Genomic DNA, 57,671 nt, shown 5'->3' on the forward strand with positions numbered 1-57,671 from the left:
ATTGGTTTCGAGCCAGCAATTATCCGGATTTCAAAAAGGCGGACTTACCTATTTTAGATTAGAACCAGCTATTACAAGAGAGCAATCTAAAATGGACAATATAGCGCAGTCAAATGTGGATTCGCTGATTGATACAGCAGCAAATTTTTTAAGCGGAGAAGGGAGCGATATTTTTCTCGATATTGTAAACGTATTAAAACAGAATACTTAAAATTAGAATAAACCAACATCCAAAAAAAGAGTCTTGCAAAATTACTTTGAAAGACTCTTTTTTAATTTTTAGAATAAAATTTAAAATTGTTTCGATGTGTTTAATTTAAATTGGTTTTTAACCAAAGATTTACATCATCAAACATTTGTTTATTGACCGTATGACCTTCTTCATAAGAATGAAATTCAGGATTTAGGTTCTTTGTTTTCAAAAATTCAGAAGCATCTAAAGCATATTGGTAATTTAAAACAGCATCTTGTTTTCCGTGCGAAATGAAGATTTTAAGTTTTTGAAGACGTTTTTCATCTGCAATAAAAGGCTTGATTTCTGGTAATAGACGCGCGCTCATAACCGCAATTCCTTTTATTTTTTCGGGTGCCGTAAGCGAAACGCTGTAACTCATAATTCCGCCCTGACTAAATCCCATTAAATAAACCTGATGAGAATCAAAGTTGATTTCTGTTTTTAAATCTTCAATAAAATCAATAATCATTTTTCGAGCATTTTCAGCCTGTTCTGCATTTATTTGAGGTTTTCCGGTTGAAAAATCTACCTGAAACCACGCAAAGCTGTTTGTACCAAAAGTGAGCGGACCTCTTGCTGAAACTACAACAAAATTATCTGGTAATTCTGGAGCAAATGAAAACAGATTTTGTTCATTACCGCCTACGCCGTGCAGTAAAATAAGCAGAGGCGGATTAGTTGTTTGAACTTTAGACTGTCTTACTACATAATGCAGTTTAGTATTTTTAGTATTCGAATTCATAATGGTAAAACTGAAAATTGAAATTAGAAAAAGGATTCCAAAAGAAATCCAAACCGATTTTTTTATGCTCATGCCTTATCTATTTTGACAGACATCATGTTGAGCGATCCCGCTACAATAGCATCATTAAAAATAGTCGCTTTTTCATCTTTTTCCCTAAGAGATAAAATGTACAATAACGGCATATAATGCTCAGGCGTAGGCACCGCAAGCTGGAATTCTTTTCCTTGTTTATCAAAATTGACTAAAGATTGATGATCTTCTTCAATAATCATTTTTTTCATTTTTTCATTGGCAATATGAGCCCACTCAAATGCATACCCGGGAAGCATCATTTTATCCCACGCTGCCAATCGCAGATTATGAACCGAGTTGCCGCTTCCCACAATAAGAACACCTTTGCGTCTTAGTGCCGCAAGTTCTTTTCCTAATTCATAGTGATAAGAAGCAGGTTTAGTATAATCAATACTCATTTGTATAACCGGAATATCGGCATTTGGATAAAGGAATTTAACAACCGTCCAGCAGCCGTGATCCAGACCCCAGTCATGACTCAGTCCAACAGAAGCTGAAGTGATAAGTTTTTGAGTTTCCAGAGCCAGTTCCGGACTTCCCGGTGCCGGATACTGCACATCAAACAAAGCCTGAGGGAAACCTCCAAAATCATGAATTGTTTCTGGTTTTTCCATCGCCGTTACAAAAGTTCCTTTTGTTTCCCAGTGAGCAGAAATACAAAGAATCGCTTTTGGTTTAGGCAATGTTTTAGCAGCATTTTGAAAACCCTGTGTAAAGTTGTTATCGGCCAGAGCATTCATCGGATTACCGTGTCCAAGAAAAAGAACCGGCATTCTTTCAGTCGCTGCAAAAGAATCAGAAACAGTTTTAAGAGAACTGAGTTTCATGGCTGCAGCTCCAATTGGTAAAATTGCCATAGTTTTTAAAAAATCTTTTCTGTCCATTTTATATCGCCATTAGTCGTGTAAAAAGTATCATTTTTAAAGAGATACAAATTTCTGTTTAATAACAGCGGCAACGGTAACGATTTTCGGAAGAATGGTTGTGTTTTTAAGAAAGAAGTTTTTGCATTTCGTCTCTAAACTCAGTTGGAGTCATACCTGCTTTGCGTTTAAAGGCGTGAGTGAAATACGTTTTTTCGTTGAATCCGAGTTCATAACCTATTTCAGCAACATTTTTATCAGTAGTCATTAATAGGTTTTTAGCTTCGGTAAGTTTTCTGGTTTCTATGATTTCTGAAACACTCTGCTGTAAGATATTCTGGCAGATGAGGTTTAAGTTTCGTGAAGTCATAAAAAGTTTTTCGGCATAAAAATTTACATCTTTAGATTCCTTATAATGTTCTTCTAACAATCTCAAGAAGTTTTTAAAAGTCGAACTCTGAATTTTCTTAGACTCGTCATTATCCAGATTCAATTTACGTCGTTCCGATTCGATAATGGTAAACAAAGTACTTAACAGTTGTTTAATTACAGAGAGATCCGGAGATTCCTGTACATATTCATCATAAGTCATTTTGCACAGTACATCCAGTTTTTCAAAACACTGATTACTCTGTAAACTAATATTGGCTTTATCATGAAAAGAGGCATAAAGGCTGAAAGTAGTTTCGGCAATAAATTCACTTTTAAATCGTAAAACCCACATATCACATTCGCCGTTTTTTATAAGCGGTTTTACACGATGAATTTTGCCCTGTGTTACAAAACTTATAAAAGGTGCGTCTATTAATTTGGAACTAAAATCTATAAAATGTTCCAGCTGGCCTTTACTGCCAATAATCAGCTCTTCAAAATTATGTGCATGCGGTTCGTTTACAGACTGCATTATTTTTTCAGACTCTGCGGCTGTAACGCGAAACATTTTGAAGATTTCTGTCATGGGATTAAATTTTGATGGTTAAAGATAAACTGTTAAAATCTTATGAATTATCTACTTAATAATGGTAGTCTTATATATTTATAACAATTCATATTCTTTTAATGTTTATAAGTGCTGACTTTATGTAATTATAAAGTTTGAGGAATTACAAAACAATATAATGTTAATAAAAATTAAAATTATAAGAAATATTTGGTTATTATTGTGTTTTCTTCTTTTTTAAACTTAATAAAGAATATGAAGTTGCAAAGTGCTTATAATCAAAAATAAAAACTATATCAATAATTTATTTATGAAATTTAAAATTACAATTTTGTTAAGTATTTTCCTTTTTAGTGTTTTTTCAGGATTTTCTCAAAATATTGATCCTGGAATAACAAAAAATCTGCCACGAACGCCACAAACGGCAAATTTAGAACAATATGGAGATATTCAAATTGGAGAGTACTCAGGAAAGCCGGAAATTACTATACCTATTTATAATTTAAAAACAGGAGGTTTACAATTTCCAATCAATTTATATTATGATGCTACTGGTATTCGTGTAAATCAAGAAGCCTCTTGGGTAGGTTTGGGATGGGAACTTTCTACAATTGCAGCTATTAACTACAGAACAGTTGGGAAAAGTGAGCAGAATTCTATGTTTTATAATGAAAATCATACTGTTCGTAAGCAATGGAGATATTTTGATATTCTTTTGGATGATATATTAAAGCAAAGTATGCCAAATCCAGAAAATTATCGAGACGAAAAAGATCCTGCAGCCGGTTACGCTAAATACACTTCTGAAGGAGATCCTATATCATGTTATAGAGGTATAACTTCTTCAACAGAATATGATGAATTAATGGAAATTGTAGATTTTGCAACAAATGAATATACATTAATAGATTATTTTCAAATTAATTGTCCAGGGCTTGCAGGCAGTTTTTATATACATCCTGGAACAGGACAAATCAAAATTTACGGAGAAAAAAACAAATATAAAATTTCGGCTTTAAACAATCATTTTGGATTTGAAATTATCAATGAAGATGGTGTTAAGTACATATTTACAGAAAAAGAGATGGCCCCCTCTCAAAATGTTAATGCTTGGTATTTGTCAGAAATTAGAGATCTTAAAACTAATCATTGGATCAAATTTAAATACACTAATTTCGGAAAAATTAAACCTATTATATCTTTTCACGAGCAGATAAAAACCGGCTATGTTCCTGTTGTATCAGATCAAGTCCAATCTAAATTAGTTTATGATCCTACAGCTTTACTTGAACCTCTTGTTCTTACTGAAATAGAAACAGATTCAGAAAAAATTTTGTTTAACTTAAGTTCTTTAAGAGATGATATAGAAGGAGAAGGAAAAAGGAAACTGAATTTTATTGAAATTGTAAATAAAATTACGAATAAAAAAAAATATTTCAATTTTGAATATGGATATTTTGAGAGTACAAATGTGGGAGGAGATTATTATACTAAAGACACTTTTGTAGGACCAACACACACTACACCAGATTATTTCAAGAAAAGACTAAAATTAGTAAGTATTTCAGAAAGTGGAGAATTGAATAGTTTAGATATTAAAAAACATTCATTTGCTTATAATGTTACACCGTTACCTTATAAAACATCATTTGCTAGTGATTACTGGGGATTTTATAATGGAGTAAATAATAAAACATTTATTCCTAATCTCTTATCGGTAATGGCTTTGGATATTGGAATTAGAAATATGTACAAAAATAATAGGTGGCTTTTTGATAATTTTTTTACAAATAGTGATTTATTAAATAAAGGTATGAGAGGTGCTAATGAGGAATTTATGAAAGCTGGGATATTATCTTCTATAACTTATCCTACAGGAGGTAAGACTCTTTTTGATTTTAAACCACATACTTTTACGAATCAAGTTGTTTTATCATCTACCGAAGATTCTAAAGTTGGAACAATGAACAATAATTACTTGGTTAGTTATAATGGTCACAGCTCTTCTACACCAAATACAGTTTTTACTTTAACAAAACAAACCTTAGTAACTTTATTTGGAAATATAAATAATGTTAATGGTAAATATAATTGTGCTCAATTAGCTGGAGCACGAGTTGGTATTTTTGGTCCAAATGGGAGTTTCTATGTTCCTTATCTGGAATTTAATTGTGTTTCTTTAACAGCTAATGGAGGTTATCAGTCTATTAAAAAGGAAATATTATTAGAGCCTGGAACTTATGTTCTTATGGCAACAGGAACAGGAAGTATTACCTCTGCCAATTCATGGGATCAGCCTGCTGTAACAGCAACAGTACAATATTCAAGTTTTAATTTAGATGATGTAATTGCAAGTCGTTCAGAGTCAATTGGAGGGGGACTTCGAATAAATCAAATAATAAATTATGATTCTAATGGACAGTTTGTAAATAGTAAAAAATACACTTACACTTCTGGTAAGTTAATGAATCAATTAAATATGATCAGAACGTTAGAATATACGCCAGTTTCTTCAGTAGGAAGGTATGTAGGAACAAGATACGCTAATTCTGTTAGGAATTATTTAACTGCACCTATTGGAGCTACTGTTGCTTACAACAAAGTTGCAGTGCAACAGATTGATAGGTATTCTAGTGATAATGGAATGATAGAAAAATATTTTAAAAATACGGCTGTGTCTCCATTTTCATTGATAAATCATTTAAGTGATAATTCATTACTTAATGGCACAGTTGAAAAGATAGATTATAGAAATAAAAGTAATGATATTGTTAAAACGGAAATTTTTGGATATAATACTTTTGATTTAGAAAATAATTTTATAAATATTATTTATCAATTAAACAGAAGCCATCTTGGCGAGCAAGTTTTAGCTGTATCAGCTGGAGAACGAAATTGTTTTTTTGGTGTAGATGTTATGTATGTTTATCCTTATAGAAGCTTTAAAAATCTATTAATTGAAAAGAAAACTATTGATTATTTAAAAGAAAGTCAATTAGAGACTGTAACAAGTTATGACTATAATTTTGATAATTATTTAGTAACTAAACAAAAAAAATTAAACAGCCGTAATCAGGAAATATTAACGGAATATGAATATCCAACTAATTATGCAAAATTTAACATATATCCTTATGATGTTATGGTTTCAGACAAAAATTGGCTCACACCAATAATAACACAAACACAAAAAAATACAGGAATTGTTGTAAACAAGATTTCATCAGATTACAATGGTTTTGGAAATGTTATAGCTCTTAAGGCTATAAGTAAAACTAAAGGTGGTTTAAATTTACAAACGATACTTTCTTACGACCAATATGACGACAAAGGCAATCTATTACAGTACACTCCAGAAAACGGTGCCCCAGTGTGTATTATTTGGGGGTATAACAAAACCCAGCCTGTTGCCAAGATCGAAAACGCTTCATACAGCCAGGTATCACCTTATGTTTCAAATATTCAGGATCTTTCCGATACCGGAAGTGAAACAGTACTGTTGAGTGCCTTAAACACTTTACGCGCTAATCTGCCCAATACCATGGTTACTACCTATACTTACATTCCGCTTGTAGGGGTAAGCACCATTACCGACCCGAAAGGACAGACCACAACCTATACCTACGACAGTTTTGGAAGACTTGAATTTGTAAAAGACAACAAAGGGAATATCCTTTCTGAGAACCAGTACAATTACAAACACTAAACCAAAAGCATCATGAAAAACTTCTTAAAACTTCTTTTGGTTTTGTTTCCTTTATTGGTAAAAAGCCAGACACAAAGCGAGAATTACATTAAAGCTGTAAAATACAAAGTGCCCAGCACCACACCTATAACATCACCTTCCATTTCTCAGGCTTCGCAGGACATCACCTATTTTGACGGACTGGGCAGACCCGTTCAGCAGACTGCCTCACAGCAGTCCAAATCCGGCATGGATATCATCACTCATATCGAATACGACGGTTTTGGAAGACAGGCTGAAGAATACCTGCCTTTTAAAGCAGAAACCTCCAATATGGCTTTTGACCCTTCGGCCAGAGCAAAAGTGATGTCTTATTACGGAAATCCTAACCCGGCTCTTAACGGAAACCCAGCCCTTGAAGCCACCTCTTATCCTTTCAGCAGAAAAGAGATTGAAGCCTCTCCTTTGAACAGGGTGCTCAAACAGGCCGCTCCGGGAAATGCATGGTACTCTGGATCGGGACATGAAATAAAAATGGACTATCAGACTAATGCCTCAGCAGAGGTAAAACTCTTCTCTGCCAATACACAGTGGAATGCTGCATCAGGATTATATGATATTACCCTTTCTCTTAACGGCCATTATACTGCCGGGGAGCTTTATAAAACCGTTATCTATGATGAAAATACAGCCGTAGCTCCGCTTGAAATCAACGGATCAACGATAGAGTTTAAAAACAAAGAAGGACAGGTGGTATTAAAAAGAACTTATGATGTCCAGGTAAAGCACGACACTTATTATGTTTATGATATTTACGGAAATCTCACCTATGTTATTCCGCCTAAAGCGGTTGATTTAATAGAAGGCTCAGCAGGCCTGCAGGCAGATCTAACCTCAAATATTACTGTAACTCGGGAAACTTCCCTGCATTTAACGGCTTCAAACTCTATTAGATTAACAGATGGTTTTCATGCAGAGGCAGGAAGTACTTTTTCGGCTGTGATTAACAACGGCGCTCAGGCTGTTTTAAATAATTTATGCTATCAGTATAAATATGATTACCGCAACCGTCTGGCTGAGAAAAAACTGCCGGGAAAACAATGGGAGTTTATTGTCTATGATAAACTTGATCGTGTTACGGCCTCAGGACCTGCCTATTCCCCGTTTTCTGATTTAAGCTCTGCAGGATGGATCATTACCAAATACGATGTTTTTAACCGCCCGGTTTATACCGGATGGACGGCCTCTGCAATAGTAAATTCTGCACAGAGGGCCTCCATGCAGAATGCTCAGAACAATGCCTCTGTAATTAACGAAACCAGAACGGCTTCTGGAACCTTGGACGGAATACCGGCTTATTACAGCAATACGGTGTCTCCTTCTGATTTTAAGCTTCTCTCGGTTAATTATTATGATAATTATGTCTTCCCGGGCGCCCCTACTGTACCGGCATCCATAGAAGGACAGGATATATTAAACAGCACGCAGGTCAAAGGACTTGCCTCGGGTTCATGGACAAGGGCACTGAATTTGAGTACTGAAACGCAAGGTGAAACTGCAGTTACTTTCTATGATGATAAAGCAAGACCTGTCAGGGCATATCTGCAGAATCATTTAGGAGGTTATACCTATACCGATACCAAACTCGATTTTTCAGCAAAAACACAGTACAGTATCACCAGACATAAAAGAACAGCAGCAGATGCTGAACTCACTGTCAAGGACGCTTTTACCTACTCGGCACAGGACCGTTTAATGACCCAGACCCATCAGATAAACAACGGGCCTGCTGAGCTTATTGCCGATAACACCTATGACGAGCTGGGACAGCTTATCTCTAAAAAGGTTGGAAACAACGCCCAGAATATCAATTATACCTACAACATCCGCGGATGGCTCACAGGTATTAATAATGTATCTTCTCTCGCACAGCCGGACGGGCCCAAAGACTTGTTTGCCTTTAAGATCAATTATAATGCCCCTTCTTCTTTCAGCGGGGTAAACGGACTCTATAACGGAAACATATCTGAGACCCAGTGGGCCACAAACTCAGATAATGGTATTGTAAGATCTTACGGCTATAAATACGATAACCTGAACCGTTTAAAAGAAAGTATTTCTGCTAAAGCAGGCTCAGTAAACAATGCTTACAATGAAAATTTATGGTACGATAAAAACGGAAATATTACCGGTCTTATCCGTAACGGAAACAGTGAGAGTGTCCAGCAGATCGACAATTTAATCTACACTTATGCCAATGCTGATAACAGCAACCAGCTGGCTAAAGTAACAGACAGCAGTAACAAGGCACTTGGTTTTACTGATGGAGCCAATACAGGAGATGATTACACTTATGACCTTAACGGAAACATGTTATCTGATGCCAATAAAAACATCACCTCTATTACTTACAACCATCTTAATCTTCCCGCAAAAGTAACCTTTGCCTCTGCAGGAAATATTGTTTATATTTACAATGCACAGGGACAAAAATTAAAGAAGATTGTAAGCGAGGCAGGGAAAACGGTTATCACTACTGATTATCTTGGAGGGTACCAGTATGAAAACGGCGTATTGAAGTTTTTCCCAACAGCCGAAGGTTATATCGAGCCTTCTGCAGGTTCTTATAAATACGTGTACCAGTACAAAGATCATCTGGGTAATATCCGTTTAAGTTATGACAAAAACCTTGTCATTCAGGAAGAAAACAACTACTATCCGTTTGGTTTAAAACATATAGGATATAACGGCGGGATTAACTCAACTAATACTGCTTTAAAGTATAAGTACAATGGAAAGGAGCTCCAAGACGAGCTGGGGCTTAACATGTACGACTATGGAGCAAGGAATTATGATCCTGCGTTAGGGCGTTGGATGAACATTGATCCTCTCGCTGAAAAGTATTCTAGTTGGAGTGGTTATAATTATGCTCTTAATAACCCTGTTTTGTTCATAGACCCTAATGGTAAAGAAATTGATATAAGTGAATTGATGAAAAGCAAAGACCATGCAACTGCATTTATACTTTTTGCTAAAACAAAAGATGGAAAAGCATTCTTAAATAATTATGCTTCTAAAGGCCAAAAATTATCTTATGGTGGAAAGGTGTTTTTTGAAGCAAAAAATGCGGGCAAATATGATAAAGCAGGAATAGACCTGTCTTATAAAGTTGGAGATGAGAAAACAGGAAGTTCTACACATGCTGATTTTGATTCAAGTAAAGGAAGGGAAAGCGCTGATATAACTGTAAGTGTTGCCCAAGAAGGTTTTGGAAGTGATAATAAGACGTTCAATCTTGTTGATGCGATTTCTCATGAATCATTTTTACATGTAGATAGCTATGCAGCAGATTTTACTGATAATACTTTTAAAGATAAATCTAATTTGCCATCTGAATATAGAGGCTATGGAAAACATGCGGATCACTATTACACGAGTAGAGAGTTTTATGCACATCCAACTGATGAAAATGCAGGAGCATTTTCAAATAGATCATTTAATGTTTTAAGAGAAGTTTCTAAGCAGATAAACTACCCAAGAACTGATACTCAAATAAAAACACAAATATGGAACTTTAGCGGTTCTCTAATCCAAGTTAATCCTAAAACTGGAGCACTTAATTACAAAAAATAAATTATGAGAAAACTTTTTATACTTCTTGGGGTAATTGTTATTAGCTGTAATACAGAAAATAATAAAGAAAAAATTATATTAACTACTGGAATTTCAATGAACCCAGATGAACCAAGAATTGGAATAGAAATAAATAAAGATAGTCTATATTATTGTGAAGAAATAAATTCTAAAAAAGGGCATTATAGGTACTATAAAGCTAAAATTAATTCAGAAGTTTTTTTTAGTCTAAAGCAAGATATTCAAAATAATTTTAAAGAAGTATTCAAAGATGACGAAATAGCAGATGGTACACCATATCAGTTAAACATTAAATTTGATTCGAATAGTAACAACTTTAAATTTTACTTAAATAATTTAAACTCCATGCAACTTAAAATAATTAAAAGAATTAAGAATGTAAAAGCAGATAAATTAGTAAAAATTAAAGATCATGATTTCCCAAAGGAGCTACTTTTAGAAAAATTGCCTGAACCACCTTTGATTCCAGTGAAATAACATGGTAGTAGTTAATCATTAAAAAAATCTTTTTATCAAGGATAAATATGTGTATTTGAAATTTATTGATATGATATTTTAGATTTTTAACCTTTCATTATTGAATGAAATAGTACAAATAAATTTTTAAAGATGAGCAGTTATGCTCATCTTTTTCGTTTTAATATTACCTTAAAAGAATTGTAAGTCGTCGGTAATATTCAAATACGTGACAAAATTATTTTGGATTATCATAGAACACGGTAATATGAAGATTAATTTTTTTCTCTGTTTCTTACTTATCACCCCATTCAAATTTTAAAAGAGTCAATGAATTTAAAGTCCTTTTGATCATGTTTAATGAAAAAATTATATATTTGAAACAGATCATGAGTTAAATTATCACAAAACCTATACAAGGTTGGATGGCTTTATGTGTTTTTGCCATATATTCAAATGAGCTGTCGTAATACAATCTTTAAAGTTAAGAATCTTAATTAAGTTCAAATTAAATGGATATTAATATAATTATCGATAGACCTGATTTTAAAATTGCAATCGAAAAAATTCTTTTAGATAAGCTTAATTCCATTTTAACTGAAATTGTAATAGGTGTTACGATTGATGGCGAAAAAAAAGACATTGAAAAAAAATTGATCTATGATTCTTCATTTATAAAAGTATTGATAAATGAAAATTTTATAATAAATCACTTTGCAAAACAAACTCCAGATTATAAAAATCTAAAAGCTGAAATAATATCATTTTTTAATTTGTTTTCAAAAAGTAGTGATGAAATAAATGAAAAGTACAATTCATTTTCTGCATTTTCTTTAATTTATAAATACGACGAGAAACCACTACATTTTCCATTCAATTTTTCATCTCAAAATTATCCGAAAGCATTTGAAAATGTACTGGATTTATTAGAAGATATTATTAGCAATGAAAAAAGCACATTAAAAAAACAATTGATAAAACTTTTGTTGAAGGAAATGGAGAAAGAGTTTTTTTATATGATGGTGGAAAATGGAAAATAATTGACCCTTTGAGTACTATTTCAAAAAGTTTGAATGATAAATATAGAAAGAATAAAGATCCTAGAATTAAAAAACCGCATATAATCATAAACAGAGATTGTATCTGGAAATACTTTGTTTTCGACACTAATTGGGTTCTAGTTTTTGATAGTTTAGAAACAATGATGACAAAACCAAACGATGTCGCAATTTATTCTAGCATAGCAGATAAAAATCTCCATTCTGCCGAACTATTTTATAATGAAAACATTTTACCCAGACATAAAAATTATTCTGGATCTTTTCCATCAGAAGAAACTCAAAAAAAATATTTCGATTATTTTGAGCTAATAATTCAGGCAATAATTTTTTCATACACATCGATAGAAGCTTTTGCAAACATATGCATTCCATCTGATTACGAATATATTACTGAAAAAGATGGAATTAAAACGATCTATTCTAAAGAAGCGATTGAACGTAAATTTGCCTTAAAGGATAAACTCAAAAATCATTTAAAAAATATTTTAAAGACGCCCGATGTAACACAAACAAATTGGTGGAATAAATTCATTATACTTGAAGAAATTAGAAATGAAATAATCCATACAAAACCTTCAAAATCTGAACATAGATATTCAAAATTATTGGAACACAAAATTTTTGAAATAATTAAAGTTCATAAAACTATAATAGAATATTTTGGAAAATATATTAATGAAAACCACAAAGTTTTATTAGATGAATTTCCATATAACTTTGGCTTTGATGAGGTTTATCCAGCAACAATGTCTGGAAAGGCATATGATAAAAGTTATAGAAATATGAACAACATAACGCATTAGCATTCACATCTACTATAAATGATTTGGGTAAGTGGATTATGGAAAGTTTGATGTGTTAACAAAATTGTAGACAAAGCTAAGGGTGCAAGAATGCACCCTTAATCATTTGCTATATCCCTTTAAAAAATCTCTTTTTCTTTTTTTGCTTAAATTGTTTAGAAACATAATCTAATACTTTCTCTCCACGTAGCAGTATATCTACCAGATTTTCTTTTACATACTCTCTTAATTCAGGATCTTGTAAGTTTTCTGAAGCTGTTGAAATAGAGTTTTGGTATTTTTTCTCAAGTACAAGAATGGTTAGCGCACAGTTTTCCTGAATTCCTTTTGCACTGAATTCTTTTCCAAGACTGCTTCCGTTGAAAACGCATTTGGTTTTGTGGTCAATGTAGGTTAATCCGTAAAGCTGTCCTTCATTGCTTTTTCTTAATATCATATGAATGCTTTCTTGTTCCAATATCTTGGATAATTTTTCGGGAGAAAATATGTCTTCGCGAAAGAAAGCCAGTTTTATAGCATTTTTTACATGTTTTTTATAAGCTCTTTTCTCTGCGTCATTAGACTTAAACTTTCCTTCCAGAAATTTTAAGGTAGGTCTGCTGTAGAATTCGCTTGCTTTTATCGGCACCCCTATCGGTTTTGAATTCTGGTCAAGTATCTTGTAAAGCAGTCCGTTATTTTTAAAGACTCTCGATTCCTCAGTTCCTCTGTCAGCATGGACATTATAGAGGTTTAAAACTGCGTTGAGTTCAGGCAGGTTCGAATATTTGTAATCAAATAAAACCTTGTTTAAAACTGAATTGATCGCCTTTCTGGACTCTGCTTTTCCGTATTGGACTCTGCCGACATCTGTCGGATTTAATGAAAAGTTTTCTTTCTGTTTTCTTCCTTCGGCTTTTACCAGCCCGAAAAGCTCTTCAATTTCTTTTCTGGCAGGCTCTGATTTTTTAACGCCTATAAGATGAAGATCAATTCTTTTCCCGTCTCTCTGGATATTATTTGTGACTACATGCAGATGAGGATGTCCTGCATCGTGATGCTGATAAACTAAATATGGCTGTTTCCCAAAACCTATTTTCTCCATATAAGTGTCTGCAATTTCAATCAGCTTCTCTTTAGAATGATTTTCCGATGGGTCAAAATTGAGCGATATGTGAACGCTGTTCCGTTTTGCATTTTCATTCAATGAAGACAGTTTTAAAAAACGGTTCAGCTTCTGGGTAAAGCTTAATTTCTTTAATTCTAGAGGATAGTTCACGGCACTGATGCACTCAGCCACTCCTTCCTTAACTTTATTTTCGTTATAGTTCAGAATGCTGTTTATCGAACGGCTGGTTTTAATCACTGCAACCATTGTTCCGATATTTTCTGCGTGTGACTGCTGATAGCTTCTAATTTACTGGAGAGTGCTTTTCTTTCCAGGTCAAATAAAAACAGCTGTGTCTTAAACTCAGGAATCATTTTCACTGAATTTATTTTTCGGGCAATCTGGTTGATGTTGTTTCCGATTGCACGGAGTTCTGAAGAAAGCACTACGGTTTCTTCCATTAAATCATCTAACGACTGGTTGCGGTATGTGCTTGTGATCGGTCTGCTGAATAAGTGTTTTCGAATATAGTCGCTTAATTTTCTGCAGGTGCTTGCCTTGAACAGGCTTTCAATTTTTGCATACTCTTTCTCTGTCAGGCGCAGGGTTATCCTGCGTGATCTGTTTGAATTTTCTCTTTCCATCATTTTTCCTTTTCATTGTTTTCAAACTCTTTTCTTTTAAGTTTCTCCACCGCCGAGTTCCGAGGCAATAGGTGGCAAGATAGGCGGTTGTCAGACAACCGTACATCTTGCTGATTGCAGGAACGTGGCAATCTTTGGAGATTTTTTAAAAGCAGGCTTCTAATTTAAAGAAAATATTTGAATGTATCATGCGTAAAATATGGTCATGATGGCCGTAGACTGTTACAACCAATAAATGCTTAAAAAAGAAAAAGGGAAAAAAGAAAGCAGTCTTCAATTGGACAGGCAGACAGGTGAAGTGCTATAAGTCCCGAAGGGCATTTTTTTGAGGAACGAAGAAAAATGTTATGCGCACTTCTATGGCTGTGTCCAATAAATTTGTTTACTTTTTTTGCTTTCTAAATAAAATTATCGCTAAAGATTTAATGTAAGATTTTAAAGCTTTTGATTATTTAGCTTTTGTGTTTACTTTAATCCTATTAATGAAATCTTTCTTTGAAGATATATATTTTATATTTAATAAATTTTGAACTAATTCTCGATCTGTATTTGTTATTCCAATTTCTGGTCTCTTTCCTTTTATCGCAATAGCTGAATAGGGATATGGCAGCAATTGCAATAATTCATCAATATTGATTTTAGAAAATTCATTAAAATAAATATTAAATATTTTTAATCTATTGTATATGTCTTTAGCATTGCAAAATAAGTTTTTTATAAAATCATAATTAAGATCAAGTTTAGGATTATTTGCTAATATTTCACAGACTTTGTCCGAAGTCTCTACGTCTTCTATGATGAGATCTTTATCAACCTTCAGAATTATATCAATTTTTTGATTGTTTAAGAATATTTCTGAAGTTAAAATGAGTAACAAATCTTCATTGTCAATTGCATATTGATCGAATTCACTAATATATTTAGTAGGATATTTGATTAAAAGATCGATATGTTGATTTGCAAAATTTTTACGTAAAAGATTGTAGTTTTCAACTGACAACGTCAGGACTTTTCGGATTAGATGTTTTACTTTAGAAACTGACAGATTTTCAAAAGAGAGTTTATCGCGAGTATGACTAATACTTTCTATTAAATATGAAAAAGCTTCATCCGTTAAATCAGGACATAACATGATGTGCTGTCTAAATAATGGATAATCTTCATCTTTACTGGGACTGATTATGTTTTTTGATAATTCTACATAATTTTTTTTGTAGTTTAAAAAAGTTGTTAAAGCAGGGTCAATTTTTTTCTCTTTGTCTTGAAAGTATTTATATAAATTACTCCATACAGGCAGAATTTTAGAAGAATTAAGAAGGATTTCATCAATCCCTTTACGATTAATTGATTTGATGTCAGTTATTAACGTATCTGTTTTATTAATTAAAGCTAAAATGTTCCCCGGGCTAACTGCTGAGTTATTAAGTAGACGAATGTAATTTTCTTCGCTTTCAAAATTATTATTAGGCAATTTTAATAGTACTTCAGATAAATAGTAATTTAGATTTTCTTCAATATAACTTTTAAGTTCCTGACAGTTCGAATTTTGAATTGTCGTATAATTAGCTTGCTCAAAATTAGATAGGTTTTGTGCGCAGTATTCTAAAATGATTTTTATATTCGATATGTTAATAATATAAAATCTGTTGCTGTAAACGGAGTTGAAAATTTCTTTATTTATGTTAGGATTTTCAATATTAATAAATCTAATTTCCAAAACTTTAAGTGTTTTTTCAATTTTACCTAAGGCAATTTCATCATTAATAAAACTTGAAAAATTTCCTTTAGATTCTATGTAATGATTTAGCTCTGAATTTTTACTTAAAGATTTAATATCTGATAAATCTGAATACTTTAAAATTAATTTTAAATAGTCGTCTTTTTTTTCATCTGTGAATAAACTTTTCTCTTCAATATATTTCCATAAGTCAGGCCACTTTTTACATAGAATTTTTATGAAGTCAAATTTATTTTCTCCTTCCTCAATATATCCTTTTATGAAATTAAATGTTTCTTCTTTTTCATTTGATAATTGAGTGAAAACCGAATTTAATTTGGTTTGAAAACTTTCTTTATGTTTCAATAAATAGTCTATTAAGCTATAATTTAAAATTGCTTCCTTTTCAAAATCATTAGCTGATATTTTTTTAATTAAATTATGTAAATTAATTAATTTGAAATCATAGTTTGTTATAGTTTCACTTTTAACATTCTGTAAGAATTCCCAATCTTGCTTTGTAATACTTCCTTCGTGAAAATAAGAGATATAGTCATAATAATTTTCGTTTATAAAGCCATTTACTAACAAATAAGAAACAAGTTTTTGATTCTTAATTTCAGATTTAGAGATTATTGTTGATATACTGACAGATTTAAAAATTTCTTTTAGTGACCATGATTTTATTTCATTTCTCTCAATATTGCACTTTTCGATTTCTAATTTCAGTTGATTAATCTTATTGTTGTTTTTATTATTAATTAATTCCACTCTTTCATCATAAGTATGATTCTCATTAACAGAATTTTCAATTTCACTAAATAATTTCGCTATAGTATTTGTAGTTATCGAATACATGGAATTATTATGATAAGATGTTGTATAGAAATTATATTTAACTGATGTGATTTTTTTAAGGAGATTAAAATTTTCGTCATTGAATAATTCAGTAAAACTGCAGTCGCTATTGTTAAGTTTAATTGAAACGGCATCTGGTACTTGTTTAATTAACTCTTGTATATAGACAGCTCTAAGTTCTTTTATTGTTGTTTTTTCTTCATTTTCAATGTCTGTTATTTGATTTTTATATTCGATTATAGCTTTGTCTATAATATTTATTTTGTCCTTTATATAGATTGTTTTATCAGTAATCAGCTTGTAAATATGACCTTTGCCATTATGTAAATCTGCGAAATCATCGGGACATAAATTTTTATAAATTATAATTGCAAAAAGATTATTTTGATTTAATTTTTGACCTAGATTATCTTTATACAACGAATATTCATTACAGATGTTAGTTAATAATCTCATGTCTTCAATGAATATTGAAACATCATCTATAAATTCATCTGTAGGTACATTAGTTGATTTTAACCTACTAATTTTATTTTTAATAATTTCATTAGAGTTTGACGGATTTATGATCGGTATCACAGGGATGATAAAGTCAAAAAATTTTGTTCTGTCTTTATCTTGAAACATGTTATCTCGAATTGCATATAAAAAAACTATCTTACGATTTATTTGTTTTGAGCCGTTTATTAAATTATTTAATTCTCTTAGTTTGGTGAAAATTTCTGTGTCATCAAATCTGTCTAAATCTTCGATTACTACAATCTCGTAGTTTGTTACTTCAAAAAAATAAAGAATTTCATCTAAATGATGATTCAGGATCGATTTATCACTGTTATCTCCAATTTCAATATCAGCGCTTTGGATATTTAGTTTATTTAATTTTGAATTATTAAATATTCTAACAAGCTTAATTGAAAGATAATAAAGTCCCATTAAACAAATAATGAGAGTTACATATTTGAAATACGGGTTATCTATTACAATACTAATTTCCGAAAAGTCTTTACTAACTTCGTTGCGTTTAAATAAATAAACTAGTGATAAACTCCAGATTAAAAACAGAAATGAATTAAGTAAAATTTTATTTTTATCTATATTTTTAATTCTTTTAAATCGTGAATCAGGTATGTCATTATGCTTTTCTTTGTAGAAAATTTGTTGAAGAATACTTAATTCAATAAGTCTATTAACGTTTTCGTCATCGTCTTGTTTTGGTTTAGCTATATCTTTGAAAGAGGCTAATGATATATTTAAGTATATATATTCCGAATAATTTTTTTGAAATGTTTTTATGATACTACTTTTTCCAGATCCATATGTTCCAGTTAAAGCAATGTTTTTTATATCATCATTCTCTAAAGCTTCTTTTAGAGCAATAAAATAAATTTCTTTATTATTAGCGTTGTCTATTGGTGTTAAAGAGTCGAACTTACTTGGTCGAGATAAGATTTGTTTCTTGTCTAATCGATAGATTAGTTTAGTTAATAGTAAATTACACTTTGTAAGAATATTATATAGTAATTTTTGTTTCATAAAACGCAGTTTTGACAAAAATAGCAATAAATTATTAAGATTTTTATTATTTCAATAGTTGTCAAAATAAAAAAAAAAGAGACTGTAAAGTCTCTTTTTGTGCGAATTAATATGTCTTTTATAAAAGCTTACTTGGCTTTTAGTAATTTTTCCAAATATTCAACTTTGTCTTGTTCTGCTTTCAATAATCTTTCGTAGAGTTTTTTGTTCTCTTCTACGGATTCCATTAGTTTATCCAATGGATGGAAAGTACAATAATTACCTGAATGACTCCCTGAATTAAATGTACTATCCTTAGTATCATAATAGGTGTTAAAATAATTAATCACGCCTTCGTCAGAAAAGTTTTTAATTGCTTCCACGCTTACTCCTAAGGCTTTTGCCACTTCTTTCAATTTTTCATCATCTATTTCTTCACTATTTTCTAGTATCGAAACAGTCTGCTGGTTTGTTCCCATAGCCTGTGCGAGTGCTTCCTGTTTCATGTCTTTCAGTTCACGGATACGGCTGATCTTGCGCCCCATGTGATTTGGTTTTGTTAATGTACTCATAGCTCAAAGATAATAATTAAGAATAAATAAGCGGGATTCATGTATGATACAAAAAATCTCATGTACGGTACGGTAAAATTTGATACCGTACCGTACAAGTAATTGCTTACTTGCCTGTGTGTTAAACAAAAATACAATTTTTCAGACAAGTATTAACTAAAATGAGTAAAATTATGAAAGCAATCCAAAACACCGCATCCGACTTGATTTATCGAGTTATTTCGCAGAACATCGATCCGATAGGCATTTACTGTTTTGCAGAGAAGAAAAGCAGCTATACTTTTAATGAGCCTTTTCAGAAGCCTGTCCAGAAAGAAAAACATGTCCATCTTTATCTGCTGGTTATAGCCGAAGAGTTCGAGGATAATATTGGCAATGACCTCACCGATAAAATAAAAAGCAAATCAAGAGGACAGATAACGGTAACCATCCTCATGCACAGCGTTAGAAATATCTTAAAATTATATGGTGACCAGCAGTATTTCTTCTGGAATATTTTTAAGAATGCGCAGAGGATTCATATAGATGCATACAGATCGCCTATAATCTGGGCTAATAATCCAGAAAAGAGATATGTGAAAAGCACTTCAGCATACGCAGGAGACAGAAGAAATGTTAGTGAATCGATCTGGGATCTTATCTATAATAACGACCAGTATTTTTCATATGAGGTAAGAATGTGTTCACTTCACCAGATAGTGGAACAGACCTGCCTTTCCCTTATAAGAGTATTTTTGGGATATACCCCGAATCACTTCTCACTGGGCTACTTATTTGAGCTGTGCGAATATTTCACGAGCTTGACTTCTGAATACTTTCCCCGAAACAGCAGTGATGAAAAAAACATGTTCAAGATTTTGAAAAAGAATCCAAACACGCTTCGTTTCAGCAGAAGCAACAGTTATGGTTACGATTACTATGGAATAATGGAAGGCAGATGCCGTGATTTTATGAAAGAAGCGGAAGCCATGATCCAGAAGGAACTTGAGAGGCTTGAGGGAATCCATCAGCAGGAAGTTTTATCTGCATAAAAAAAAATGAAATTATGGAAACCGATGAAATCAAAAAACTGGAAACTATCAGGGTATTAAGCGGAAGACTGCTCAATACCCTGAAACCAGCTGACGACAAAAGAGGCATGTATAATGCAGAGATCAGGATATACGATTATTGTGAGCTTGTCTCTATAATTAAAAACCTGATGAAACTATGCATTATCGCTTTAGACAGGGACAGTGCAGAAGTTCCTCCTACGATTCAAAACCAAAATATTGATGCGGGGCTTATACTGGGAATAGCACTTCAGTTATTTCCAGTTGAGGAGTTTGAGCTTTTAAATGAGATTACTTACCTGTTTTCAGAAAATAAGGAAGAAACAGAACAGCAAAAGTAAATTTTAATATTTCAAAATTATGGAAACAGATAAAATCAAAACGCTGGAAGAGTTTAAAGATTTTGCATCTTATCATTTTAAGCTTCTGAAACCTGCCAAAGATAAAGACGGAGAATCAATACGCGAGATAAGATTTTACGGCTACTCGGATATGACGTGTCTGGGAGTGAATCTCATTAGAATGTGCCTGAATATCATTTATTCGGATGAACTTGATAATAGGGAAATATACCTAGGATCTATTCTGGAGCTTGCGCTTCAGCTGATTCCAAGTGCAGAAATTGAGGTTCTGGATGAAATATACAAAATGCTCAATGAGAAGAGCGTAGATAAATAAACATGGGGTTTCCCAATAATGCCAAAAAACGCCTTCATGTACATATTATGTCCATGGCATTTAAACTAAACAGGTTTATCTTTGCCTGAACCAGAGACTACGTTCTACGGCTTTCATAGGTATATTTTACCATTGAAAATGAAAGCAATACCAATTATCTTTGCATTTATCCCCACCAAATTTTGAGCAGGATGCACATTGAAATCTGGTTTATCTTTGCAGTAGAAATCTATTAATAGATTTCTACTCTTATAGACGGCTGTCCCTGTCACAGACGGCCTAAAATTAACGCCCATACCGCACTTCCGCCTGAAAGATTATTTCAGGCTGGGCATCGCTGTGTTTATATTAACGCAGAAATCAATTAAAAAAATTAAAGCATATGGAAAGTTTAGAATCGCTGTTCCGTTCATTTGAAACAGGCATCAGAAGCGCAAAGGCTGTAAAGCCCAAAGCCTACCTGAAAAGCATCGGACTGGAATATTCAGACCTGAGAATAGGCTTTAATTCGGGACAGTTCCACCACCGCAAGACCCTTAAATCCAAAGAAAGGTTTGAGGAGCTTGGAGTAATAACCAAGAGTGATGCAGGAGTGCGGGATGATTCTCTGACTGCCTATACCGTCTTCGGAAGATATGGGCTTATATTCCCCCTGCTGGACAGAGAGAATGCGATTGTAAATTATTTTGCGCTCCGTTTTGATCTTGACAGCCCTAAGGAGGAGTTTTTAAACCAGAAGGGAATCTATCCTGCATATCCTCATCCATTGACAAAAAAGCTCTATCTGGCGCCGACTGTCATTGACTGCGCCAGCCTGATGCAGAGCAGAATACTGGATCAGAGGGAAGCGGTCATTGCACTTCATGACGGTGAACTGCTCGATGAGCATATTGAAATTATCAAATCATTGAATGAACTGGAATTAATAGTAATCTTTAAGCGGTGAGAAAATGGAGAAGATCAGATTACAAATGAAGGAGGCAAGACCAGATGTTCCGCTTTCAATAGCGGAACTTCCCGAGGGGCACAGTCTGAATGACATGTGGGTCAATTATGGAGCGGAAGGGATATCGAATCTTTTAAAAAGCGCAAAAACGGAAAAAGCAGGCGAAGGACTGCAGATTGTAAACGGCTACAAAATCAGCTACAAAGGCCTTTCGGGGACTTTCTTTGTTCTGGGAAACCTGCCGATGGACTTGGGAAATCTCAGGATTTCGCTTCAGATTGTGGGATACAATACCAACAGAAAACACAGGCTTAAAATCGACCTGTTCGATTTTGCAGGCGTTCAGGGCCAGTGCACGGACTTATCCGAAAAGCAGGGCTTTGATTATGACAGCCTTGAAAAGGATTTGGTAACGCTTACCGATCTTCTGGAACAGCACAGGGAATCACTTTTTGAAGCTGAAATAAACCCAATGGCGGAACGTTTTGCCGAAAAAGAGCTTACGCCTCAGGCACAGGAAAATGCGGTCGCATTTCTCGCAAAACCAAAACTGCTGGAAAATATAGACAGGCTTTTGGAACAGAACGGCATTGTGGGGGAAGAAGAAAACAGGATTGTGCTTTTCATTCTGGCATCGAGCTATAAAATGCCCTATCTGATGCACGGGCTTGTTCAGGGATCAAGCGGTGAGGGAAAAAGCCATCTGATAAACGGGATTGCAGGATGCATGCCTCAGGAGGATGTGATGAACATGACACGCATTACAAGCAAATCGCTGTACCACTACAGGGATAAGGAACTGATCAACAAGCTGATTATCATTCAGGATTTTGACGGGCTTGATGAAGAGGCGCAGTATGCCTTCAGGGAAATGCAGTCTGCCAAGTTCCTGACCAGCTCCACTGTGGTAAAAGACATATTCGGAAACAACAGGGGAAAGATCAAACAGGTTCAGGCACACTTTGCCAGCCTGACCACAACCACAAAAGCTGAGGTGTATTACGACAATATGAGCCGTTCGGTGATTTTGGGAGTGGATGAAAGCCAACAGCAGACACTAAGAATTATCAAGAAACAGAACCTGAAAACAGCAGGACAGGCAGACAGCGAGAAAGAAGAACAGGCAAAACAGCTTCTAAGAAACGTGATGCGCGTGCTCAAATCCTATGAGGTCGTAAATCCCTTTGCCGATAAACTCAGCCTTCCGCTGGAAGCCAGAATGCTCAGAAGACTGAACTCGCAGTTCCAGAACTTTGTCTGCCAGATTACAATCCTGCACCAATACCAGAGGAAAACCGACAGCAAGGGCAGGCTTATAACCGATAAAGCAGATATTAAATCAGCCGTTGATGTTTTCTTCAGTTCGATTATAATCAAAGTGGACGAGCTTGATAAAAGCACCCGACAGTTTTTTGAGAACCTGAAAGACTTTATAAAAAAGCAGAAAGAAGGAACATCAAAAAAGTTCACGGCAAGAGAGATCAGACAGGGGCTGAATATCAGCAAAACATCAGCTTTCCGCTATATGAACCTGCTTCAGGAACTTGAATACATCCAGCCCGTGGAAGGTTCGTTCAACAGAGGCTTTAAATTCATGATCTCTTACTGGGATGATATGGAAAAGCTCAAAAGCAGAATCAGAAAAGAACTGCACCGACAGCTTGACGAATTTTAGAGAAATCAAGAAACTAAAACTCAAAAGTGGAACACCACGGAACGCCAGCGGAACACCGAAAGCCTTGAAAAAACAGGTAATACGATACTGGTGTTCCGCGTTCCGCGGAGTGTGCAAGAGGGTGTTTTCGGCACCCTCAAAAAAACGGCATTTAATTTAAAAAAAAGACAATGAAAAAAGCGATACAAAGCAGAGAATTTCTAAGGCTTGCAGGAGCATTCGGAGAATTTGTCAAAGTCAGAAACTACAAGCAGGGACGGTCAAATCTTTATAAAAACATCATAACGGAATTTCTGATCTGGCTGGAACAGGCAGGAATAAGCAGAATACAGAATGTGACTTCAAAAGAATCGGTGAAGTATCTGGATTATCTTTCTTCAAGACCAAAGAAAAGAGGAAACGGCATTCTGGCCGAAAAGACAGTTAAACTGCATCTTTTTGTTCAGGGGCTTTTTCAGGTTTACCTGCTGGAAAACAAAGAAATCCCGAATACCTACTATATCCCTTCCATTACGGGAGGAACTCAGAAGCCGAGAAACATTCTCACGATTGAAGAAATCAGACTGGTCTATGAATATGCGGAGAATGAAATGGAAAAAGCCCTGCTTTCCATTGCCTACGGATGCGGACTCAGAAGATCTGAAATTGCAAATCTGGATTTAAAAGATGTGAATCTCATTAAAGGAATGCTGGTTGTCAGGCAGGGAAAAGGAAACAAGAGACGTGAAGTTCCAATGAGCGATACAGTCCTGCAGTACCTGAAAAAATATGTCAGAGATGAAAGGCCTGAAAGGCTGACTGGGAGAAACCAGAATGAGGAAGCCTTTTTCATCAACAGCAGAGGCAGAAGATCGACAGGAGAAAACCTCAATGAGATATTAAACAAGATGATTGAGCAGACTGGAAAATTTGAGCTTATACAGAAAGAAATTACGCTTCACTGCCTGCGCCACAGCATTGCGTATCATCTGGCAGAGAATAACGCGGGAATTGACTTTATACGCAGTTTTCTGGGACATACGCAGATCAATACTACCTACATCTATGCGATTCAGAACAAAAGACGCAAACCAGTGGTAAACTTTTAAAAACTAAGCTATGGAAAATAAGAAACCTGATCTGGAAAATTACCTGCGAGGAATTGTAGCGAAAAAGACAGCGGAGAGCTATCTCTATACAATCAACCATTTTTTAAAGACCAATCCAAAGGCTAAGAGATACCAGTACAAAGATATAGTCAAACACATGGATAAAATCAGCCAGAAGCACTCTAATGTTCAGTATCGAATAAGAATACTGTCAGCAATTAAAAAATATTACGATTATCTGGTAATGTACGGCTATAGAAATGACCATCCATGCAGAAAGCTTAATATTAAAATCAAGGGCAACCAGACTATTCAGGTGCAGGATCTTTTCACCAGCACGGAATTACAGCTTTTAATGGAGCGGGAGAACCGCTACAAACATCTTGACATGAGAAACAATGTTCTGATTTCCCTTTTAATCTATCAGGGGCTTGCCAGCGATGAAATAGCAAGGCTGGCTCTAAAGGATATTGATCTTGATAACGGCACAGTTTACATTAAAAGCTCTGCCAATCTCAATAAAAGAACGCTGGAGCTTGTGCCAAAACAGATGATACTATTTCATAATTACATAAATGAAACCCGTCCTGCTTTACTGCGTGGGAATAGTGATAAATTTATATTGACAAAGCTTGGACAGCCTATTGTTGTAAACAGTATTCATGCCATGATTGAGCCATTAAGAACATTATTCCCTGACAGGAAATTAAATCCCCAGACCATCAGAATGAGCGTGATCTGCAACTGGCTTAACGAGAAAAACATTCCATTGGAAAGAGTTCAGGAACTGGCTGGACATAAGTGGCCAGGAACGACTGAGAAATATATCAAATTAAATATGCTAGAGCAGAGAGAATTGATCAATAGATATTTTCCTGTTATTTAATTTTATTACTTTTGGGAACAACCAAAATTAACCAAATTAGATTGATGAAAGAAATTGCGGATAAGATATTAGAAACTATTAAAGATTATAGAAATGATGATGGAATTATTTTAGACAGTGATCATATTATCAATTGGGGAAAACAATTTGGAGAAGATGCTGAATTTGTACTTAATGAAATCAGTGAAATAATTCCTCAGGTTTATATATCAAAAGAAAAAGCTAAAGAATACATTGACTCACATATTCGAAAATTGTTGAAAGATTTTAGATATTCCAATATCACTCAGCTTTTAATTGATACCGAATTTCTTGATATGCAGTTACCTTATAAGAGCCAGCCTGCAATTTTAAACATACTCGAAATATTGTTGAATGAAAAATATGGCGAATCGTATTTGAAATATAAAACCTATCCTAAAATTAATTTTGTGTATTTGGATGACATTTTAGCATCAGGCAGTACAATCGGAAATCATATGGTTAAATGGTTGAAAGAAGTTAATTCGGATGGAATTAGTAATGTTGAAAATGTTTTGAATGATAATTATAGATTATCTATAAATTTATTTTGTATACATAATTGGGGACACTCTTTTCAAAAATTTAGACTTAGAAAAGAATTTGATGATAAGATTGATAAAAAAATATTTTGGCACTATGATTATTTGATTGAAAATCATGCTAAATGGAATAACCAATCTTTGAATGTTGCTTTTCCAACTGATGATCAGCCGACCAATGTGAAATCATACTTGGCAAATTTAGAAGCACCTAAGTATGAGGATTACGCTTATAGGAAGCCTAGTCAGCCTGCTGTAGAAAGCTTTTTCACATCTGCTAAAAATAGAGTTAAGTATGAAAATATAATATTGCAAAAAGGATTAACAATCATCGAAATGATTCAAAGTGAAATAAAACCTAACATAAGACCGTTAGGATTAATAAATCCAAATTATAAGACGTTTGGACTTGGAACACATTTTTTTACATGGAGAAATATTCCTAATAATAGTCCTCTGGTGTTTTGGTGGGGAGTAGCTGGTCATGAGTGGATTCCATTATTTCCTGTTGCAAATAGAGGTTAGTTTAATAAAATTGTTTTAATTTGTATTATGAAAATTAGTGAAAGAATATACGACAAGAATGAAGTAATTACTTTTAGTAAAACTACTGGCAGATTTGGAGGTCTTTCGAATATGGCTCCTGGCTATTCTTTATTTGTCAATGAAACTAATATTGCAAATTCTGAAATTCTATATCAGGCATGCAGGTTTCCCTTATTTCCCATGATTCAGGAAGAAATCATTTCCCAGACGAATCCAATGGATGCTAAAGAGATAAGTAGAAAGTATAATCAATTTACCAGACAGGATTGGGAGACCGTAAAGTTTGATGTAATGCGCTGGTGTTTACAGATAAAACTTATACAGAATTTCGATAAATTTTCTGAGGTTCTCTTAAGTACAGGAAACAGTACGATTGTTGAGTTTTCAACTAAAGACAATACATGGGGAGCAATGCCTGTAAATAAAGATGAGCTAAAAGGAAAGAATGCATTAGGTAGATTATTGATGGAAATAAGAGAAGTGAATCTAAAAAATTCACAAGACTTAGATCATGTAAAACCATTAAGTATCCCTGCATTTTTACTTTTTGACAACCCGATAGATAAAGCATATAAACCAGAATTTGTCATACATGACTTAGACGATATCTACGCCTATTAAATGAAAAGAATGAAATAAATAAAATTAAAGCCCTCATTAATGAGGGCTTTTTCATTTTAAAGAAATATTATTTTACGATTTATTAGGAAAGTAATTAAAGTAAATATATTTTCGTGAGAGAAAAAGTATTATTTTTCTTAATGTAATTATGAGTAGAAAATGACAAGAATTTGTTTTTACGATAATACAAAGTCAGTAACCTTAATGTTGATATTAAAAAGTAATTTGTAAAATGGTTAATCTTGAATTTTTAATGTGGAATTTAAAAGGTAAGGGTAATAAAATGCTTGGGGCATTGACTGAATTATATACTGAAAGAAAGCCTGACTTTTTACTATTAATTGAAAGTTCTATTAACGATTCACATATCGTTAAGTTAAGCAGTAATAGCCTTAGATCGGTTATGTTAGATGATAAAAAAGTATACGTTTATATGTTTCTAAAAATGTGGATGTAAATGTTGTCAACGATCAAGAATTAGAAGAGTTTGCCACTGCAGGGAGGAGAAGACAGATAAAAGAGAGACTTATTTTTTTTAAATTAAAACTAAAAAAAACTACTATACTGCTGGTTGGAATTCATTTTCCAAGTAAATATAATCATACAGTAAATGCCCAGCAACAGATTATAAAACGTTGGAAGCAATGGATTGAAGAGCAGGAAACTATATTAAAAACGGATAAAACGATTTTATTTGGTGATTTTAATTTAAATCCGCAGGAAATTTCATTGTACAGTCATGAGGGATTGTCAGCTCATCCAACAATAAACAGTTTAACTAAAGTTAAAACAAAATATTATAACCCCATGTGGTCAACGATGGGAGACTTTATTTATAAAACAAATAAATCAAAAGTTCCCGGAACATATTTTAGAGATATTGGAGAGGATAATGTGGATGAGATTCACTGGAATGTGTTAGATGGTTTATTAATGAAGAATTCTTTAGTTAAAAATTTTTCTAAAAAAGATTTGGAGATTATAACAAATACTGCTAATCACCAATTTTATAACAATAATAAAATTGATTCTGTCGGATATTCAGATCATCTGCCTATTAAATTTAAATTTAAAATATGAGTCCTATAAGAAATATTTGGAATGAAGCTAATGTTGACTTCAATAAAGGTGAAAATGTAACTCCCTTAGATATACTTCGAAAACAGTCTGACGCATTAAACAAGGATACTGATAAAACAAATATTTACAGTATGATAATGTCATTCAGTATAAAGAAAAATAATGTAGTAGACAAAGTTAAACATGTGTTGTATATTTTTCCAAAAAACGGGAATGACTATAATTATAAGTTGATTGAGATATCAAGTAATCCAGAAAATGATTATCCTCTACAAGTTTATGCCTATCAAAGCGGAAATATAAATTTCGGTAAATGTAAAACGGAAGAAGAATTCTATGAGACATTATCTAAAATATTCACTGATCCAAGATTGAAAATTGTATTTGAACAGTTAAGAAATATAGGAGACACTATTGAAAGCTTTAAGCAAGAGGAATGATTAATAAAAAAAGAAATTGCAATATTTCTTGAATGAAAAAAATGTCAAGTAAAAAATATAATGATATGAAAGATGATCCCAATGTTGTTTATTTAAAACATATCGGTGAGTTTGAGGAAGCAGATTTAGATGAAATTTCAAAAAAATTATCGATTGCTGATTTTGAATTAGATGTATATAATGGTGGAGGAAAAGTTACTGCCAGTTTAGAAGATTTTAGTTTTATTTCTTTTCTTGCTTTAAATTCTCCCATTATGATAGAATTTCTAAAGGGAGTTGGAACTAATGCTGGATGGGATGTAATGAAGCAAGTTATAATTTTAGCGAGAAGTAAAGTTTTAGGTAAAAAATACCATAAATTAACATCAACTACCAGAGAAGAAAAAGAAATTACTTTTGGGTTGAAGATAAAACTTGATAAAAATTCTAAGTTTGATTTTGAGCTGAAAGGGAATTTAAGTGATGAAGTAATTGGAGAATCTTTGGATAAAGCATTAGATTTTCTGAAAGCACAGATGAAGAATACTGAATATAAGCATCCTCCATATTTAAGGTATTCTACAGAAGAAAAAAAATGGATTACTGTAGATGTATTGGAAGAAATTAGAAAAAAACACAAAAAACAAAACTTATAAAAAAAGATTATGGCTATTTACGGAGTTGGTGCATATTATGACAAAGATGTGAGTGGAGATTTTATATCACAGAATTTAGTAGGCGTTGGATGGGACGATAAAGATGCTCCAGAATTAAAAGAGTATTTTACATCTTTAAAAACTGGAGATATTGTATATATCAAAGCAACCTTTGGACAAAATGACATTACTGTTAAAGCGATTGGAGTAATAAAAGACAATATAATTATCCGAAACAATGGGCTTGTATCAACAGGAAGAAATGTTAAGTGGATTTCTACAGACAAATTTATAATAGCTAGACCAAAAGAAAAAAATAATGTGCGTGCCAATACAGTTTATGAAGAATTTCATCCCGAGGTTCTAGATCAGATTATTTCTCGAATTAATTAAAACTAAGCATAATTACGAAAGAAACCTGCTATGAAAAAAGCAGGTTTTTCTATTTGTAATGTTTAGGATTTGTACTTGATTAATAATATTTTCGTTAACACAATTTTTTCTTTAAACATAGATTTTACGGGGGTATATTTTTCTCTGAAAAAAGGTTTACTCTTTGTAAGTTACTTTGCAATATATTCAAAGAATATTTTGAACAAAAAATATCTATGAAATAGAAAGATGCAAAAAAAAGAATTCGTTTTTAACCAATAACATAAAAAAAAATATTTAATGAAATTTACCGCGTACATAAATGAAACAGATAAAAAGCAACTTGAATTTGAGGTTTTATCTCAAGAATTTTATGCGTTTCTAACTCGTTTTTTGATGCATTGGACTGAAGAACCAGAATTTGCAGAATCCATCATACACAGAAAGAATGTTATTATCAATCTTTCAAATACAATACTAGGGATAAGTATTTATCCTCTTCAGCCAGATGATGATGGAGGTTTCCATGATGGTGAATATGCTTGGCACGACAGTAATTTATTTCTCGCACTCCGCAGACTTAATACTATTCAATTTATTGAATTTGCAGGAGATTTAATTGAAAAAGAAATTTTTGATATAGATTTTTTAAATGGAACTCTTAAAAAGGAAAATGCAACTTTTGTTTTTGTGAAAACATCTCATGAATTGAAGGTAAAAGTGTACTCAATTAGTGAGATTGATGAAGAGACTTTTGATACAGAACATCCAAATATTAGGTTGCTTGTTTTAAGAATGGAATCTGCTTTACAAAGCGGTGATTTTTCAAATTTATTACATGCAAGTGCTAGTATTTTTGAAACTATGGCTAAGTATGTCATCAATACAGAAGCAGTTCAAAACGAAACATTAGGAAGAATTTTTAATATGTATAGAATCGACTCGAAATTACCAGATTCCATTTTGGACTTTATCCTGGATACTTATAAAAAGAGAAATACCACTCCTTTAGCAGGTCATGGCAGTTTAAATGTGCCAAACATAACGATTCAAGAGGCTACCGTCTTATGTGAAATGACGAAAGCATTTGTAAAAATAGAATCTAAATTGCAGAGAGAAATTTAAAAAATATTTATACAATTGTTTTACTTAATCTTATCTTTTAAGCATGAAATTAACAGCTTATTCAATTCAAAAACTAAAAGAAATTATTTCAGGAGATCTAGGTTTAACACCATATCAGAGCGGAAGTAATTTAGTTGCTTTGTTTAATTCGTTTGGGAGTCGGGAAGTTTATAATGGATCATTACCTGATGGGCTAAGCCGTAATAAATATGCTGAGAAAAAACTTTTAGAAATTAATGAAACAGATAATTTGACCAAGATTATTGAATTCATTGTTTCACCCGCATATTTTAACGGATCTGAGCTTGATGCAAAAGAAGCAGTACATTTCATTAATCAGATAATTAATGAAGAAAAATATAATTTATCATTAATTGGAGGTGCATATCAGGTAACAGGTAATATTGCTGAAGTAAAGCAGGAAGTTAAAAACCAAGTTCATTTTGAACACATTCAGAAACAAATATTAGCTGAATTAGATAAAGCAAGGTTTACAATATGGATTGCCGTAGCTTGGTTTACAGATCCTGTACTATTTAGTAAGCTCATCGAAAAAAAGAAGCAGGGATTGAATGTGCAGATACTTATCATAAATGATGATATAAATTCTCGCAGTGGAATTGATTTTGAAAGCCATTTTCAAATAATAAGGTTAAAGCCAACGGGATATTTTGGAAATATTACTCATCATAAATTTTGCGTAATAGATTTAGAGAGAGTAATTAATGGTTCTTATAACTGGACTGTGAAAGCGCAATATAATGATGAGAACATTACAATAATGGAAGATCGTAGGATTGCTCAGGAATTTGCAGAGAAATTTTTGGCTATAAAAACAGAATAATTCTAAATATAATTATTACATAATAAATCTTTCAAGCCTTTTTGAACTGATATTCATAGATTTTGATGAAAAAAATATTTGGTAGATTACTAAAAAAGGGAGATGTTTTTTTTAGAATTTTGTTTTCTATTAGTTTGATTTTCTGTTGTATAATGTTTCTTCATCCAAAAACAATAAAAACGTTTAGAGAGTTTGGCATATTTGTTTGGGTTATTATACCTGTAATGATCTATTGCTGTACTATATTTTTAGCCTGTTGCATAAGTTTTTTTATTCTAATTCTTTCGCACTTCTACTTAGAAATTAAAAAATCAATAACTAATCACGAATATGTAGCAATAGTTGCCACTTTATTTGGAGCTGTTATCTTTTTTCTTATGATTTTTCCCATTCTTAAAATAGCTTTTTATGTATTTGTATATTTTATATTTGGAATCAAATTTAAAAACATGTAAGAGAAAACAATAGAGATTTTAGGTAAATGAGAGCTTGTTTATTTATTAAATTAGCTTCGTAAATACGTTCTTTATATAGAGTTTTGCAAGGGAGTTTTTTTCTTTTAAAAAAAAGTTTGCAGACCCTTATAAGTATAAGTACAATGGAAAGGAGCTTCAAGATGAGCTGGGGCTTAACATGACAGCAATGGATTACCGTCAATATGATAATGCTTTGGGTAGATTTGTTGGGATAGATAGACTTGCAGAATTTGCTCCATCAATAACTCCATATAGATTTGGCTTTGACAACCCAATTATGTATACAGACCCAACAGGTCTCTTTGAAACAAGAAAGGAAGCAAGAGCTTATAGGCGTGAACATAATATTAGAGGTTCAATTAGTAAAAATGATGATGGTTCTTTTGCAATAAATGACAAAAAAAATCATGTAAGTTATACTAAAGGAGAGGAAGGTTCTAATGAAAAATTTAGTAATGATGGAGTTCAAGAATCAGCATTAGTATCAGCTCCAGAGCCAAGTAACACAATGTCAACGATTGGACAAGTTAATGCGATTGCGGGATATGGTGCAACAGGTATTGAACAAATAAATGGTTCTTTTCGAATTACCAATGGCGTTTATAATGGAAGTCAACTTAGTTTAAAATATTACCAAAGTGCATGGGCTGGAGGAAGTCGTGCTAGTATTACAACATACAATTTTGGTAAAATTGGTAAAGGTATTGGACAAATTGGATTTGGAATCGGTGTGGCGAGTGATATCTATGGAGTTACTCAATGGGCAAAAAATCCAAAATCGCCAAATGCTGTGCATCCTGCTAAAGCAAGTCTTAATACAGGTATGGGAGCATGGGGATTGATGGGAGGTCCTCCTGGAGTAATTGCTTCAGCGGTCTACACTGGTATTGACGTCTTTTATCCAGGTGGATTTGAAGGAGCTTCAAATACAGTAAAAAGGACGGAAGACCAAGAAATGAAAATGACAGGACATTCACTTTTAAATGGCTCTGCTTTAAAATTTTAAAAATATGTTATTAAAAAAAGCTTATTATTATTTTTATTACAAGATGTATAAATTAATTAATTATACATCAGAAAAGTCAGGAGGTAAATTTTTAACTGATTTTAAAACCACCTTAGCAATAATTGCTTTAGAACTTTGGTTAGTAGCTTCTCTACTTAATTATTATAATATTTTTATTGATAGTAGTCTAGATTTTTCTAAAGTTACCTATGTAGTTATTGCTGTAGTTATTGCATTATTTAATTATTTAATTTTCACAAATAATGTTTCTTGGAAAAAGTTCAATAATCAATTTGAGGAACTTCCAGCAACAGTAAATAAAAAAGGTAGTTTCATATTTTTCGGAATAGTATTATTCATTATTTGCAATTTTATTTTTTCAATTTATTTATTGTATTTGGAAAATAGAGGATAATTATTGGTAATGTTACAGATTAGGTGTTTTTAGGTAGTGTTTCAGATTAGGTGTTTTGATAATATATCCATGTAACTAACTGAAAAAGAATATTACAATTAAATTATTGAATAGAAAAAGAGACGACCATCAGGTCGTCTCTTTCATTTTTTGTCTTTTAATAATCCTTAAAATGCTTTTAGCTTACCTTAGTGTTTCAAATTAGGTCATGAAAATAAAATGTAATTTTTGCAATGGTAAATGCATAAAAAATGGATTACAATCTAACGGAAATCAGCGTTATAAATGTTGTGTTTGTAAAAAAAGACAGCAGATTGAATATAGCTACAACGCTTACAAAAAGGATATCAATCAGGAAATAGTGCTGTTCACCAGAGAAGGATTAGGAATAAGAAGCACGGCAAGAATATTGAAAATATCAGCTACAACATTACTAAAAAGAATTGTTTCAATTGCCAGAAACATTACCAAGCCAATTATCAGCAAAGGTAAAACTTATGAAGTCGATGAACTTTGCACTTATATCAGACACAAGAAAAATTATATCTGGCTGGTTTATGCATTGGAAAAGAATTCTAGAACTGTTGTAAGTTTTAATGTAGGCAAACGAACTAATAAAACTCTGAATCGCGTTTTGGAAACTTTGAAATTGGCAGAAGCAAAAAAGATATTTACGGACAGACTTAAAAACTACAGATATCTGATTGACGAGAAGCTGCATTCTGTAAAGCGTTTTGGAACAAACCATATTGAAAGAAAGAATTTGACGCTCAGAACCCATCTAAAAAGACTCAACAGACGTACAATCTGTTTTAGCAGAAGTTTGGCTGTTTTTAATGCTGTTTTAAAGATTTATTTTTGGATTTAAGCAGTAAAACAGTAAGTTTATCCTGCAAAATAATGTTCTTAAAATTATTGTATTTAATAGGTAAAAACTTGTAAAAATAGTCGCAAACCCTTATAAGTATAAGTACAATGGCAAGGAACTTCAAGACGAGCTGGGGGCTTGGGATGTACGCAATGGACATGCGACAATATGATCCTGCAATTGGAAGGTGGGTTGTTCAAGATCCAGTAGTACATTTGAGTGTATCCCCATATGTTGCTTTTGATAACAATCCTGCTATTTTTTCTGACCCAAGTGGAGCAGATTCTGTATATAACAGCAATACAGGTAAATATGTAATTAATGGTAATGAAGTTTCATTTGAAGATGCTTTGTCCTACGTTAATTCTGGAGGAAATAGTGATGGTCAAAATAATAATGAAATTGATCCGGGAAGAAGAGGAGCGAGACAAAGAGATAGAAATCGTAGCAGGGCAGGTAGCGGTAGTATTCTTTTTGATGCTCGAGGGCAAGAATTGTTAAGTCATTGGTTGTCTGGATCTGGAAGAGACTTGGTTTTAGACAATGAGGCGTGGCAAGATTATATGAAGGAAAATGAGATACTGAATGATGAGATAATAAGGAATGCTTTCGAAATTGCTAGCGGAATGTCTATTGATAAAAAGAAAAAAACATTTGTCGAATCAGGAAATTATCATGTTGACATTGAAGATGGTTACTTTACAGGTTATCAAATGTTACATGGTACAAATTTTTTTAGTTACGGAGTTGTTGGGAAATATGATAAAAAGACTGACAGCTATACCTTTAACTTTAATTTAAAATGGTTTGATACAATTGACCCAAATCATAGTTATCCTTTGGATTCAGCGCTTAATAATGCTTTAAATAAAGTGTACTCTCCAGTAGATTATAATGTAGCAATAAAATGGAAACAAACAATAACTGTGTCGGGTGCAGATATAAAAAATGGCAATGTTACTGGAACAATAGTTACAGGACAATAATCTTAAAAAACGTAGGAAATGAAAAAATTACTGTTAGTATTATTAGTTTTTATATGCTCATGCTGTAAAAATGATAATGACCGATTTATAAAAAATAATGAGTTTATATCTGAGCCTGGAAATTATTATCACAAAACAATAAAAATAATTGTTAAAGAATTTAAAGATGGAAGCTTAATTTACGGAATTGCTGATCTAAAGAATAATATTATCTATCAACAAGAAATTAACCATAGTTTTAGCAACAATAGCAGATGGGTTTTATATATTGATAAAAATGATAATATTTGGTTTCATACGTCAGATCTTCAGTTAACAAGTGTATTACTTAAAGGAAACCGTAAAGATGAATATGTATATAAAAGAATTAATGATAATAATACTGTCCCTATTCCAAATGAATTTAAATTAAAGCTTAAATAAACTTTAGATAGAGAGCGTATAATGTAGATACTAAAAAGGATGAGCATTGTTTGTCCTTTTTTTTGATCGATATAGTTTCGAAATTCAATCTCCATTTTCCATTTTATTTGGTAATGTATCAGATGTGTTGGTGGTTAATTATTGCATTTAACATTTACAGAAAACCAGATATTTATATTAATATCGCATAAAAATTAAAACAGCCTTTGGGCTGTTTTTTTATTTTATAATGCCTTAAATCGAAAAAAATGAGCTTAAACCAGACTAGGTGTTACAGATGTGTTGGTGATATTCAAAAGATGATAAAATATGGAAAAACAAAGTCTGGCAGCCAAAGATATATTTGCATAACATGCGGAAAAACCAGAGTTGGAAATTATGTTTATCGAGCATATAGAAATGATACAAATCAGAAGATTATTCAATTAATCAAACAAGGTCTAGGAATAAGAAGTACGGCAAGAATATTGAAAAGGCTCAACTGCAGTACAATCTTCTTCAGTAAAAGTTTAGTGATTTTTATGGCTGTTTTAAAGATTTACTTTTGGATTTGAGTTGTAAAAGGGTAAAATTATAAGTAGATAATCCCCGATATTTGCATCATAAAAAAACACTTCTAATTTTTATGATAAAAATTAACGAAAAACATACATACCCATTCAAAGAAGTTCTTTTCACTTTTGCATTAGCTTCTGAAGCTGCAGAAGTTTTTAAAGACCATACAGCGCTTATAACCGGAATTGGAAAAGTCAATGCTGCTTACGAATTAACGAAAGCCATACAAGTACATAAACCTTCATTAATTGTCAATCTTGGTTCGGCGGGAAGTACACGCTTTAAAAAAGGCGACGTGGTTTGCTGTACCAAATTTGTTCAGAGAGATATGGACGTACGCGGATTGGGTTTTGAATTGTATGAAACGCCGTTATCTGGTTTACCGCCTGTTTTAGAATACGGTTTAGAAATGGAGGATCTCCCAATAGGAATCTGCGGTACGGGAGATAGTTTTGAAATGAAACATTCTGAAACAATTTATGATGTTGTAGATATGGAGTCGTATGCATTGGCTATGATTGCCATGAAAGAGAATATTCCGTTTTTATGTTTAAAATATATATCTGACGGAGCCGATGATAATGCTGCTGAAGACTGGACTGTTCAGGTTCACAAAGCGGCTGTTGCGTATGGCAGTATTTTGAAATTGAATGTAAACGAGCTATCTTCAAAATAACTCTTAAAAATAAAAAAATCCCATCCGTTAAAACGGGTGGGATTTATAACTGCAGTTTTTAAGTACTAATTCAAAAGTTTACGACCAGTAGCTGCTTCAAGATTAGTTAATTCCTCCTCCTAAAGCCTTGTACAATAAAACCTGTGACTCTGCATTTTTTAATTGAATGTCGACAAAGTCAAGTTCGGCCTGCAGTTTGTTTTTTTGGGCATTAATAATTTCCAGATAATTGGCATAACCGCTCAAATACAAATCATTTGAAACGTTTACAGCAATTTCCAGATGTTCAATTTCCTTCGATTTATATTTCAAAACATCAACAAAAGATTCTGTCCTGTGCAGTAAAGCACTCAGCTCATTGTAAGCTGTTGTAATTGTATTTTGATATTGCAGAAACGAAATCTGCTGTCTTTTATTAGATACAAAAAATTCCTGTTTTATTTGTCCCTTATTAAAAACCGGAGCCGTTAATCCGCCAAGCAACTGCCAGGCAAACGATCCGTTATCAAAAAAAGTTGAAAAAGAAAACGAGTTAAATCCGGCATAACCTCCCAAGTTTAAAGTCGGGAAAAAGGCAGCACGTGCAGCCTTAGCATCGGCATTTGAGGCACGAAGTTCATGATACGCTTCAGATACATCGGGTCTTTTATGAATAATCGAATCTACGCTTATTTTTTGATTTAACACCTCAAGATGACCAGAAAGAAAATCAGAACTTCTGTCGATTTTTCCGCCATATTCTCCTAAAAGATTTAATAAAGCTTTTTCAGTTTGATCAATGCTTAAATTCAATTGCTCGGCTTCGGCTAAAATATTATTATTCTGTGCATTAAACTGCTGTACAGCCAATTCGGTTGCCTTTCCCACAGATCGTTGTGCCGAAATAATATCAAGCGCCTTTTGCTGTGTTTTAAGGTTTTTATCGTAAATCTCGGCCTGTTTGTCTAAAGCAATCAGTTTATAATACAAATCAGCTATATCGCTTAACAATCGGGTTTGCAGTAAACGCATTCCTTCCTGAGAAGCAAAGAAACGTTCACGAGCCGCTTTTTTTCGATTGCTCAGTTTTCCCCAAATATCAGCTTCCCACGAAACTTTCCCGCCTAAAAATAGGTTAGGGGTTACATCTTCGTTTATCCTTTGCTTTTCATTAATATTTTGCGAAAAATTGGTATCAAAATTCCCTACACCGTCCATAGTGTATTTTCCATAATGCGTTCCGGAAGCATCAGCCACAAAATCCAAAGAAGGAAGAAGCCCCAGTTTTGCCGCTTTTAAATGCGAATTGGCAATTAAAATTCTTTCCTGCATAATTAAATAGTCAGGATTTTGGGCAATGGCTTTCTTTAAAAGGTTTTCCAGTTTAGCATCTTTAAAATACGTTTCTGTTTTTAGCGGAATAAAATCCTGCAGACTGTCTTCTGCTTTTTTTCTTTTCAAATCAAAATTTTCAGGCAGTTGTTTTGCTGCGAAATTATTGTTGATTTTAGGAGCAGAGCAGGCTGTAAGCAGTAAAACGCCTCCGAAGATTATATATCTATTTATTTCTTGTTTCATGTTTTAATTTTTATTCATTGCTTTTTCTAATTTGGCAAACAGGATATAAAGTCCCGGAATGATTACAAGTCCGAAAACAGTTCCTATAAGCATTCCTCCGGCCGCGGCAGTACCAATTGAACGGTTTCCAACTGCTCCGGCTCCGGTGGCAATACACAACGGAATCAATCCTGAAATAAAAGCAAAAGATGTCATAAGAATAGGTCTGAAACGAAGTCTCGCACCTTCTATCGCTGCTTCGGTAATGTCTCGTCCTAACTTGTTTTGTGCCATCGCAAACTCTACAATCAAAATGGCATTTTTGGCGAGCAGACCAATCAGCATGACGAGTGCGACCTGTGCGTAAATATTGTTGTCTAAACCAACCATTAAAAGAGCAAGGTAAGAACCAAAAACTCCAACCGGCAGACTTAATAATACCGGAAACGGAAGCAGTAAACTTTCGTACTGTGCCGCAAGCAGTAAATACACAAACAGAATACACAAAGCAAAAATGTAAATAGTCTGATTTCCGGAGAGAATTTCTTCACGCGTCATTCCCGACCATTCCAGTTCAAATCGGCTAGGGAGTTTTTCTTCGGCAATTCTTTCAACAGCAGCAATAGCTTCTCCAGAACTGTAGCCTTCTGCCGGTTCTCCGTTAATCATAGCCGACATATACATATTGTATCGTGTTAAAACTTCTGGTCCATAAACACGTTCTAATTTGATAAAAGTCGAAAACGGTACCATTTCGCCTGCATCATTTTTTAAATACATATCCAGAATACTTTCGGGATTTTTTCTAAACTGCGGACTTGCCTGAACCATTACTTTATACATTTGAGAAAAACGAATAAAGTTGGTTGCATAAAACGAACCTAACATGGTTTGTAAAGTTGCCATGGCATTGTCTACAGAAATTCCTTTTTTGGCCGCAAGATCATAATCAATATGAATTAAATACTGCGGAAAAGTAGCATCAAAACTGGTAAAAGAGTTTTGTATTTCGGGAGAAGCATTAAGTTCTTTAATAAAGTTTTTAGTTACTTCATCGGTATTATTAATAGTTCCGCCGGATTTATCGAGTAAACGAAGTTCAAAACCACTCGTATTACCAAATCCGGGAACTGTTGGCGGTGCAAAAATTTCAATTTGTGCATCTGTAATGCCTCTTGTTTTCTCAGTTAGTTTGGCGATAAATTCGTTTACCGAAATATCACGTTCTTTCCAGTCCTTCAAGTTGATCATTCCCATTCCGTAAGAAGCTCCGGCGATTTCAGTTACAATACTGTATCCCGCAAGTGTAGTTACGTTGTCAACACCATTAATTTCTTTAGCAAGACGCGTTACTTCGTCTAATGCCTTTTCAGTACGTTCTACCGTTGCTCCCTGAGGCGTAGTTACGTTTACATATACCATTCCCTGATCTTCAGACGGAATAAATCCGGAAGGAAGAAACTTGCTCGTTCCCCACGTAAATAAGCAGAATAAAACCAATAATCCAACCGTAATCGAAGTACGATCGGCAAATTTTACTAATACTTTAATGTATTTAGAAGTTACATTATCAAACCATTTATTGAATCGGTGGAAAAATTTATCCAGTAAAGATTTTTTTTCTTTGCTCGGATCATGTGCTTTCAGCATGATCGCACATAAAGCAGGAGTAAGCGTAAGGGCGTTGATTCCCGAAATTACAATACTAATTGCCATGGTTAACGAGAATTGTCTGTAGAAAACCCCAACCGGACCGCTCAAAAATGCAACAGGAATAAATACAGCTGCCATAACAATAGTAATGGCAATTACAGCTCCGGTAATTTCTTTCATCGCGCTGATTGTGGCGGGCAGAGGTTCCATGTGTTCTTCGGAAATTTTTACGTGAACGGCCTCGACGACGACAATTGCGTTATCAACCACAATTCCGATAGAAAGAACCAAAGCAAAAAGCGTTAACAGGTTGATCGAGAATCCCATCATCGACATAAATGTAAACGAACCAATTAAGGCAACAGGAACGGCTAAAACCGGAATTAAAGTCGAACGCCAGTCTTGCAGGAAGATAAAAACCACAAATGCAACCAGAATAAAAGCTTCGATCAGCGTTCTTAAAACCTCGTCGATAGAAGCGTCAAGAAAACGCGAAACATCATACGCAATGTTGTAATCCATTCCCGGAGGAAAAGAAGTTCCTTTTAGTTCTGCCATTTTTTCTTTTACACTGGCAATAACTTCTGATGCATTAGAACCCGGACGCTGTTTCAACATAATGGATGCCGAAGGTTTTCCATCGGTTTTAGAAACCATTCCGTAACTCATCGAACCAAATTCAATGTTCGAAATATCTTTTAAACGCAGAATAGTTCCGTCTGGATTGGCTCTCAGCGGAATTTCCTCATACTGTTTCGGTTCAAAGAATTTTCCGCCGTACTTAATTACATATTGTAACTGATTATCAAGCTGTCCGGATCCTTCACCTACTTTACCCGGAGCGGCAGAAATGTTTTGTTTTTGAAGGGAATTGATGACTTCATTTGCCGATATATTATATGAAAGCATTTTTTGCGGATCCAGCCAGACACGCATCGAATATTCTTTCTGACCCATAATTTCAGCTCGGCCGACACCATCAATACGTTTTAATTCCTGAAGAATATTAATATCCGTAAAGTTAAAGATAAACTGTTCATCCTGAGTTTTATCTGTACTTGTAATATTCAGGTACATCAGCATACTGTTTACCTCCTTTTCTGTGGTAACTCCGGCACGAATAACTTCTTCGGGAAGTTCGTCAAGTATTGTTGTTACACGGTTCTGAACGTTTACAGCTGCCAAATCAGGATCGGTTCCTACTTCAAAGAAAACCTGAATCAGTGTTAAACCGTCGTTTGAAGTTACAGTAGACATATACGTCATTCCCGGAACACCGTTTATGGCTCGTTCTAACGGAAGCGCTACGGCATTGGCAGAAACCTCTGCATTAGCTCCGGTATATTTTGCCGTAACCGTTACAGACGGAGGCACAATATCCGGAAATTGTGTAATAGGAAGCTGGAACAAAGCCAGTAATCCTAAAAGTACTATCATAACCGAGATGATTAATGATAATATTTTTCTTTTGATAAACATTTCTATCATTTCGAAATCTTTTTAATAATGTATAATTACAGGCTTACGTTCTGGGTTTCTTTAATATTGATTTTATCGCCGTCACGTAAAGACTGAATGCCTTCCTGAACAATTAAATCGTTGTTTTTTAAACCTTTGTTTAGAATGTATACATCATCAAGAGTACTTCCAATAGTAACGTTGGTCATTTTTACTTTGCCTTCCTTATTTACCAGAAATACGAATTGTTTGTCCTGAATAGAAAAAACTGCTTTTTGCGGAATTATAATCGCATTGGTTTTGGGTTCTGAAATAATAAGTTTTCCAGATGTTCCGTGTTTGATAAATCCCTGTGGATTTTCAAATTTTGCTTTATATTGAATAGAACCGGTTTGTCGGTCGATATCTCCGTCGGCGGTTCTAAGTTCTCCTTTTTGGTTATAGACAATTCCGTTTGGCAGAACCAGTTGAATATCTTCATGAGTATTCAGGCTTTTGTCTGTCATCATCTGGAAATAAATATTTTCAGGAATTGAGAAATAAGCATAAATATAATCGAGCTGTGAAACGTTGGTTAAAAGAGAACCGTTTTCTACCAGACTTCCTTCTTTAAACGGAATTCGGTCAACCGTTCCGTCAAATGGAGCACGGATTGTGGTAAAACTAATCTGCTGATTGATCGCTTTTCTTTCTGCAGATGCGTGAGCCACTTTAGCAGAAGCCGCATCATGTTTTGCTTTAGATAATTCTAATTCCTTATCGGCAATTACTTTTTTATTAAAAAGGGTCTGGGCTTGTTCCAGTTCAACGGTTGCGATTCTTAAATCGGCCATACTGCTTTTATAAACAGCTTCGGCTTTTAAAAGTTGTATTTGAAGTTCTACATCACTTATTTTAAACAGGACTTGTCCTTTTTTTACTTTTTGTCCTTCGCTTACATATACTTTATCGAGTAATCCGGGAATACGAGCGTGAATTTCGACATTGTTTTTGGCGTGCACATCGGCAACAAATCGGTTAGAAACCACGGTATCTCTCAAAGTTACCTTATAAACGGGCAGTGTTTTGATTTTATCTGAATTTTTTTTGGCTTTATCACCGCACGAGACCAGAACGAACAGTGATAAAATAGAGATGAAAAATGAATTGTTTTTAATGCTCATGATTAATTTGTTATAATAATAAATAAATAGATTCTCTCCCTTATAGACAGCCTACAGGGAGTTTTTAATTGGGTTTAGAAAATAAATGGAAATGCTGCGAATACTGTCTTTTCAGACTGTTTCGAGCGGGTTAATATTTTTACAAATAGAAAACACGCTTCTTTGTGTTTGGTTAGGAACACAAAAAATTACTGCAGCTGAAAAACTGCATTTTTGTAAAAATAAAAACGGGGTTCTAAAAACTAGAATAATTGATACAGGTGCAGGTAAGTGTGACGCTGAATTTGGTATATAGAAGCGATTCCATAAAATAAGCTTCTTTTGTAATTTCTGAATTTAATCAGATTGCTGTAATAAGGCGGTCTTAAGGTACTGCTGTCCAGAGTCGTTGCTCTAAACTTCATCTTCTTTTTTACAACATAATGAATCTGGATTTCTTTGTTGTGCATATCCGTAGATGAAAACTGCGGAATATCTGACGTAGTAAGTTCGCAGAGATTTTTGCACACGTCTTGTTCAGCATGATATTTATTAGATTCCGTACTCTTAATAAAGAGAAGCAGGAATAATAAAATTATACAAGTGAACTTAGTGTTTTTCATCGACTGAATTCGAAGATTATAAATTTGTTTTGTTTAAAAAGGGCTCATAATTGATGGCCAAAGATAGTCATTTGTGAAGTATGGATTTCTTAATTTTTTCAAAAAAAGATGAAGAAAAAAAGGCTTTTTAAAGATTTTACTAAAATTTGTTTTGTAATTTGGTTTTTGTAAATCGAAATTTCTAAACCATGCCCCAAAATCCTTCTCCAGAAGATGTAAAAAAGATTTTTGATTCATATTACGCCTCAGATACCAATATCTGGGACGGATTTTCTAATAAGATAGAAGTCAGAAGATTTAAAAAATCTCAGATTATAAAGGAATACAATCAGGTCGAAAAGTTTTTGAATATAATAATTAAAGGTTCTGCCGGATTGTTTGTGTGGGACGGGAACAGGGATATCTGCATTAACCTGCTTTATGAAAGGTCTTTTATAAGTGATTATCTTTCTTTTTTAAATCAAAAACCTTCTGTTATTAAAGTTGAAGCTTTGGAAGATCTTACTTTATGGTCAATTCATCATGAAGACCTAAAAGAACTTTACAGTCGGTCTCAAGCTGGTTTGAGGGTAGGAAAAGCAGTTTCAGAAATGCTGTACATACAAAAACAACAGCAGCAAATTGATCTTTTAACGCTTACGCCACAGGATCGTTATTTAAAACTGATAGAATCCAGACCAGAAATTTTTCAGCGCACTCCTTTAAAGATAATTGCCTCGTATTTAGGATTAACAGCAGAAAGTTTAAGCCGCATTCGAAAAAGAATTACTGAGAAGTAATTTCTTACCCAAAGTCAATTTTATTTTTGTTTCCTATTACTAAGTTTGTCTCAACCTAATCAAAAGATAACTTATGAAACCAAAAATTAACTACGGAGCAATTGCAGTTTTTTACATCATCGCTGTTATATGCAGATTTATAGCTGTTAAAACAGATTTATTTAAGGGAGTTGAACATAATGATTATGTATTTATTTTAATTCGAGGTCTGGGGCCGGCTCTGGGAGCTTTTGCCGCAATAAAATTATTCTCACTTCAAAATCCAATGTCTTTAAAAGGAATATACAGCAATTATATTCTGCCTTTTGTTGTCTTTTGGCTGCTTCCTGCGCTTTCTATTACAACCTTATATTATTTTATATACGGAAAGTTCCCAATTGTATTTGCTTTTACCGTTTTAGTTTATGGACTTTTAGAAGAAATTGGCTGGAGAGGATTTTTGCAGGAACAATTAAAAGGGCTTCCAAAGTTTACTTCAATTGCTATTATTGCTATTCTTTGGTTTGTATGGCATTTAAATCTTGATATGACAACTTCAAACCTAATTTTTCTTGGGGTTATTTTCTTCGGAACCTGGGGAATTGGTAAGATATATTCTAAAACAGGTTCACTTCTTGCCGTTGCGGGAGTTCATTCGCTGAACAATTTCTTTGTAAAAGGAGTTCACGAACAAGAATTAATGGTAATTCTGGCTCTTTTGGTAATCTGGATAGGATTCGTAATTGTTTACGACAGAAAATTTAATAAAACCAAACTAGCTTTAAATAACTAAATACTGCCATTTTAATATTTTACATTGTATAAAATAGCTCCAGCGGAGCAAAATATGTAGCTAGGTGTGAATAAATTATGCTATACATATTTTGCTCCGCTGGAGCTTTTTTTTGAGAAGTGTAAATGACGTTCATTAATCGATTTTATATCCATCATCAGAAAAGCTTTCGATCTCGCGGTCATTTTCATCATAATCTTCAACCAGATCATCGTCGAGATCGCTTTCATCTAAATCGTCGTCTTCGTCCCAGTCATCTTCTTCCAGACCATCTTCTTCCAGACCGTCTTCGTCATATTCCGGTTCGATTTCATCATCTTCATCTCTGTCAAGCGCATTCGAGAATTCGTTATCCAGATAATTCTGATCCTGATTTAATAATTTTTCCTGTTCTAAATTTTCGTCGCCCATATGTTCCTGTTGATATTGGTCAACATAACTCTGATTATCATCTGTGAAATTATAATCGTCCTGATTATAAAATCGGTTAGTATCTGCTGTCATATAAAATCTGTTTTAATTGATTTATCGTATATAAGTTTCAATTCAAAAATAATCATATATCTGGCAGGGAGTCTTATAGCATTTTTGGGATTGTTTATTTAATTATAATGATGTTTTAATTAGTAAAGACATAGTTCGATCCTTTATTTTGGGCAGTTTTGAGAAATGTTCATAAGGTGTTGATAAATAATAGGTTGTGGGGTGTGTTAAATTATTTTTTCGAATTACTAATTATTATAAATTTAATAATTGAATGAGAGTTAACTATTTAAAAATATTTACAAATGGAAAGAGCTATAAAACTACAAGTTCGCAAAGAGCTGGACGGCAAGCAGCAGTCAAACATAATTAAACTAAAAGGGACTTTAATATCTAAAGGTTATACCGAAATTATCCACATCAGCGATCAGGATGATGAGTTTCATATTAATTCATTTGAAACTAAAGTTGAAGCCAGTCACGAGGTTAAAGAATTCATTCAGGACTTTATCATAAAAGAAAACCTAACTAACACTATAAGCGTATTGGTGAAATAGACTCTCTTGGTTATCAGGATTTAAAGAAATAATATCTTTTCCTGATAATGCTATATTATATCAGCTTCATTTGTTTAGAGTTTGTACTGTGTTACAAATTCAAATATTTATTCTTTTAGAATTTATCCTATTAAAGGTATCACTGCTTTTAATACTTCAAGCGCATTTCCTTCCTAAAAATATTTCTAACCTGATGATACTTTGTTTATCATCAGGTTTTTTGTGCTTTTATATTTCTTTAAAATAGTTTACAGGCAGTTTTGATGGTGTTATTTGTATAAGAGGAAATAACTTAAATAAGTAAAAAACAGGAAATTAATATAAGTAAAAATACCCGTTTTAGCAGATAAGCCATAAATATTTTTAATTAGTTAGGTTTGATGTGTGAATGAACCTTTTTTGAAAGTTTAAGCAGCATACAATGAAATTACGTCTAATTCCTATTTAAGAATTGATAAATGCAAACTAGAACTAAGAAAAAGATAATATCTGATATTTTTGATTTATTCAGTCATTTTTCGGCTGCTAAATTTTACGGTTGAGACCTAAAAAATGATTATTCAGTAACTTTAAAATAAACTGAAAAGATTAATTGGACATTTTTACAATTAAAATGTTTAATAGATATATTTATGATTCCTCCACTTACTATAATCGCCGCCACAAATTTTTCTTCAATTGCCAACAACGCTGTTACTTATGCCGCTGGACTTGCTAAAGCAACAGGTGCTAAACTTATTTTGTTTAATTCATTTTCTTTGAGCGTTCACAGCGCTAATTCTTTAATTACTGCCGAGTCAATGCAGAAACAAATGGATAAAGCTGCACTGAGACTTCAGACTTTTGGAGCAGAAATCGCTGATTTGTTTAAAATTTCGGTAGAAAGTATCTGCAGTTATTCTTTTCTGGAAGACGAACTTCCTTCGATCATTACACAAACGAATGCTAATCTAGTGGTTATGGGAATGGCAGAACGTTCTCTGGAACAGGATTTAATGGGAAATTCGACTACAGCAGTTATAAAAAACCTGAATATTCCGGTTTTGGCTGTGCCGCAGAATGCACGTTTTCTAAATGCTAAAAAAATCTTGTATGCCTGTGATACGCTGAGTTTATCTTCTATAAAAAGATTTACCTGGATTAGACGCGTGATTGGAAATTTAGGTTCTGAAATTGAATTTTTCAGCGTTGATGAAAAACTGGACGAAATTAAAGAGGAGCAGGGAAAAGTTTTACTGAATTCTTCGATTGAAAAAGAGTTTGAAGACGTAAAATATATTTACAAAAACGTACGTTCAAATGCGGTAATCAATGAGATAAGAAAAGAAATCAAAAATTTTGAAGCCGATATTTTAGTAATGGTTCCTCAAAAATATGGTTTTTGGGATTCATTGGTTCATAAAAGTAAAACCAGAATCATGGCAGCAGGTTTAGATATTCCGTTACTATCTATTCCGAAGAATTAAGGGAAAAAATAAAAACACCTTTAAGATTGTGCGGTAAGATTTTTTGGAAATTTATGCTTTTTTATATTAATTGTTTGTTAATTATTGAAAATCCGACCCTCCAATACGGTGAAAAAAGCTAATTTTCTATTCTGTTTAAAGAAAAATAAAATAACAAAAAAACAACAAAAATGAAGGCAGTGATTACAGCTATCGGCGGTTTTGTACCCACTTCGATCCTTAATAACAAAACAATTTCAGAAACTGTTGAAACTACAGAAGAATGGATTGAAAAAAGAACCGGAATAAAAGAAAGACGAATTGCAGTAGGCAAAGGCACATCTGACCTTGCCAGCGCAGCGATCGAAAATTTAATGAGTAATTACGAGGTTGATCCTTCAGAAATCGATGCCCTTATACTCGCAACTGCAACACCAGATCATCTTTTGGCACCAACAGCAAGTAAAATCTGCGAGTTAAGCGGACTTACTAATGCTTTTGGCTTTGATATGAATGGTGCCTGCAGCGGTTTTTTGTATGCACTTGAAATGGGTGCCACAATGATCGAAAGCGGACGCTATAAAAAGATTATTGTAGTGGGAGCTGATAAAATGAGCTCAATTGTAGATTATGAAGACCGCAATACCTGCATTCTTTTTGGAGACGGAGCAGGCGCGGTGCTTTTGGAAAAAACTGAAACTGAATACGGACTAATGAAAAGCATTTTGCGAACTGACGGAAGCGGTACAGCTTCTTTAGTCGTTCCGGCGGGAGGTTCTAAATTTCCGGCCAGTATGCAGAGCATTGTTCACAAAAAGCATTTTATTAAACAAGACGGATCGTTTGTGTTTAAAAAAGCAGTTGCAGCAATGTCGAGCGTTTCAAGAGATGTTCTATTGAGCAATGGTTTAGATTCTGATGAAATTGACTGGGTAATTCCGCATCAGGCCAACCTGAGAATTATCAATGCCGTGAGCGACAGTTTAAATATTGGATCAGAGAAAGTAAAAGTAAATATTGACCGATACGGCAATACAACATCGGCTACGATTCCGTTATGTTTATGGGATTTTGCAGCAGATTTCGAAGAAGGTCAAAACCTGTTAATTACTACTTTTGGCGCCGGATTCTCTTGGGGTGCAACTTGCTTAAAATGGGGAGTTATGAGAGAAAGAAAATCTCAAAAAGCGGTAAAAAGCAGCAATACATGGGAGGTTTTAGAACCGCAGCTATCGTAAATTTTTAAAAATAAAATAGTTGTAATAAAAAATTAAACACATAGAAACATAGTTTTATTGTTGGTTAAAAAGAATTTAAAAGAAAGCACGCTTTTAGCTATGTTATTGATGCAGGTGAAAAGCCTTTTTTAGATTTCGAAACTATGTTTCTATGTGTTTAAAATAACAAAAAATAAATTATCAATTCTTAAAAAAGTTAATGGGTTCAAGTATTCAAAATAAAATTACAGGAAAGAATTTTTTCTACAAATACTATAGAATTATAGTAATTCCAGTGGTTTTTTTGGTGTATTTGTCATCATACTATCTTTTAAATCCCAACCAGAATTTCGAACAAGATTCCTTAATATCATTCGACAAGTCATTTGACATCTTTATTATTCTGGTATACTGCGGCGTTTTGACAGAATTAAGCCTTTTCGTAGGACGCAGTTTAAACAGATTAATACGCTGGGAACACAACCCCATTTTTAGGGCAATTGCTCAATTTATCTGCCTTATCGCCGGAAATATTCTTTTAAACTTTATTTTCTCCCACTTGTGGAATTACTTATATCCCGAAACCTGTTTAGAAGAAAATGAACTGCTTATTATTTGGCAGTCCAATATCATGGCCGCAATACTATCATTGTTTATCAGCTCTGTACATACCGGAATATTTTTGCTTAACCGCTGGCGCTTAACATCAAACGAAGCGGCCGAACTTAAAATAAAAGCCTCAGAACTTCAGGAAGCCGTAACACGTTCACAGTTAGAATCCTTAAAACTGCAGCTTGATCCGCATTTTATATTCAATAATTTCAGCACCTTAACAGAATTAATTCACGAAGACCAGCAGGCAGCAGCTTCATTTTTAGAAAATATTACCCGCGTTTACCGCTACATGATTTCAAACTTAGATAAGGATATTATCACAGTAAGAGAAGAAATAGAGTTTTTAAATGCTTATTTTTATTTGTTGAAGAAACGTTTAGGCGAAAAAATCCAATTACAGTTAGAAATAGACAGTGACTGCCTTGATATGCATTTACCCCCTTTGTCACTGCAGTTATTGGTCGAAAATGCCGTAAAACACAACATGGCAACTTTATCAAGTCCGTTGATTATTTCGATTTATTCTGAAGAAAAAAATATAATCGTAAAGAATAATTTACAGCCTACATCCGGCAAAACTTTAGTGTCTACAGGCGTAGGACGTAAAAACATTGAGTTTAGATATAAAATTTTATTCAACAAAAAACCTGTTTTTTCACAATCGTTAGAAAGTTTTAGAGTGCGTTTACCATTAATATAGAGAGTATGAGAATTTTGATTATTGAAGATGAGAGTATTAATGCCAGCCGGCTCAAAAGACTGTTAGAAGAATTAGAACCCAATTGCGAGATTCTTGATATTATTGATACAGTCGAAGGTGCTGTAAAATGGCTTAAATCAAACGAAAAACCGGATTTAATTACAATGGATATTCGTCTGGCAGACGGAATCAGTTTTTCAATTTTCGAAGAAATAAAAATATCCAGTCCCGTTATATTCACTACAGCATACGACGAATATGCCGTGCGGGCTTTTAAAGTCAACAGCATCGATTATTTGATGAAACCTATTGATAAAAGCGAACTAGAATTTGCTTTGCAGAAATTCAAAACTTTATCTAAAACCGACTCTTACAATTACATTGCCGGAATTTTAAAGGGATTTATCAATAAACCCACTTTTCGGCTTCGATTTCTGGTTACCTACCGCGACGGTTATAAAAGCGTAAATGTAACCGATATTGATTTTATATACTCGGAGTTTAAAACTTCAAATTTGGTTCTCAAATCGGGTATAGTAATTCCGATTCCGCAGACAATGGAAGAACTGGAGCAGGAATTAGATCCTGATGTTTTCTTTCGTGCCAACAGGCAGTTTTTTATTCGTGCCGAAAGCATAAAATCGATCGCCAATTATTTTAATGCAAAACTAAAAATTCAGCTGAAAGCAGATCCTGAACGCGAAGTAATTATCAGCAGGGAAAAAGCACCTTTTTTTAAACAGTGGATGGATCGGTAGTTTAGCTTCTGAGGTTCTAAGGTTCTAAGATAATAAGCTGCTAAGCTTTAAGAGTAGAATAATAAAGTTTTTTTAATTGCCTCCAGTTTTAACTGGAGGAAAAATAAAGTCATTATCAAGGGCTTTAGCCAAAAGACAAGTTTGGCTAAAGCCTTTTGTATTGTCGCCAATAAATACCTCCAGTTAAAACTGGAGGCTATTCAATAAATTTAACTTTATCTCCTTGTGTCTTTGCTGCATTATCATTCCCATTCGTTTCAGTATCGAAAAATTACGTTTGGGTAAATTTATCCCATTTTAAAGGTGTTTTGAGATGTTATTTTGCCGTCAAATTAGACGAATTCATTAAAGTGAAGTAAAATGACAAAACAATTTTTCCAAAATTATAAAACACTCAGTAAGGCAGCCGTTTTATTGGTTATCATCAGTTTTTCATCTTGTGGTAAAAGCGGGGCCGATGCCGGAGCTTTAGCTGCCCCAAAACCTGAAGTAGACTTTTTTCAGGCAGAATCGATTACAGGTGAAGTAGAAAAAAAATATCCGGGAACTGTTGAAGGTACAGTAAACGTTGACATAAAAGCGCAGGTTTCAGGATATCTTGAAGCGATTTATGTAAAAGAAGGAGATTACGTAAACAAAGGCCAGTCTCTTTTTAAAATTAAAGGAGATGTTTATGCAGAACAGGTAAACAACAGCCGTGCAGCTTATAAAAGTGCTCAGGCAAATCTGGCAAATGCTAAACTTGAAGTAGAAAAAATCAAACCGCTTGTTGACGGAAAAGTTTTTTCTGATATGCAGTTAAAAACAGCTCAGGCAAATTATGAAGCTGCCGTTGCCCAGGTTGCTCAGGCAAAAGCGGCTTTAGGATCTTCACAATTAAATGCAGATTTCTCTCTGATCAAAGCGCCTGTGAGCGGTTATATCAGCCGAATTCCAAACCGAATTGGTAATTTGGTTACGCCGGCAGATGCAGTGCCTCTAACGGTTCTTTCAGACATTAATACCGTTTTTGTGTATTTCTCATTAACAGAAGCCGATTATCTTGCTTTTTCAAAAGATCCTAAATCAAACCAAACCGTAAGCCTTATTATGGCTGATGACAGCGAATACGAGCAGAAAGGAAAACTGGAAGTAGCCAGCGGAAACATTGACCGTTCTACGGGAACAATTTCTTTAAAAGCCATTTTTCCAAATCCTAAAAAACTGCTTCGTGCCGGAGGTTCTGCAAGAGTAATTTTAAACAACAGTTTATCATCTGTTATTACTGTTCCAATGGCGAGCGTAAAAGACATTCAGGACAAATTTTTTGTTTTTGTTTTAAAACCGGGAAATAAAGTTGCGATGGTTCCTATTGAAATTGGCGGAAGTTCCGGAACAGATTATTTCGTAAAATCGGGTTTAAAACAAGGTGATAAAATTGCTTTAAACTCAATTGATGTTCTTTACGACAGTATGGAAGTAGTGCCAAAAACGGCAAAAGCGGTAAGCAGCAAATAATTTTTGATTTTAATATAAATAACATTTTCCATGTTAAAAAATATAATAGACAGGCCGGTTCTGGCCACCGTTATCTCCATTGTTTTGGTGATATTGGGTATCATTGGTCTTACCAGATTATCGGTTACAAGATTTCCAGATATTTCACCTCCAACTGTAATGGTGAGCGGTTCTTATCCGGGGGGTAACAGTGAAACCGTAATTCGCTCGGTAGTAACGCCGCTCGAAGAACAAATTAACGGAGTAGAGAATATGCAGTATATTAAATCTACTGCAAGTAACGACGGATCGTTTTCGATAAGCGTGATTTTCAAACAAGGAATCGACCCTGATCAGGCTGCTGTAAACGTACAGAACAGAGTACAGCAGGCAACGCCAAAACTGCCTCAGGAAGTAGTCCGTATGGGACTTACCACTTCGAAACAGCAAAACAGTATGATTGTTATTTTTAATCTTTATACAGATGATAACAATAAATACGATGAGTTGTTTTTACAGAATTATGCCAACATCAATTTAGTACCGCAGTTAAAACGTGTTCCGGGAGTAGGACAGGTTCAGATTTTCGGACAGAAAGATTATTCGATGCGTATATGGCTTGATCCGCGAAAAATGGCAAATGCAGGTTTAGTACCTTCAGATGTTACGCAGGCCATTGCAGAACAGAGTTTAGAGTCGGCGCCGGGAAAACTGGGAGAAGAATCCAAAGCTGCATTAGAATATGTAATTCGTTATAAAGGGAAGAAAAACAAACCGGAACAATATGAAAATATTGTAGTTAAAAATAACGGCGGCAGTCTTTTACGACTTAAAGACGTTGCCAGAGTCGAGTTTGGTTCTATTTCATACAGCGGTGATAACAAATCGAATTCATTAAATGCCGTAACAATGGCTATTTTACAGACTTCGGGTTCTAATGCAAATGATATCGAAATTGGCGTAAACAAAGAGGTAGAGAGATTATCAAAATCTTTTCCTCCGGGAATTAAATACGTCAATGTAATGAGTACCAAAGAAAGACTTGACGAAGCTACCGGACAGGTAAAATCAACCTTAATAGAAGCTTTCATTCTGGTTTTCATAGTAGTATTTATATTCCTGCAGGACATTCGCTCGACGATTATTCCGGCAATTGCCGTTCCTGTAGCCATTGTAGGTACGTTTTTCTTCCTGCTTGTTTTTGGTTTTACCATTAATATTTTGACGCTTTTTGCCCTCGTATTAGCCATTGGTATTGTCGTCGATGATGCCATTGTGGTCGTCGAGGCCGTACACAGTAAAATGGAAGAAGACAGCAGTTTAACAGCCAAAGAAGCCACTCACGGTGCGATGGCAGAAATTACGGGAGCGGTTATTTCGATCACTTTAGTAATGTCAGCTGTATTTATTCCAATTGGTTTCATGACTGGATCATCGGGTATTTTCTACAAGCAGTTTGCTTATACGCTGGCTATTGCGATTATTATTTCGGCAGTAAATGCACTTACGCTTACTCCGGCATTGTGTGCCCTGCTTTTAAAGAATGTTCATAATGGCGAACACGGAGAAAACGAACATAAAACGACTTTTAAAGAACGTTTTTTCATCGGTTTTAATACGGGTTTCAACAACTTAACCGGAAGATACATCAAGGCCGTTCGTTTCCTTATTGGCAGAAAATGGCTTGCTGCAGGATTAGTAACAGGAATTAGTGCAATTGCTGTATGGATGATGATGTCGACTCCAAAAAGTTTCGTTCCGCTGGAAGATGACGGATTCATGGTGTACAGTTTGTCAATGCCTCCGGGAACTGCGCTTGATCGTACGACTGAAGTGGTTCAGAGAATGGAAAAAATATTAGAAACAGAAAAAGCAATCGATGTTAATACAAGTATTACCGGATTTAATATTTTGAGCAACAGTGCCAGTACAGCTTACGGATTAGGGTTTATCAAATTAAAACCTAAAAAAGAAAGAGGCGCAGTTAAAGATATTGACGAAATTTTGAATAGCGTTACAGCTAAATTGTCGACTATTAAAGAAGGTTCGATCATGGTATTCAGAATGCCTCCGGTTGAAGGATTTGGCGTAACAAGTGGTGCCGAAATCGTTTTGCAGGACAGAATGGCAAGAAATCCGGAAACTTTAAAAGCAATGTCAGATAAAGTAATTGGGCAGATTATGCAGCAGCCGGGAGTTCAATATGCTTATACAACTTTTAGAGCCGATTATCCGCAGTTAGAATTAGAAGTTGATGAAGATAAAGCGCGTCAAATGGGCGTGAATGTAAAGGATCTTTTAGGAAATATACAGACTTATTTTGCAGGAGATCAATCGTCAGATTTTACCAGATTTGGTAAGTTTTACAGAGTCAATGTAAAAGCCGACGGAATTTTTAGAATGGATCAGGATGCGTTTAATGAGATTTTCGTAAGAAATGCTGATATGCAGATGGTTCCGGTAAAATCGATTGTAAAATTCCATAAAGTTTACGGGCCGGAATCTGTAAATCGCTACAACCTTTATAATTCGGTAAATATTACAGCGATGGCTTTGCCGGGATATAGTAATGGACAAATTATGGGGAATTTGGAAAAAGTTCTGGATAAACTTCCGTCTGATTACAGTTACGAATGGACAGGTTTAAGTTTGGAAGAAAAAGCGGGAGGAAACCAAACCATTGCCATTTTTGGACTGTGTCTGCTTTTTGTGTTCTTCTTATTGGCGGCACAATACGAAAGTTATTTATTGCCATTGGCAGTATTGCTTTCTATTCCAACCGGAATTTTAGGAGCTTTTGCGGGAATTAAAGCCGTTGGTTTAGATAATAACATTTACGTTCAGGTGGGATTAATTATGCTTGTGGGACTTCTGGCTAAAAACGCGATTCTTATTGTAGAGTTTGCGCTGCAGAGACGAAACGCAGGATTAACTATTACCGAAGCGGCTCTTGAAGGTGCAAAATCAAGATTACGTCCTATTATCATGACTTCGCTGGCCTTTATTGTAGGGATGATTCCATTGATGTTTGCTTCGGGAGGAACCGCAGTAGGAAACAGATCGATAAGTGTAAGTGCCTCAATTGGAATGTTGAGCGGGGTTATTTTAGGAGTTTTTGTGATTCCGCTGCTTTTCATTGTATTTCAGTATCTGCAGGAAAAAGTATCAGGTAAGAAGAATGTGGTTCAAACCGTAAAAGAATAATAATGAGAATACTATATAAAATTGGAATAACGGTATTTTCGGGTATGATTTTAACATCGTGCGTTGTTGGAAAAAAATATTCCCGCACCGAGTTAAACGCTCCTGATAAATACCGAGAAGAATTAACCGTAACAGGAGATACTATTTTGCATTCCTGGAAAACGTATTACAAAGACCCGCTTTTAGTTAATTTGATCGAAAAAGCCCTCGTTAAAAACAACGAGGTGCTTATCGCGGTCAAAAGCATGGAACAGCTGGATTTAAATTATAAACAAGCCAAACTGTCTTTACTGCCAACATTAGATTTTGATGCCGCAGCGAGCCGTTCGTATTTGTCTAAAAATTCATTAAACGGATCTTTGAGCGCGCAGTTTACAAGCAAAGATTATATGGACGATTACAGCGCCAATCTTCGTATGTCGTGGGAAGTAGATATTTGGGGAAAAGCGGCAATGCAGAAAAGAGATGCAAAAGCAGCGTATTTTGCCCAAAAAGAAAACCTTTCGGCTTTAAAAACCCGAATTATTGTTCAGGTGGCGCAGTCATACTACAATCTTTTAGGTTTAGACGAACAGCTTAAAATTGCTGAAAAAAATATCGAATTGAGCGATAATACCCTGCAGATGATGAAACTGCAGTACAACTCAGGTTCGATTAGTTCATTGGCAGTAAACCAGACCGAAGCTCAGAAAAAAACGGCAGAATTACTCGTTCCTTTGGCAAAAGCCAATATTGCGGTTCAGGAAAATGCGCTGCAGATTTTATGCGGCGAATATCCTAATACGATCGAACGTTCAGGTAATTTAAATGTAGATGAATTTGCGTTTGAAATGCCGTCAGGAGTTCCAGCTTCACTTTTAAGCCGAAGACCGGATGTAAAAGCAAGCGAATATGCTGTGATGTCGGCGACTGCCAAAACCGGATTAGCAAAAGCGACAATGTATCCAACGCTGAGTTTAAGTCCGTCAATTGGAATTAATTCATTTGAGTTCGATACCTGGTTCAATTTTCCGGGTTCGGTTACAAAAAATATAGCGGCAAATCTGGCACAGCCTATTTTTAGGAAAAAAGCCTTGCGAACTGCTTATGAAGTAGCGGTTTTAGAACAAGAAAAAGCTGTGGTTCAGTTCAAACAATCGTTTATTACCGCTGTTGGTGAAGTTTCTGATGCCATGTCGAGATTAAAATATGCAGATGAACGTATTAAGCTGGCAGAAGAAAAAGCAATATCTTTAGAAAAAGCAACTTCAGATGCTTCACTTTTATACAAAAGCGGTATGGCCAATTATCTTGAAATTATTGCCGCTCAAAATAGTGCCTTGCAAAACGATCTTGATGTCGTAACAATAAAATTAGAAAAATTAAATGCCTCTATTAATTTGTACCGCGCTTTGGGCGGTGGAGTAGAGTAGTGCTGCATTTCTAAATCCATCATCTTTATAAATGTAAAGATGGTGGATTTTGTATATTATTTTGATGCGCAAAGAAATCGAAATTGATATTCAGCTGCACAAACTTTGTATTCACGAGCGGTAAGCCAGCGCCAACATGAAAAGTTTTTTAAAAATTAAATAATACTGAATGTATTATTTATACGACTCATTATACACTTTACGATTGTTAGGATATATGCGTACACTATCAACCATAAGAATCTGGTTGTTTAGAAAAACTTCAATACTTCTATTGTCTTCTGCAATTTTTATCTGCATTTCATTATCGCCCGATATGTTTTTAAAACGTTCAAATAATTCTTTTTGATTGAAAAAAATTCTTCCTTCAAATTTTTCATTTTTTCCAGTTTCCCAGAAAAACTGCATGACTTGCGGCAAGGCTCTTTCTTTCATTTTATTTTCTAAGAGCCATGGGCGCAGCATTTGGTCTTTTTCGGCATTATAATATTCTGTATCAACTTCAAAGATTTTAAATTGCGGGTTCTCAGATATAAAAACGGGTCTCCAGTTATAACGAATGCGATAAGTATCCCATAATTCACAGCTGGCATTGGGATTGTATTTTTTCTTAGCTAATTCGTCAAAGTATTCGGGAGTAAAGCGCCAGGTCCTTAAATGGATTTCTTTGGCCTGCCTCAGTTCTTGAGGATCAGTAATAACCTGTGCCTGATACCGTCCAATTTCAATTACTGTTAAACCATAATTAGCCCAGACCACCACCATGCCTTTTGGGGCAAAACCAAAAATAAGACTAGTAAAAGCATCGTAAGATCTGTATGAAGCCTCTGTGTCCTGAATATAACTTAAATCTGAATCGCCTTCATAAACATATTCTTTAACTATTTTTTCCTTTAATTTCTTTAAAAGCATAGTTTCGTTTTACAAGATCTTTCATTTTTTCTACAGGAAACTCTATTTTCAGTCTGTAAAAAGTATTAT

The 57,671-nt window shown here is 34.0% G+C and carries 50 protein-coding genes and 2 pseudogenes (2 of these 52 only partly in view); 38 read left to right on the forward strand and 14 right to left on the reverse strand.

Annotated elements, in window-relative coordinates; translation table 11 throughout:
• Positions 1-211: the end of a patatin-like phospholipase family protein gene (locus tag PQ462_RS09685; RefSeq protein WP_274253294.1), read on the forward strand. 914 nt of this gene lie to the left of the window's left edge; 211 of the gene's 1,125 nt are visible here — the last part of the coding sequence; its start codon lies beyond the left edge, outside the window; its stop codon occupies positions 209-211.
• Positions 212-311: 100 nt separating this feature from the next.
• On the opposite strand, the gene PQ462_RS09690 is transcribed toward PQ462_RS09685, so the two are convergent.
• The 3 genes from PQ462_RS09690 to PQ462_RS09700 all read right to left on the reverse strand — a co-directional run bounded on the left by PQ462_RS09690 (position 312) and on the right by PQ462_RS09700 (position 2,873).
• Positions 312-1,049, reverse strand: coding sequence for an alpha/beta hydrolase (locus PQ462_RS09690; RefSeq protein WP_274253295.1), 738 nt, complete (start codon positions 1,047-1,049; stop codon positions 312-314).
• A complete protein-coding gene (gene ygiD / locus PQ462_RS09695; RefSeq protein WP_274253296.1) occupies positions 1,046-1,936 on the reverse strand; it encodes a 4,5-DOPA dioxygenase extradiol in 891 nt (296 codons plus the stop codon). Before ygiD ends, PQ462_RS09690 begins: the two co-directional genes overlap by 4 nt.
• A gap of 106 nt (positions 1,937-2,042) precedes the next feature.
• Positions 2,043-2,873 carry a helix-turn-helix domain-containing protein gene (locus PQ462_RS09700; RefSeq protein WP_012025227.1) on the reverse strand — a complete coding sequence of 277 codons (831 nt, stop codon included), beginning with the start codon at positions 2,871-2,873 and terminating at the stop codon, positions 2,043-2,045.
• Positions 2,874-3,165: 292 nt separating this feature from the next.
• On the opposite strand from PQ462_RS09700, the gene PQ462_RS09705 reads away from it, so the two are divergent.
• The 5 genes from PQ462_RS09705 to PQ462_RS09725 all read left to right on the forward strand — a co-directional run bounded on the left by PQ462_RS09705 (position 3,166) and on the right by PQ462_RS09725 (position 12,514).
• Complete coding sequence (locus PQ462_RS09705; protein ID WP_274253297.1) at positions 3,166-6,561, forward strand: RHS repeat protein; 3,396 nt, start codon at positions 3,166-3,168, stop codon at positions 6,559-6,561.
• Positions 6,562-6,573: 12 nt separating this feature from the next.
• Positions 6,574-10,173 (forward strand): DUF6443 domain-containing protein, encoded by a 3,600-nt coding sequence (locus PQ462_RS09710; RefSeq protein WP_274253298.1) that lies wholly within the window; start codon positions 6,574-6,576, stop codon positions 10,171-10,173.
• A gap of 3 nt (positions 10,174-10,176) precedes the next feature.
• Positions 10,177-10,671 (forward strand): hypothetical protein, encoded by a 495-nt coding sequence (locus tag PQ462_RS09715; protein ID WP_274253299.1) that lies wholly within the window; start codon positions 10,177-10,179, stop codon positions 10,669-10,671.
• A 491-nt stretch (positions 10,672-11,162) separates the two neighbouring features.
• Positions 11,163-11,690: a hypothetical protein gene (locus PQ462_RS09720; protein WP_274253300.1), complete on the forward strand. Its 528-nt coding sequence runs from the start codon at positions 11,163-11,165 to the stop codon at positions 11,688-11,690.
• A 29-nt stretch (positions 11,691-11,719) separates the two neighbouring features.
• A complete protein-coding gene (locus PQ462_RS09725; protein WP_274253301.1) occupies positions 11,720-12,514 on the forward strand; it encodes a hypothetical protein in 795 nt (264 codons plus the stop codon).
• Between the two features lie 109 nt (positions 12,515-12,623).
• On the opposite strand, the gene PQ462_RS09730 is transcribed toward PQ462_RS09725, so the two are convergent.
• The 4 genes from PQ462_RS09730 to PQ462_RS09745 all read right to left on the reverse strand — a co-directional run bounded on the left by PQ462_RS09730 (position 12,624) and on the right by PQ462_RS09745 (position 18,904).
• Complete coding sequence (locus PQ462_RS09730; protein ID WP_274253302.1) at positions 12,624-13,868, reverse strand: relaxase/mobilization nuclease domain-containing protein; 1,245 nt, start codon at positions 13,866-13,868, stop codon at positions 12,624-12,626.
• Positions 13,856-14,245: a plasmid mobilization protein gene (locus tag PQ462_RS09735; protein WP_274253303.1), complete on the reverse strand. Its 390-nt coding sequence runs from the start codon at positions 14,243-14,245 to the stop codon at positions 13,856-13,858. Before PQ462_RS09735 ends, PQ462_RS09730 begins: the two co-directional genes overlap by 13 nt.
• 448 nt (positions 14,246-14,693) lie before the next feature.
• On the reverse strand, positions 14,694-18,353 hold the full coding sequence (locus tag PQ462_RS09740; protein ID WP_274253304.1) for a YobI family P-loop NTPase: 3,660 nt from the start codon (positions 18,351-18,353) through the stop codon (positions 14,694-14,696).
• Between the two features lie 128 nt (positions 18,354-18,481).
• Entirely contained in the window at positions 18,482-18,904 is a 423-nt protein-coding gene (locus tag PQ462_RS09745; RefSeq protein ID WP_209576200.1) for a helix-turn-helix domain-containing protein, read from the reverse strand.
• Between the two features lie 173 nt (positions 18,905-19,077).
• Here PQ462_RS09745 and PQ462_RS09750 point away from each other — a divergent pair, with 173 nt between their 5' ends.
• The 22 genes and pseudogenes from PQ462_RS09750 (at position 19,078) to PQ462_RS09850 (ending at position 36,860) form a co-directional block, all read left to right on the forward strand.
• Positions 19,078-19,935, forward strand: coding sequence for a hypothetical protein (locus PQ462_RS09750; RefSeq protein ID WP_274253305.1), 858 nt, complete (start codon positions 19,078-19,080; stop codon positions 19,933-19,935).
• 14 nt (positions 19,936-19,949) lie between these two features.
• Positions 19,950-20,297 carry a hypothetical protein gene (locus tag PQ462_RS09755; RefSeq protein WP_274253306.1) on the forward strand — a complete coding sequence of 116 codons (348 nt, stop codon included), beginning with the start codon at positions 19,950-19,952 and terminating at the stop codon, positions 20,295-20,297.
• A 19-nt stretch (positions 20,298-20,316) separates the two neighbouring features.
• Positions 20,317-20,634 carry a hypothetical protein gene (locus PQ462_RS09760; RefSeq protein WP_274253307.1) on the forward strand — a complete coding sequence of 106 codons (318 nt, stop codon included), beginning with the start codon at positions 20,317-20,319 and terminating at the stop codon, positions 20,632-20,634.
• Between the two features lie 382 nt (positions 20,635-21,016).
• Positions 21,017-21,580, forward strand: coding sequence for a hypothetical protein (locus PQ462_RS09765; RefSeq protein ID WP_274253308.1), 564 nt, complete (start codon positions 21,017-21,019; stop codon positions 21,578-21,580).
• Positions 21,581-21,584: 4 nt separating this feature from the next.
• Positions 21,585-23,255 (forward strand): hypothetical protein, encoded by a 1,671-nt coding sequence (locus tag PQ462_RS09770; protein WP_274253309.1) that lies wholly within the window; start codon positions 21,585-21,587, stop codon positions 23,253-23,255.
• 170 nt (positions 23,256-23,425) lie between these two features.
• Positions 23,426-24,343 (forward strand): tyrosine-type recombinase/integrase, encoded by a 918-nt coding sequence (locus tag PQ462_RS09775; protein WP_274253310.1) that lies wholly within the window; start codon positions 23,426-23,428, stop codon positions 24,341-24,343.
• 10 nt (positions 24,344-24,353) lie between these two features.
• Complete coding sequence (locus tag PQ462_RS09780) at positions 24,354-25,229, forward strand: tyrosine-type recombinase/integrase (RefSeq protein ID WP_274253311.1); 876 nt, start codon at positions 24,354-24,356, stop codon at positions 25,227-25,229.
• Between the two features lie 11 nt (positions 25,230-25,240).
• Entirely contained in the window at positions 25,241-26,317 is a 1,077-nt protein-coding gene (locus PQ462_RS09785) for a phosphoribosyltransferase-like protein (protein ID WP_274253312.1), read from the forward strand.
• A gap of 27 nt (positions 26,318-26,344) precedes the next feature.
• Positions 26,345-26,959 carry an NADAR family protein gene (locus PQ462_RS09790; protein WP_274253313.1) on the forward strand — a complete coding sequence of 205 codons (615 nt, stop codon included), beginning with the start codon at positions 26,345-26,347 and terminating at the stop codon, positions 26,957-26,959.
• A gap of 447 nt (positions 26,960-27,406) precedes the next feature.
• A complete protein-coding gene (locus PQ462_RS09795; protein WP_274253314.1) occupies positions 27,407-28,039 on the forward strand; it encodes a hypothetical protein in 633 nt (210 codons plus the stop codon).
• Positions 28,036-28,479 (forward strand): hypothetical protein, encoded by a 444-nt coding sequence (locus PQ462_RS09800; RefSeq protein WP_274253315.1) that lies wholly within the window; start codon positions 28,036-28,038, stop codon positions 28,477-28,479. Before PQ462_RS09795 ends, PQ462_RS09800 begins: the two co-directional genes overlap by 4 nt.
• Positions 28,480-28,544: 65 nt before the next feature.
• The gene (locus PQ462_RS09805; RefSeq protein WP_274253316.1) at positions 28,545-29,114 is read left to right on the forward strand and encodes a hypothetical protein; all 570 of its coding nucleotides are present in this window, start codon (positions 28,545-28,547) and stop codon (positions 29,112-29,114) included.
• 9 nt (positions 29,115-29,123) lie between these two features.
• Positions 29,124-29,507 carry a hypothetical protein gene (locus PQ462_RS09810; RefSeq protein WP_274253317.1) on the forward strand — a complete coding sequence of 128 codons (384 nt, stop codon included), beginning with the start codon at positions 29,124-29,126 and terminating at the stop codon, positions 29,505-29,507.
• 279 nt (positions 29,508-29,786) lie between these two features.
• Positions 29,787-30,611 (forward strand): hypothetical protein, encoded by an 825-nt coding sequence (locus PQ462_RS09815; protein ID WP_274253318.1) that lies wholly within the window; start codon positions 29,787-29,789, stop codon positions 30,609-30,611.
• A 43-nt stretch (positions 30,612-30,654) separates the two neighbouring features.
• Entirely contained in the window at positions 30,655-31,455 is an 801-nt protein-coding gene (locus tag PQ462_RS09820; protein WP_274253319.1) for a phospholipase D-like domain-containing protein, read from the forward strand.
• A 591-nt stretch (positions 31,456-32,046) separates the two neighbouring features.
• Positions 32,047-32,937 (forward strand): annotated as a pseudogene (locus PQ462_RS09825) (RHS repeat-associated core domain-containing protein); the annotation flags it as partial.
• Positions 32,938-32,941: 4 nt separating this feature from the next.
• Positions 32,942-33,352 (forward strand): hypothetical protein, encoded by a 411-nt coding sequence (locus PQ462_RS09830; protein WP_274253320.1) that lies wholly within the window; start codon positions 32,942-32,944, stop codon positions 33,350-33,352.
• Between the two features lie 208 nt (positions 33,353-33,560).
• Positions 33,561-34,220, forward strand: a complete 660-nt coding sequence (locus tag PQ462_RS09835; protein WP_274253321.1) for an IS1 family transposase — start codon at positions 33,561-33,563, stop codon at positions 34,218-34,220.
• Between the two features lie 107 nt (positions 34,221-34,327).
• Positions 34,328-35,206: an RHS repeat-associated core domain-containing protein gene (locus PQ462_RS09840; protein WP_274253322.1), complete on the forward strand. Its 879-nt coding sequence runs from the start codon at positions 34,328-34,330 to the stop codon at positions 35,204-35,206.
• 18 nt (positions 35,207-35,224) lie between these two features.
• Positions 35,225-35,629 carry a hypothetical protein gene (locus PQ462_RS09845; RefSeq protein ID WP_274253323.1) on the forward strand — a complete coding sequence of 135 codons (405 nt, stop codon included), beginning with the start codon at positions 35,225-35,227 and terminating at the stop codon, positions 35,627-35,629.
• A 248-nt stretch (positions 35,630-35,877) separates the two neighbouring features.
• Positions 35,878-36,102, forward strand: a pseudogene (locus PQ462_RS24035) (IS1/IS1595 family N-terminal zinc-binding domain-containing protein); the annotation flags it as partial.
• Between the two features lie 152 nt (positions 36,103-36,254).
• A complete protein-coding gene (locus PQ462_RS09850) occupies positions 36,255-36,860 on the forward strand; it encodes a 5'-methylthioadenosine/S-adenosylhomocysteine nucleosidase family protein (protein WP_274253324.1) in 606 nt (201 codons plus the stop codon).
• Positions 36,861-36,962: 102 nt separating this feature from the next.
• Here PQ462_RS09850 and PQ462_RS09855 read toward each other — a convergent pair whose 3' ends face one another.
• From PQ462_RS09855 to PQ462_RS09870, 4 genes are all read right to left on the reverse strand, one after another.
• Entirely contained in the window at positions 36,963-38,417 is a 1,455-nt protein-coding gene (locus tag PQ462_RS09855; RefSeq protein WP_274253325.1) for a TolC family protein, read from the reverse strand.
• A gap of 3 nt (positions 38,418-38,420) precedes the next feature.
• Positions 38,421-41,537, reverse strand: a complete 3,117-nt coding sequence (locus PQ462_RS09860) for an efflux RND transporter permease subunit (RefSeq protein WP_012025224.1) — start codon at positions 41,535-41,537, stop codon at positions 38,421-38,423.
• Positions 41,538-41,563: 26 nt separating this feature from the next.
• Positions 41,564-42,670 carry an efflux RND transporter periplasmic adaptor subunit gene (locus tag PQ462_RS09865; RefSeq protein ID WP_012025223.1) on the reverse strand — a complete coding sequence of 369 codons (1,107 nt, stop codon included), beginning with the start codon at positions 42,668-42,670 and terminating at the stop codon, positions 41,564-41,566.
• A 242-nt stretch (positions 42,671-42,912) separates the two neighbouring features.
• The gene (locus PQ462_RS09870; RefSeq protein WP_012025222.1) at positions 42,913-43,272 is read right to left on the reverse strand and encodes a hypothetical protein; all 360 of its coding nucleotides are present in this window, start codon (positions 43,270-43,272) and stop codon (positions 42,913-42,915) included.
• Positions 43,273-43,460: 188 nt separating this feature from the next.
• Here PQ462_RS09870 and PQ462_RS09875 point away from each other — a divergent pair, with 188 nt between their 5' ends.
• Both PQ462_RS09875 and PQ462_RS09880 read left to right on the forward strand, forming a co-directional pair.
• Positions 43,461-44,051 carry a Crp/Fnr family transcriptional regulator gene (locus PQ462_RS09875; RefSeq protein WP_073409453.1) on the forward strand — a complete coding sequence of 197 codons (591 nt, stop codon included), beginning with the start codon at positions 43,461-43,463 and terminating at the stop codon, positions 44,049-44,051.
• A 73-nt stretch (positions 44,052-44,124) separates the two neighbouring features.
• On the forward strand, positions 44,125-44,823 hold the full coding sequence (locus PQ462_RS09880) for a CPBP family intramembrane glutamic endopeptidase (protein WP_149207563.1): 699 nt from the start codon (positions 44,125-44,127) through the stop codon (positions 44,821-44,823).
• Positions 44,824-44,958: 135 nt separating this feature from the next.
• Here PQ462_RS09880 and PQ462_RS09885 read toward each other — a convergent pair whose 3' ends face one another.
• On the reverse strand, positions 44,959-45,327 hold the full coding sequence (locus PQ462_RS09885; protein WP_121361442.1) for a hypothetical protein: 369 nt from the start codon (positions 45,325-45,327) through the stop codon (positions 44,959-44,961).
• A 284-nt stretch (positions 45,328-45,611) separates the two neighbouring features.
• Between PQ462_RS09885 and PQ462_RS09890 the strand changes: the two genes are divergently transcribed.
• The 8 genes from PQ462_RS09890 to PQ462_RS09925 all read left to right on the forward strand — a co-directional run bounded on the left by PQ462_RS09890 (position 45,612) and on the right by PQ462_RS09925 (position 56,690).
• Positions 45,612-45,863, forward strand: coding sequence for a hypothetical protein (locus PQ462_RS09890; RefSeq protein WP_012025219.1), 252 nt, complete (start codon positions 45,612-45,614; stop codon positions 45,861-45,863).
• A 632-nt stretch (positions 45,864-46,495) separates the two neighbouring features.
• Complete coding sequence (locus PQ462_RS09895; protein WP_274253326.1) at positions 46,496-47,329, forward strand: universal stress protein; 834 nt, start codon at positions 46,496-46,498, stop codon at positions 47,327-47,329.
• Between the two features lie 170 nt (positions 47,330-47,499).
• Positions 47,500-48,546, forward strand: coding sequence for a beta-ketoacyl-ACP synthase III (locus PQ462_RS09900; protein ID WP_012025217.1), 1,047 nt, complete (start codon positions 47,500-47,502; stop codon positions 48,544-48,546).
• A 199-nt stretch (positions 48,547-48,745) separates the two neighbouring features.
• Complete coding sequence (locus PQ462_RS09905; protein WP_274253327.1) at positions 48,746-49,840, forward strand: sensor histidine kinase; 1,095 nt, start codon at positions 48,746-48,748, stop codon at positions 49,838-49,840.
• 5 nt (positions 49,841-49,845) lie between these two features.
• Positions 49,846-50,598 (forward strand): LytR/AlgR family response regulator transcription factor, encoded by a 753-nt coding sequence (locus PQ462_RS09910; protein WP_274253328.1) that lies wholly within the window; start codon positions 49,846-49,848, stop codon positions 50,596-50,598.
• A gap of 360 nt (positions 50,599-50,958) precedes the next feature.
• Positions 50,959-52,095, forward strand: a complete 1,137-nt coding sequence (locus PQ462_RS09915; RefSeq protein ID WP_149207557.1) for an efflux RND transporter periplasmic adaptor subunit — start codon at positions 50,959-50,961, stop codon at positions 52,093-52,095.
• 30 nt (positions 52,096-52,125) lie between these two features.
• Positions 52,126-55,278, forward strand: a complete 3,153-nt coding sequence (locus PQ462_RS09920) for an efflux RND transporter permease subunit (RefSeq protein WP_274253329.1) — start codon at positions 52,126-52,128, stop codon at positions 55,276-55,278.
• A 2-nt stretch (positions 55,279-55,280) separates the two neighbouring features.
• Positions 55,281-56,690, forward strand: a complete 1,410-nt coding sequence (locus tag PQ462_RS09925; protein WP_274253330.1) for an efflux transporter outer membrane subunit — start codon at positions 55,281-55,283, stop codon at positions 56,688-56,690.
• A 174-nt stretch (positions 56,691-56,864) separates the two neighbouring features.
• Here PQ462_RS09925 and PQ462_RS09930 read toward each other — a convergent pair whose 3' ends face one another.
• The gene (locus PQ462_RS09930; RefSeq protein ID WP_274253331.1) at positions 56,865-57,602 is read right to left on the reverse strand and encodes a DUF2931 family protein; all 738 of its coding nucleotides are present in this window, start codon (positions 57,600-57,602) and stop codon (positions 56,865-56,867) included.
• Positions 57,568-57,671, reverse strand: the final stretch of a protein-coding gene (locus PQ462_RS09935; RefSeq protein WP_274253332.1) for a DUF2931 family protein. 220 nt of this gene lie beyond the right edge of the window; only the last 104 of its 324 coding nucleotides appear in the window; its start codon lies beyond the right edge, outside the window; the stop codon is at positions 57,568-57,570. The genes PQ462_RS09930 and PQ462_RS09935 overlap by 35 nt, the downstream gene beginning before the upstream one ends.

The organism is Flavobacterium sp. KACC 22758, assembly GCF_028736135.1.
GTDB lineage: Bacteria > Bacteroidota > Bacteroidia > Flavobacteriales > Flavobacteriaceae > Flavobacterium > Flavobacterium johnsoniae.

Bases quoted from the DNA above. Each gene is read 5' to 3' on its own strand.
- PQ462_RS09690 (WP_274253295.1), bottom strand. From the start codon at position 1,049: ATGAGCATAAAAAAATCGGTTTGGATTTCTTTTGGAATCCTTTTTCTA.
- ygiD (WP_274253296.1), bottom strand. From the start codon at position 1,936: ATGGACAGAAAAGATTTTTTAAAAACTATGGCAATTTTACCAATTGGA.
- PQ462_RS09700 (WP_012025227.1), bottom strand. From the start codon at position 2,873: ATGACAGAAATCTTCAAAATGTTTCGCGTTACAGCCGCAGAGTCTGAA.
- PQ462_RS09705 (WP_274253297.1), top strand. From the start codon at position 3,166: ATGAAATTTAAAATTACAATTTTGTTAAGTATTTTCCTTTTTAGTGTT.
- PQ462_RS09710 (WP_274253298.1), top strand. From the start codon at position 6,574: ATGAAAAACTTCTTAAAACTTCTTTTGGTTTTGTTTCCTTTATTGGTA.
- PQ462_RS09715 (WP_274253299.1), top strand. From the start codon at position 10,177: ATGAGAAAACTTTTTATACTTCTTGGGGTAATTGTTATTAGCTGTAAT.
- PQ462_RS09720 (WP_274253300.1), top strand. From the start codon at position 11,163: ATGGATATTAATATAATTATCGATAGACCTGATTTTAAAATTGCAATC.
- PQ462_RS09730 (WP_274253302.1), bottom strand. From the start codon at position 13,868: ATGGTTGCAGTGATTAAAACCAGCCGTTCGATAAACAGCATTCTGAAC.
- PQ462_RS09735 (WP_274253303.1), bottom strand. From the start codon at position 14,245: ATGGAAAGAGAAAATTCAAACAGATCACGCAGGATAACCCTGCGCCTG.
- PQ462_RS09740 (WP_274253304.1), bottom strand. From the start codon at position 18,353: ATGAAACAAAAATTACTATATAATATTCTTACAAAGTGTAATTTACTA.
- PQ462_RS09745 (WP_209576200.1), bottom strand. From the start codon at position 18,904: ATGAGTACATTAACAAAACCAAATCACATGGGGCGCAAGATCAGCCGT.
- PQ462_RS09750 (WP_274253305.1), top strand. From the start codon at position 19,078: ATGAAAGCAATCCAAAACACCGCATCCGACTTGATTTATCGAGTTATT.
- PQ462_RS09755 (WP_274253306.1), top strand. From the start codon at position 19,950: ATGGAAACCGATGAAATCAAAAAACTGGAAACTATCAGGGTATTAAGC.
- PQ462_RS09760 (WP_274253307.1), top strand. From the start codon at position 20,317: ATGGAAACAGATAAAATCAAAACGCTGGAAGAGTTTAAAGATTTTGCA.
- PQ462_RS09765 (WP_274253308.1), top strand. From the start codon at position 21,017: ATGGAAAGTTTAGAATCGCTGTTCCGTTCATTTGAAACAGGCATCAGA.
- PQ462_RS09770 (WP_274253309.1), top strand. From the start codon at position 21,585: ATGGAGAAGATCAGATTACAAATGAAGGAGGCAAGACCAGATGTTCCG.
- PQ462_RS09775 (WP_274253310.1), top strand. From the start codon at position 23,426: ATGAAAAAAGCGATACAAAGCAGAGAATTTCTAAGGCTTGCAGGAGCA.
- PQ462_RS09780 (WP_274253311.1), top strand. From the start codon at position 24,354: ATGGAAAATAAGAAACCTGATCTGGAAAATTACCTGCGAGGAATTGTA.
- PQ462_RS09790 (WP_274253313.1), top strand. From the start codon at position 26,345: ATGAAAATTAGTGAAAGAATATACGACAAGAATGAAGTAATTACTTTT.
- PQ462_RS09800 (WP_274253315.1), top strand. From the start codon at position 28,036: ATGAGTCCTATAAGAAATATTTGGAATGAAGCTAATGTTGACTTCAAT.
- PQ462_RS09805 (WP_274253316.1), top strand. From the start codon at position 28,545: ATGAAAGATGATCCCAATGTTGTTTATTTAAAACATATCGGTGAGTTT.
- PQ462_RS09810 (WP_274253317.1), top strand. From the start codon at position 29,124: ATGGCTATTTACGGAGTTGGTGCATATTATGACAAAGATGTGAGTGGA.
- PQ462_RS09815 (WP_274253318.1), top strand. From the start codon at position 29,787: ATGAAATTTACCGCGTACATAAATGAAACAGATAAAAAGCAACTTGAA.
- PQ462_RS09820 (WP_274253319.1), top strand. From the start codon at position 30,655: ATGAAATTAACAGCTTATTCAATTCAAAAACTAAAAGAAATTATTTCA.
- PQ462_RS09830 (WP_274253320.1), top strand. From the start codon at position 32,942: ATGTTATTAAAAAAAGCTTATTATTATTTTTATTACAAGATGTATAAA.
- PQ462_RS09835 (WP_274253321.1), top strand. From the start codon at position 33,561: ATGAAAATAAAATGTAATTTTTGCAATGGTAAATGCATAAAAAATGGA.
- PQ462_RS09840 (WP_274253322.1), top strand. From the start codon at position 34,328: ATGGCAAGGAACTTCAAGACGAGCTGGGGGCTTGGGATGTACGCAATG.
- PQ462_RS09845 (WP_274253323.1), top strand. From the start codon at position 35,225: ATGAAAAAATTACTGTTAGTATTATTAGTTTTTATATGCTCATGCTGT.
- PQ462_RS09850 (WP_274253324.1), top strand. From the start codon at position 36,255: ATGATAAAAATTAACGAAAAACATACATACCCATTCAAAGAAGTTCTT.
- PQ462_RS09855 (WP_274253325.1), bottom strand. From the start codon at position 38,417: ATGAAACAAGAAATAAATAGATATATAATCTTCGGAGGCGTTTTACTG.
- PQ462_RS09860 (WP_012025224.1), bottom strand. From the start codon at position 41,537: ATGATAGAAATGTTTATCAAAAGAAAAATATTATCATTAATCATCTCG.
- PQ462_RS09865 (WP_012025223.1), bottom strand. From the start codon at position 42,670: ATGAGCATTAAAAACAATTCATTTTTCATCTCTATTTTATCACTGTTC.
- PQ462_RS09870 (WP_012025222.1), bottom strand. From the start codon at position 43,272: ATGAAAAACACTAAGTTCACTTGTATAATTTTATTATTCCTGCTTCTC.
- PQ462_RS09875 (WP_073409453.1), top strand. From the start codon at position 43,461: ATGCCCCAAAATCCTTCTCCAGAAGATGTAAAAAAGATTTTTGATTCA.
- PQ462_RS09880 (WP_149207563.1), top strand. From the start codon at position 44,125: ATGAAACCAAAAATTAACTACGGAGCAATTGCAGTTTTTTACATCATC.
- PQ462_RS09885 (WP_121361442.1), bottom strand. From the start codon at position 45,327: ATGACAGCAGATACTAACCGATTTTATAATCAGGACGATTATAATTTC.
- PQ462_RS09890 (WP_012025219.1), top strand. From the start codon at position 45,612: ATGGAAAGAGCTATAAAACTACAAGTTCGCAAAGAGCTGGACGGCAAG.
- PQ462_RS09895 (WP_274253326.1), top strand. From the start codon at position 46,496: ATGATTCCTCCACTTACTATAATCGCCGCCACAAATTTTTCTTCAATT.
- PQ462_RS09900 (WP_012025217.1), top strand. From the start codon at position 47,500: ATGAAGGCAGTGATTACAGCTATCGGCGGTTTTGTACCCACTTCGATC.
- PQ462_RS09905 (WP_274253327.1), top strand. From the start codon at position 48,746: ATGGGTTCAAGTATTCAAAATAAAATTACAGGAAAGAATTTTTTCTAC.
- PQ462_RS09910 (WP_274253328.1), top strand. From the start codon at position 49,846: ATGAGAATTTTGATTATTGAAGATGAGAGTATTAATGCCAGCCGGCTC.
- PQ462_RS09915 (WP_149207557.1), top strand. From the start codon at position 50,959: ATGACAAAACAATTTTTCCAAAATTATAAAACACTCAGTAAGGCAGCC.
- PQ462_RS09920 (WP_274253329.1), top strand. From the start codon at position 52,126: ATGTTAAAAAATATAATAGACAGGCCGGTTCTGGCCACCGTTATCTCC.
- PQ462_RS09925 (WP_274253330.1), top strand. From the start codon at position 55,281: ATGAGAATACTATATAAAATTGGAATAACGGTATTTTCGGGTATGATT.
- PQ462_RS09930 (WP_274253331.1), bottom strand. From the start codon at position 57,602: ATGCTTTTAAAGAAATTAAAGGAAAAAATAGTTAAAGAATATGTTTAT.